We start from the raw sequence: 55,534 nt of genomic DNA, 5'->3' as shown, positions 1-55,534 counted from the left end.
TGGCCCGGCAAAGTACCGTTCCCCGTGCTGCACGTGGACACCGGCCACAACTTCCCCGAGGTCATCGAATTCCGCGACCGCACCGTTGAGCGCCTCGGCCTGAAACTCGTGGTCGGCTCCGTGCAGGAGTTCATTGACCGCGGTGAGCTGGCAGAGCGTGCCGACGGCACCCGCAACCCGCTGCAGACCGTCCCGCTGCTGGACGCCATCCAGCAGAACAAGTTCGACGCCGTGTTCGGCGGCGGCCGCCGCGACGAGGACAAGGCCCGCGCCAAGGAGCGCATCCTGAGCCTCCGCGACGAGTTCGGCCAGTGGGATCCGCGCAACCAGCGCCCCGAGCTGTGGAACCTCTACAACGGCCGCCACACCGTGGGCCAGCACGTCCGCGCATTCCCCATCAGCAACTGGACCGAGCTGGACATCTGGCGCTACATCGAGCGCGAGAACATCGAGCTGCCCGGCCTGTACTACGCCCACGAGCGCGAGGTGTTCGCCCGTGACGGCATGTGGCGCGCAGTGGGCGAAGTGTCCCAGCCGCGCCCCGATGAGGACGTCATCACCAAGACCGTCCGTTACCGGACCGTGGGGGACATGTCCTGCACCGGCGCCGTTGAATCGAACGCATTCACCGTATCCGACGTCGTTGTTGAAGTTGCCGCCTCCACCCTGACCGAACGTGGCGCTACCCGCGCAGATGACCGCATCTCCGAGGCCGCCATGGAAGACCGCAAGAAGGACGGGTACTTCTAATGACCACGATTTCCGAGATCCCGGCGGGCTCGATCAACGAGGCCCTGCCCACCACGCTCTTCCGCTTCGCCACGGCAGGATCGGTCGACGACGGCAAGTCCACGTTGGTGGGCCGCCTCCTTCACGATTCCAAGGCCATCCTCGCTGACACCCTCGACGCCGTGGCCCGCACTTCCGCGGACCGTGGCTTCGGCGGCGAAAAGGGCGGGATCGACCTGGCCCTGCTGACCGACGGCCTGCGCGCCGAGCGCGAACAGGGCATCACCATCGACGTGGCCTACCGCTACTTCGCCACCGACCGGCGCAGCTTTATCCTGGCCGACTGCCCCGGGCACGTGCAGTACACCAAGAACACGGTGACGGGCGCGTCCACCGCGGATGCCGTCGTCGTCCTCATCGACGCCCGCAAGGGTGTCCTGGAGCAGACCCGCCGGCACCTGTCCGTGCTGCAGCTGCTGCGGGTGGCACACGTAATCGTGGCCGTGAACAAGATCGACCTGGTGGACTTCAGCGAGTCCGTGTTCCGCGGCATCGAAGCCGACGTGCAGCGGGTGGGCCGGGAACTGGGCCTGGGCTCGGACGGCATCAGTGACCTGCTGGTGGTCCCCGTGTCCGCGCTCGACGGCGACAACGTGGTGGATCGCTCGGAGCGCACCCCCTGGTACACCGGCCCGGCGCTACTGGAGGTCCTGGAGACCCTGCCCGCCGCCGATGAGCTTGAAAGCCACCTGGAAAGCTTCCGCTTCCCGGTCCAGCTGGTCGTCAGGCCACAGGGCGCCCTGGCTCCCGACGCCGTCGCCGCCGGCCTGGACGTTGAGGCTTACCGGGACTACCGGGCGTACGCCGGGCAGATCACCGAAGGCTCCGTGAAGGTGGGGGACCAGGTCTCCGTGCTGACGCCGGGCCAGGCCCCGCGGACCACCACCGTGGTGGGCATCGACTTCGCCGGGAAGTCCCTGGAGGAAGCTGCCGCGCCGCAGTCCGTGGCCATCCGCCTGGCGGACGAGTTCGACGTCGCCCGCGGTGACACCATCGCCGCCGCCGGCACCGTCCGCGAAGCCTCCGCCGACCTGTACGCCGCCCTGTGCTGGCTCTCGCCCAAGCCGCTCCGCGAAGGCCAGAAGGTCCTGGTCAAGCACGGCACCCGCACGGTCCAGGCCCTGGTCCGCAGCGTGTCGGGCAAGCTGGACCTGGCAACCTTCAAGCTTGAGGGTGCCTCCAGCCTGGAGCTCAACGACATCGGCCACGCGCAGCTCCGCCTCGCCGCACCCCTGCCGCTGGAGAACTACCTGCACCACCGCCGCACCGGCGCGTTCCTGGTGATCGACCCGCTGGACGGCAACACGCTGGCCGCCGGCCTGGTCAAGGACCACCCGGGCGACCACGAGGACGAGCGCTACAGCATCTAGCCAGCGTCCAAATCGCCGGAACACTGCGGGGCCGCCGTAACTTCCCTGTGTGTCAGGCTGTTGTGTGACAGTTTCGCTGTCGCTGCGGCCGGCGCTCAGGACGGGGAAGGTCCATCATGGATTTCGTTATGCCTGTCCGTGTCACGAATCGGAAGCACTTCACGACCGACCAGAAGCACGCGATTCTGGATGAGTACGACAAATGCCTGGAGTGGGGCTCTAAGGCCGCATTCATCCGGGCGGCCGGCATCACCGAAGGCACCATCAACACCTGGTGCCGGCAGAGGGAAGCCGGTCAGCTGAGGTCCAGATCCGACACGGTAAAGGAGGACCAGCGATTGAACGCAGGCGATAAGCAGTTGCTCAAACGGGTCTTGAAAGAAAACGAAATCCTCAAGGCCAAACTGGCACGGTCCGAGGCTGCCGTGGACATTCTGGGAAAAGCTTCCGCGCTCTTGGACGCGATGGCCAAGAGCGCGGCAGCGACGGATCCGAAACTGGAAGAACCGGAGCCGCAGCGGCCCGAGTGGCTGACGCCAAAATCTGGAAAGACATCGCCCTGACCTTTGCCGGGAAACTGATCACGGCCGGCTGGTCAGCGGTGAAGGCCTGCGCCCTGGTGGGCCTTCACCGCACGGCCTGGTACCGGCACTTGAGCCCGCCCACACCGCCCGGGATCCTGGTGCCCCATGTCCACCGGGCCTACCCGAACCGGATCAGCGACGCCGAAGCCGAGGCGTTCATGGAGCTGTTGAACTCCCGGGAATACGCCAACCTTTCCGTCACCCAGGCCTACTACCGGATGCTCGATGCCGGGCACTGCTTCTTCTCCATCGCCGCCGCCCATCGCATCGTGGCCCGGCACGGACAGAACGGCGACCGCCGCGAACAACGCACGGCAACCGGTCCCAAACGAGCCAAACCGGTCGTGCACGCCACCGCCCCGAATCAGCTGTGGAGCTGGGACATCACGATGCTCCACGGCCCGGGGAAACACACCTACCGGCTCTACACGATGTTGGACGTGTTCTCCCGCAAGGTCGTTGGGCACCGGGTCGAACACACCGAAACCGCGTCCCTGGCCGCGGCACTGATCAACGACGCGGTCACCGCGAACCGGCAGCGCCCAGAGGTGCTTCATGCCGATAACGGGGCACCCATGCGGGCCGGCAGTACCCTTCAGCTGGCCCAGTCCCTGGGCATCACTCTGTCCTACTCCCGGCCAAGGGTCTCGGACGACAATCCCTACTCCGAATCACTGTTCAAGACCGTGAAATACGACCTGGACTTTCCGCGCCGCTTCCGCGACATCCAGCACGCCCGGGACTACATGGCGGCTTTCTTCGCCAACTACAACGCCAACCACCGCCACAGCGGTTTGAACTACTACACCCCGGACCTCGTCCACAAAGGGCGCGGGAACCAAGCACGCCTACAACGGCAAGCCACCCTCGACGCGATCTATGCACGCCATCCGCAGAGATACCGCAACAAACCCACCGCACCAGCTGTGCCCTCTCAGGCCGGCATCAACCACAAAACCACCCCGCTGTCACAGACAGCTTGATATATACCGACTTTACGGCGCTCCCGCACTTTTCCGGCGATTTGGTGGTTAAGGGCTTACCTTCGCTCCTCGAGGATCGACTTGAGCTTCTGCAGGTCCTTCTGGGTTTGACGCCGGATCATAGGCTCCATGACCAGCCCCGCCAGCCGGGAGAAACCCGAGGGGCTCCCGCTGTTGCGCAGCGACATCCGCGTGCCGCCGCCGTCGTCAGTCCAGGTGTAAGTGGTCTGCATGGGAAAGGGGCCCTGGGCCGTGCTCATCACCAGCTTTTCGCCGGGGACGTACTCAACGAACTCGTACGTGTACTTGAGCTCCCGGCCCAGGAACTTCGCGGTGAAGGCTACTTTGGACCCTGTATCCAGCGGTCCCGGGCTGAGCCGCTGTGAGCTGTGGATGTTCACGTACCACTTCGGCGCGTTGTCCGGGTTGGCTGCATACTCCGCCACTTCGGCGCGCGGCCTGTTGATGACAATCTCGGTCAGGACGTCCACCATGGTTGCGTCTCCTCTGTAGAGTGCGGGAATAGCCTGCAACCACGTTAGCGGTGGTGCCTGGGAGGCGGACATGGAGACCATCAGCCCGAAGCTGCTCAACTGGGCGTCCATCCTGGACGACAAGACCCGCGAGCAGGCCGTCATGACCGCAAGCCTGCCTTTTATCTACCCGCACCTGGCGCTGATGCCGGACGCGCACCTGGGCAAGGGCGCCACCGTGGGCTCCGTCATCCCCACCCTGCGAACCATCATCCCTGCGGCCGTGGGCGTTGACATCGGCTGCGGCATGATTGCGGTGCGGACCCAGTACTCCGTGCGGGAACTGCCGAAGGACCGGAAGAGCCTCCGCGAAAACATCGAACGGGTCATCCCGCTCTCCGCAGGGCACAACAACAAGCAGGTGCTGCCCACTGCCGGGCCGAGGATCGCCGAGCTGAAGCAGCGGGCCGCGGCAGCAGGCTTCAACCCGGCCCAATATGTCGCCCAGTGGGAACTGCAACTGGGGTCCTTGGGCTCCGGAAACCATTTCATCGAAATCTCCGCGGATGAGGACGACGGCGTGTGGCTCTTCCTGCATTCGGGCTCGCGGGGCATCGGCAACAGGATCGCCCAGCACCACATCCAGGTGGCCCGGCAGGTCAGCCGGAAGCATCAGGTCCACCTGCCGGACCCGGACCTCGCCTACCTGGACGAAGGGACACCCCAGTTCGAGCGGTACATTGCCGAGCTGCGGTGGGCCCAGCACTTCGCCCTGCTGAACCGGGAGGAAATGATGGACCGGGTGGCTGCCCAGTTCAGCCGCTGGGTGGGCGGGCCGGTCCGGGAACGCGAACGGATCAACTGCCACCACAACTTCACGGAGCAGGAAACGCACTACGGCAAGCCCGTCTGGGTGTCCCGCAAGGGTGCCATCAAAGCCGGCCGCGGCGATCCCGGACTGATCCCCGGGTCCATGGGGACGGCGTCGTATGTTGTGGAAGGCCGCGGCAACCCGGCGTCGCTGAACTCCTCCCCGCACGGGGCCGGGCGCGAATACTCCCGGAACGCGGCCCGCAGGACCTTCACCCTGGAGGAACTCAAGCGGGCCATGCGGGGCATCGAGTTCCGGGCGTCCGAAGCCTTCATCGACGAGATCCCGGCCGCCTACAAGCCGATCGACCAGGTCATGCAGGACGCAGCGGACCTGGTGACGGTGCGGCACAAGCTGCGGCAGTTGGTCAACGTCAAAGGCAACTGAATCCGCGAAACCGGGCAGCTGTGCGGCGGAATATGACGCTGGATGAACGTGCGTGACCCCCCGTTTCCGCTTCGTTGAACGGGTCTGGGCCACTCCCTATGGTGAAACAATGACTAGTTCCAAGCCCGGGATGACCCGCATCGTGGCAGGCGAAAGCGCGGTCCCCACGCGCAGGCGCGCCGTCGAGGCTGCCTTGGCCATAGGGCTGGTCCTGCTGATCGCGGTCGGGGCCATCGTTGCCTCCAACATCTCCCGCAACACCGAGGCGCAGGCCGCCGAGCCCACCCCCGCCGAAGAGTTGAAACTCGGCTACTTCGGCAACGTCACGCACGCCCCCGCCCTCGTCGGGGTCAAAAAAGGGTTCCTCGCGGAGGCCCTGGGCGGCACCAAGCTCAGCACCGAGACCTTCAACGCCGGACCGGCAGCCATCGAAGCCCTCAACGCCGGGGCCATCGACGCGGCCTACATCGGCCCGAACCCCGCCATCAACTCCTTCGCCAAGAGCCAGGGACAGTCCGTGCGCGTGATCGCGGGAGCCGCGGCAGGCGGGGCACAGCTGGTGGTCAAGCCCGGCATCACCTCCGCCGCGGACCTGCGGGGCAAAACCCTGGCAACGCCGCAGCTGGGCGGGACCCAGGACGTCGCCCTGCGCGCCTGGCTCACCAAGCAGGGCTACAAGACCAGCGTGGACGGCAGCGGCGACGTCGCCATCAACCCCACGGACAACGCCCAGACGCTCAAGCTCTTCCAGGACGGAAAGATCGACGGCGCGTGGCTGCCTGAGCCGTGGGCGTCGCGTCTGGTGCTCCAGGCCGGAGCCAAGGTGCTGGTTGACGAAAAAGACCTGTGGGACGGCTCAGCCACCGGCAAACCCGGGGAGTTCCCCACCACCGTCCTGATCGTGAACCAGAAGTTCGCCGCCGACCACCCGGACACCGTCAAGGCGCTGCTGGCCGGGCACGCCAAGTCCGTGGCATGGCTCAACTCCGCACCCGCCGACGAGAAGGCCGCACTGGTCAACGACGCCCTGCAGGAATCCGCCGGGGCCGCGCTGCCGGCCGACGTGCTGAACCGTTCCCTCGCCAACATCACCTTCACCCTCGACCCGCTGGCCGGCAGCTACCCCAAGCTGCTGCAGGACGGGGTGGACGCCGGCACCACCAAGAAGGCCGACGTCAACGGCCTGTTCGACCTCACCGCGCTCAACCAGGTCACCGGCGCCGGCAGGATTTCGGCAGCCGGCCTCGGCCAGGACTGACACCCACCACTACCAAAGGACGCCACCATGCCAGTCGTACTGGAACACCTGGGCAAGCGCTTCGGCGACGGCGCCCCGGTACTGGACGACGTCAACGCCAACATCAAGCAGGGCGAGTTCGTTGCCCTCCTTGGTGCCTCCGGCTGCGGCAAATCCACCCTCCTGAACATCATCGCGGGACTGGAAGCGCCGACGTCGGGCGCCCTGGAAGTGCCCAGCGACGGCGCCGCCTTCATGTTCCAGGACGCCGCACTGTTCCCGTGGCTCACAGCGCGGGAGAACATCGAGCTGGCCCTGAAGCTGCGTGGCGTGGGCAAGGCCGAACGCCGCGCCAAGGCCCAGGAACTCCTCGAACTGGTGCACCTGGGATCCGCGGGGGACAAGCGCCCGCACGAACTGTCCGGCGGCATGCGGCAGCGCGTGTCCCTGGGCCGCTCCCTGGCCCAGGACCGGCAGCTGCTGCTCATGGATGAGCCCTTTGCCGCCCTCGACGCCATCACCCGCGACCTGCTGCACGACGAGCTGGAACGCATCTGGAAGGAAACCGGGCGCACCATCGTCTTCGTCACCCACAACGTCCGCGAAGCCGTCCGGCTGGGCCAGCGCGTCCTGCTGCTGTCCTCCCGCCCCGGCCGCGTGGTCCAGGAATGGAACGTCACCGAGGAACACCGAACCGACGCCGGGCTCGCCGGCCAGCTGACCGGGGTCATCACCGCCCGGCTGCGGGAGGAGATTCGCCGCCATGCCAAGTAAGTTCCTGTCTGGCTCCGCGCCGGATGCCGCCCCCGCCCCTTCGCCGGACGGCTTTCGTCCTTCGGACGAAGCGTCCGGCTCCGAAAGGCCCGATGCCACTCCCTGGGCGGCATCCGGCGCTGCGCCTGCGGCCCACGTCCATGCCGCTTTGACGCGGACTTCGAGTGGCCATGAGGACCTCCGGGAGCTTGAGTCCGGCCTGGACTCGCTGCAGTCCGACGCCGACCGGAAGCACCGGATCGATTGGAGCCGCATCCTCCTGCCGGTGGCCGCGCTGGTGGTCCTGGTGCTCGTCTGGCAGTTTTACGTCTCGCTCGGCGTGAAGCGGCGGGACCTGGTTCCGGGTCCGCTTGATGTGGTGGCGCAAATGGGCGTCCTGTGGGGCGACGGCAAGTTCCAGGAGGCGATCTGGACCTCGCTGCAGCGCGGTGTGGTGGGTTTCCTGATCTCGGTGGCCATTGCCACTCCCGTCGGTCTGCTGCTGGCCCAGGTTGCGCCGCTTCGACGCGCGTTCGGCCCGTTGATCTCCGGCCTGCAGGTGCTGCCGTCCGTGGCGTGGGTTCCCGCGGCCATCATCTGGTTCGGCCTCACGGACGCCACCGTGTATTTCGTGGTGTTCATGGGCGCCATCCCCTCCATCATCAACGGCCTCATCTCCGGCGTGGACCAGATCCCGCCGCAGTACCGGCGCGTGGGGACCGTCCTGGGCGCGTCCCGGCTGCAGATGGCACTGCAGGTGATCCTTCCCGCCGCACTGCCCGGCTACCTCAGCGGCCTCAAGCAGGGCTGGGCCTTCTCCTGGCGCTCGCTCATGGCGGCGGAAATCATCGCGGTGGGCGGCACCATCGGCTTTGGCCTGGGGTCCCTGCTGGACCAGGGCCGCGACCTGTCCGACATGACCATCGTGATGGCTGCCATCCTGCTGATCCTCGGCGTCGGCATCCTCATCGAGCTGCTGGTCTTCGGGCCCATCGAGAAACGCCTCCTGCGGCGCCGGGGCCTCCTGGCCGGCAGCACCCGCTGACCCAAACCCCTCCCAACGCACGCTTAGGGCCCGACGGCGACCTCCCGCCGTCGGGCTCTGCCGTTCCCTGGCGCATGGCAGACTGGCGCCATGACCGTCAGCTTCGTGTGCCGCACCGAGTCCCGGCTTCCGGTGGCGCAGCTCTTTGACCGGGCCCGCAGCATCGACCTGCACCTGGACTCGCAGAAGGACTCGGGGGAGCGGGCGGTCGGGGGTGTCACCAAAGGGCTGATCGGAGCAGGCCAGGAAGTCACATGGCGGGCCAAGCACTTCGGCATTCCCCTCACCATGACCAGCCGGGTCACCTACCTGGACTTCCCCCGCAGCTTCACCGACGAACAGGTCAAGGGGCCGTTCAGGTCGTTCCGGCACGTCCATGAGTTCGTACCCACAGCCGGGGGCAGCATCATGACGGACCGGGTGGAGTTCACCGCCCCGCTGGGAGTCCTGGGCCGCGCCGTCGAGCGCCTTATCCTGGGCCGGTACCTGGAACGGCTGATCCGGGACCGCGGCCGTTTCCTCGCCGCCCACACCTGAGAATCCTTTGTGACGCAGCGTTACCTTACGTGAACTGGTGTTGCTGACCCTTTGTAGGCCAATGTGACGCCGCCCTACCGTTGATCCATGGCAATTCAGGACATTTACCCCACGGCGCTGCGGCTGCTCGGCCGCCCCGTGCTGGTGGTGGGCGGCGGCCCCGTTGCGGCCCGCCGCGCCAAGGGGCTGCTCGACGCCGGCGCCCTGGTCACCGTCGTGGCCCCGGTTGCCTCGCCCTCGCTGCAGGAGATGGCAGACGCCGGCCTGGTTACCTGGGAAGCACGGCCCTACCGCTCCAGCGACGTGGATGGCGTCTGGTTCATCCAGACCGCCACGGGCGTTCCGGAAGTGGACGCCCAGGTATCGGCCGACGCCGAGGCGCAGCGGGTCTGGTGCGTCAACGCCTCCAACCATGAAGCTTCTGCCGCCTGGACCCCCGCCGTCGCCGTGGTGGATGACGTCAAGATCGCCGTCAACGCCGGGGGAGACCCGCGCCGCGCCATGGCCGTCCGCGACGCCGTCGCCACCGCCCTCGAAACCGGGGACCTTCCGCTCCGCCGCCGCCGCGCCCACCGAGGCTCCGTTGCCCTCGTCGGCGGCGGCCCCGGCGACACTGGGCTCATCACCGTCCGCGGCCGCCGGCTCCTGGGCCAGGCTGACGTCGTCGTCGCCGACCGCCTCGGCCCCCGCGAACTGCTGAACGAACTCGCCCCGGACGTCCGCGTCATCGAGGTGGGCAAGACCCCCGGCCACCACCCCGTACCGCAGGCAGAGATCAACCGGATCCTCGTCGAGGAAGCGCTCAAGGGCCACCGCGTGGTCCGGCTCAAGGGCGGCGACCCGTACGTCCTGGGACGCGGCGGCGAGGAAGCCGAATACTGCCGCCAGCACGGCGTCGAGGTCGAGGTGGTCTCCGGCGTTACGTCCGCCATCTCCGTCCCCGCAGCCGCAGGCATCCCCGTCACGCACCGCGGCCTGGCCAAGGGCTTCAGCGTGGTCACCGGCCACGAGGAACTTTCCGAGGTCCCGGCCCGCGCCGACCACACCATCATCCTGCTCATGGGCGTAGGCCAGCTCCGCGAATCCGCGTCCGCGCTGGGCGAAGCCGGACTCCCTGCAGACACCCCTGTTGGTATCGTGGAAAACGGCTATTTGCCGGACCAGCGTGTCACCATCGGCACGCTCGGTTCCATCGCCGACCAGGCCCAGGCGGCCGGCGTCGCAAATCCTGCCGTGATTGTCATCGGTGACGTGGTGCGCGTGAGCCCGTTCGCGCCGTCGCACTTCAAAACCGCTGACTACAGCACCACCACCCCGAACAGCCCCCGCAAGACCGTCCTCACCACCTGAAACCCATCGATTGCTCCGTAACCGCCGTTATGAGCCTTCAAAACGGCAGTTAGCCAGCAGTCGATGCAGAAGAAAAGGAACACAGCCGTGTCATCCAGCACTACCGTAGGATCTGCTGCGCGTCCCCTGCGCGTCGCCGTCGTGGGCTCCGGCCCGGCCGGCGTCTACGCCGCCGACATCCTCACCAAGAGCGAAGCCGTCAAGAGCGGCGAGCTGACCGTCAGCATCGACCTCTTTGACCGCTACCCGGCACCCTACGGCCTGATCCGCTACGGCGTGGCCCCTGACCACCCCCGCATCAAGGGCATCGTGAACGCCCTGCACAAGGTGCTGGACCGCGGCGACATCCGCTTCTTCGGCAACGTCGACTACGGCACGGACCTCACCATCGAGGACCTCCGCAAGCACTACGACGCCGTCATCTTCGCCACCGGCGCCATCAAGGACGCGGACCTGAACATCCCCGGCGTGGAGCTGGAGGGCTCGTTCGGCGGTGCCGACTTCGTCTCCTGGTACGACGGCCACCCGGACGTGCCGCGCGAATGGCCGCTGGAGGCCAAGGAAATCGCCGTGATCGGCAACGGCAACGTGGCCCTGGACGTGGCCCGCGTCCTGTCCAAGCACGCCGATGACCTGCTGGTCACCGAAATCCCGGACAACGTCTACGCCGGCCTGAAGGCCTCGCCCGTCACCGACGTGCACGTCTTCGGCCGCCGCGGCCCCGCCCAGGTCAAGTTCACCCCGCTGGAGCTGCGCGAGCTGTCCCACTCCAAGGACGTGGACATCATCCTGTACCCGGAGGACTTCGAGTTCGACGAGGAATCCGACCGCCAGATCCAGACGAACAACCAGACCAAGACCATGGTGGGCACCCTCACCAACTGGATCGCCGAGCAGCCCGAGGACCTCTCCGAGCTCAAGGCCTCCCGCCGCCTGCACCTGCACTTCCTGCACAGCCCGGTGGAGATCTACGACGACGCCGAGACCCCCGGCAAGGTGGCGGGCATCAAGTTCGAGCGCACCGAGCTGGACGGCACCGGCAACGCCCGCGGCACCGGCGAGTACGTGGACTACCCGGTCCAGGCCGTGTACCGCGCCATCGGCTACTTCGGTTCCGCCCTGCCGGACGTTGAGTTCGACCACAAGAAGGGCGTGGTCACGAACGACGGCGGCCGCGTCCTGGATGCGACCGGCCAGCATGTGCCGGGCCTCTACGCCACCGGCTGGATCAAGCGCGGACCGGTGGGCTTGATCGGCCACACCAAGGGCGACGCCCTGGAGACCGTCACCTACCTGCTGGAAGACCGCGCAAACCTTCCGGTCGCCGAGGCACCCGCAGAGGACGCTGTTACCGAACTCCTCGACGCCCGCGGCGTGAAGTTCACCAGCTGGGAAGGCTGGCTGGCACTGGATGCCCACGAGCTGGCCCTCGGCGCCGCAGCCACCGAGGCCGGCGGCTCGCACGGCGTCGAGGTCAAGCGTGAGCGCGTCAAGGTGGTGCCGCGCGAGGACATGGTTTCCATCTCCCGTGACGGTGTCGCCGCGCAGGTCTAGGACCTGGGCGCAGGAACCGCGGGGCCTGAGGGTCCCGCGGTTCCTGCGTTTAAAGTCGGCTTAACCCGGCCGGGCTATTTACCCGCGCCGCCGATGGCCATGAGCTCCAGCCGCCGCAGGGTTTCCCGGTTCCGGGCCGAGATGATGGGATCGCGCAGGGCCTTGGGCATCAGCTTGCCGGGGCCATGGATGGCGTCTTCGGCAATGGTCACCAGGCATTGGGCGCCCCGGTCCTCCAAGGTGATTTCCACCTTGGCCTCGCCCATCGGCCAGCCACGCGCCACGAGTTCCAGCGAGCGGCCGGGCTCAACGGCGGTCACGCGGGAGCTGTCGTCGATCACCAGCGGCCAGGCACCCACCGAGTGATGGAGGTTGGCCCCCACCCGGGGCCATTCGGCGTCCACATCCCTGATCCGGGAAGCGCCCACTACCCAGCCCGAGTACAGCCAGCCGTCGGCGATGACGCGCCAGACGTCGGCGGCGGGGGACTTGAACAGCTGCGAGACGGTGGACATGGGGTTCCTTCCAGTTGCGGTGGTGCTTCCCCGGTGTCCCGCGGAGGGTTCCGCGGGATGTCCAGGTTCGGTGGGGCGTCCGACGGCGGGAGGTGCGGGCCGGCGTGCGGCCCGGTAGGACGGCTTCCGCAGGCGCCGGGTCCATCCGTAGGCCCGCGCGCCCGGCGGCTGGTGCTCCAGGGGATCGAAGCGCAGGGGGATATCCGCGGGACTGGCACCGGCCTGCAGCCGCACCTCACCGCCTTCCCGCCAGCGGCCGCCCGGCGTGGTCCAGTGCAGCCCCAGCACCCATTCCCCTGACGCAAGCGAACCCGGTGGGAGGCTCCGCGTCCGCAGGCCCAGCAGGACGGGGCCCAGGCTTCCGCGGTAGGGCATCAGTGTGGTCATGGTGGCTCCTGCCACATCCAGCCGTGGTATCAGGATGAACCGGCCCGGCAGCCCCCAGCCGGTGGAGGCAAACAGGACATCAGCAGGGCCGGCAGCAGCATCGCCGGACGGAGAAACCCGGAGGGCCAGGCCCAGGATGTCCGGCAGGTGCTGCGGCAGCCCCACGGACCGGGAAAAGCGGGCCACCACCTGGTCGGTGCCCGGCGAGTCCAGCCAGGCTATGCCGCTGGGGCCGCCCGGGTTGCCGGTCCTGGCCACAGTTCCGGACAGCCCCAGTCCATCGGGATGGATGGGCCGGCCTGGCCTGGCCAGCTTCAGGAGCCGGAAGAGGGCAGCGAAAGCCTGGCCGGCACTATCGGTGGCGGCTGAAACGACGCGCAGCTGCTGGGTCATACTTCCTTCCTACCCACAAACCCCGGAACTACATGCGGCCAAAGCGGGCACGGATCAGCGCGAAAATCCCATAGGCGATAAAACCTGCACCAATGGCCACCAGCAGCGTGGGCCCGAACGGGTGGTCCTGCAGCGCTTTGAGGCTGCCGTCCAGCCCGGTGGACTCCTCGGGCCGGTGCTTGGCGGCGGCGATGATGAACAGCAGTCCGGTGAGGTCCAGCGCAACCCCCTTGGCCACGTGGCCGGTGACGCCGAGGCTGTCGATGAGCCTGCCGCGCCGGGTGCCCTCAAAGTGGAACAGTTCCTCCTTGAAGCCGCGCCGGAAGCCTTTGACCATGAAGTAGATGCCGATGCCCAGGATGGTCAGGCCCAGCGCCACGAGGAGCCACGGCCCTGCAGGGGTGCCCATCAGGCTGGCGCTGAGGTCGCGCGTGTTGTCGCCGGAGTCGCTGCGCTGCCCCAGGGCGAAGCCGCCGAAGGTCAACCCCACGCTGCCGTAGGCGATGGCCAGGAATCCCGAGGACACAAGCTTGGCCAGCCGTTGCTTGCGCGGCAGGCTCCTGGCCCGCAGGGTTGCCTCGCTGGCCTGCCATAAGGCGAGGCCCAGGCAGGCGGCCACGCAGGCCCACATCACCAGTGGCCCCCAGGGGTTGTCCGCCAGCCGCGCGATGGCGCCGGTGGGTTCGGCATCGCCCGGATGGCCGAACGCGATGGCGATGGCAATGGCGCCGAGGATGACGTGAAGCAGTGCCATGACGGCAAACCCGGTGCGGGCCAGGACGTCCAGGGCCTTGTGGTTGGACGCCTCCTCGACAGCGTCCGCTGCCTGGCTGAGGGTGGATTCGCCGTCGGACATGCCTCAGCCGTTCATGGGCCCTTCGGCCCGCAGCTTCTCGGCTCCCGGTCCTTCGACGTGCACGGTGCAGCGGACCACCAGCTGGCCGGGGGCATTGTCCAGTTCCACCAGGGAATCATCCGCGCTCAGGACGGTGAACACCTCCGAACCCGCTAAGACGCTGACACCCTTGGCCTTCGCCGTCTCCCGGGCGTTCCCCAGCGCCTCCCGCTGCAGCCCGTCCACGTAGCCGCCGTCACTCTCACGGGCGGGGTCCCCGAAGGCCCAGCCGAACAATGTCCCTGTGTTTCCCATGGCGACGATATTACGCGGTTGGCGCCCGGCCGGGACGGGCTTTCGTAATATTAGTAAGTGTGCTTACCATGGGCGGACCATACCTCGATGGAACACGGCACGCGAAGTCCGCAGCGCAGCTGCAACCAGTCCACAACGTTAGGAATGCACATCATGGCAGGAAATCTCATTGCCCGTTCAGTTCACGACCTGACGGCAGCAGCATGGTTCGGTGGATCCCTGATGGGCGCCATCGGGCTCAACGGGGCAGCAGCCCAGGCCAAGGACCCCGCAGAGCGCACCCGGCTTTCCAGCGCCGGCTGGATGAAGTGGGCGCCCTTCCAGACCGCAGCCTTCGCCTCCCACCTGGTGGCCGACCTCGCCATTGCCTGGGAAAACAAAGGCCGCATCGCCAAGCAGGAGGGCGTGGCCCGCGACACCGTCATCAAGACGGCCGTGACCGTGGTGGGCGCTGCGGTGACCCTGTACTCGGGCATCCTGGGCAAAAAGGTGGAGAAGCTGGCCGGTGAGGGTGCCGAGGGTGCCACCGAGCCGCACGGTGCAGCCTCGGACGAGCTGAAGTCGGCCCAGCAGCAGCTCAAGGCCCTCCAGTGGGCCATCCCCGGCTTCGCTGCCATGGTGATCATCCTCGGTGCCAAGCACGGCGAGATGCAGCGCCCCAAGAACATCCTCGCGGGCCTGCGCCGCGACTAGCACCACCCGTCAGCACACAGCGGACGACGGCGCCCCGGCACCCCAGTGCCGGGCCGCACCCATGTCCGGCTACTCCGCCAGCCACTCCGCGCACGAGTTGAGGTTGCGGTTCACGCTGGCCACGGCAGCGTCCTGGTCCCGCTGCGTGATGGCGTCCAGCAGCGTTTCGTGGCCGTCGCGCGGGAGTCCGTTGAAGCCCGGCCGGGCCTGCTGCTTCAGCAGGTCCTGGTGGAACACGGTGCCGAAGCTTGCATAAAGCTCGTGCAGCAGGGGATTGCCCGAGGCCCTGGCGACGCCCTCATGGAAACTCCAGTCCGCGTCCGCCCAGGCCTCGAAGTCCCCCGTGGTCCAGGCCTGGTCCCGGGTGGCGAGGAGGGCGCGCAGGGTGGCAACGTCGTCGTCCGTGGCATTCCGGGCGGCCAGCCGGGCGGCCTGGGTGTCCAGGCCCAGCCGGACCTCCAGGATGTGCTGCTCGGTATGGTCCAGGTACATGCGGCGCGCGGCCCCGGACATCTCGCTCGTGGCGCGCACGTAGGTGCCGTCGCCGCGGCGTACTTCCAGCATTCCGCTGTGCGACAGGGCCTTGACGGCTTCGCGGAGGGTGCCGCGGGAAACTCCCAGCCGGGCCATGAGCTCGGGCTCGGGCGGAATGCGCTGGTTCAGCGGCCACTCGCCGGTGTGGACCATCCCGCGCAGTTTGGCCGTGACCTCGGCGGCCAGCGGCGGACGGACCGAAGGGCTCAGTGTCATGGGATTACTTTCCTCGCGCGTTCTTGCCGGTCATCGCGGGGCCGGTGATCAGGTGGGACACCACGATCTGGGCCAGGGCAAGGACCAGCAGCAGCGCCAACGGGAGGGACCAGCCGCCGGTGGCGCTGTGCAGCAGGCCCATGCCGAACGGGCCGGCCGTGGCCAGCAGGTAGCCGGAGGACTGGGCCAGGGTGGACAGGGCGGTGGTTTCGGCCGTGCTGGTTCCGCTCCGGCTGATCATCACCATGACCAGCGGGAAGATGCCCAGTCCGAAACCGATCAGGACCGCCGGGACGGCCGCATACGCCACGGGAAGGGACAACAGCGCCGCGATCCCGGCCGCCATGATGATGCTGACCAGGTAGAAGGCCGGACGCAGCATCCGCGGCCTGGCCCCGATGGCAATCAGAACCATGCCCGCCGGGACGGAAACCAGCTGCATGAGGCCGAACATCAGCCCGCTGTCCGCGGCGCTCAGGCCCATGGTGGTGAGCATGTAGGGGAACCAGCTCAGGAGCGCGTAGGCCAGCAGGGCCTGCAGGGTGAAGATGGCAGTGAGGAGCTGGCCCTTCCGGGTGCGCAGCAGTGGCCAGGGGGCCACATGGCCGCCCGTGGTCCGGACGGCCGTGCGGTGGGCGTGCAGTGCCACCGGGAGGAAGCCCACGAAGGCGGCAACGGCAGCGATGCCCACGGCTCCGACGGCGGCGGACGGCGACCCCAGCGCATGGGCCAGCGGGACCACCGCCACCGAGGTCACGGTACCGCCGGTGGTCATGGTCACCGTATAGACAGCGGTCATCAGCGACGTCCTGGAGGCGAAGTGCTCGCGGATGAAGGACGGCATGGCCACGTTGCAGACGGCCAGGCCCGACATCCCCACCACGCTCCCTGCCACCAGCATGCCCGTGGCGGGAATGCCGCGCAGCAGCAGCCCGCCGGCCAACAGTGCCAGGGACAGCAGGATGGCCTTCTCCACGCCAAGCCTGCCGGTCAGCCAGGATGTGGCGGCCCCGGCCAGGGCGAAACAGAGGGTGGGTATCGAGGGAATGATGGACGCCACCAGCACCCCATAGCCCAGCACCGCCTGGAGATCGTGCAGCAGCGCGGAGGCCCCGGTGATGCCGGCGCGCAGGTTCAGTCCGATCAGGACCAGAGCAATGACACCGAAGACGACGGCGGAACGCGGCTTGGGCGGGGCGCTGCCGGTGACCGGGGCGGCCGGCACCGCGGGCGCCTGGGCTGTTGCGGGCGGAGACGCGGGGGGAATTCCTGGCATGCCCTCCAGCCTAAAGGTTAGACGTTTGATGTTTGTCCTTTTGTGGCCGACCTCTCCGTCCTGCCCCGGCTGGAATAGACTGCCAACGGATGGTCGGAGGGCCTGGCGCGGGCCAGGCAGTGCGGAAGGACGGCTGTGGAAGCTTCCCGGGGACTCGAGATTGAGAAGAAGTACGACGTCGACGCCGGTGCCGTGGTGCCGGCCCTGGAGCAGGCCGCCGGGGTTGCCCGGACCGGCGCGCCGCACACCGACCTGCTGGAGGCCGTCTACTTCGACACCCCCAACCATGCCCTGGCCGCACGCCGCATCACGCTCCGCCGCCGCACCGGCGGGAAGGACGCCGGATGGCACCTCAAGCTGCCGCCGGGGGGTGGCGACCAGGCAACGGGGGAGGGCGTCCAGCAGCGTACGGAACTGCACGCCCCCCTCGGCCGGCCCGATGCCGTCCCCGACGCCCTGCTGACCCACCTTCTTGCGTACCTCAGGGGCGCCGTTCCGGTGCCTGTCGTGCGGCTGGACACCCGGCGCACCACCTACCCCCTGTATGGGGACGACGGTCTCCACCTCGCCGACCTCGCCGATGACCAGGTCACCGCTGAACGGCTGGCCGGCGGAGCCAGCGCTGCGCGGCAGGAATGGCGCGAGTGGGAGCTGGAGCTGGTCCACGGGAAGCCTGACCTTTTCGGCCCCGTTGGGGAACTGCTCACGGCTGCCGGCGCCAGGCCGGCCGGGCACGCTTCGAAGCTGGCGCGTGCCCTGGGCCCTGGTACCAAGGCGGGAAAGCGTGTCGCCGCAGGGGACGCTGCCGCCGACAGCCAAAGTGCCCCCGCCCTGCTGGCCGGGAAGCGGGCCCCGGCGGCCGCCGTCGTCACCGTCTACGTGGCGCAGCAGGTCGACGCGATTCTTGCGGGCGACGGTGCCGTCCGGCTGGAGGAACCGGAGGCGGTGCACAACATGCGCTCCGCCACCCGCCGCATCCGCTCGGTCCTGGCAGCCTATGCCAAGCTCTACCGGGCAGCGCCGGTGCGCAAGCTGCGGACCGAACTGAAGTGGCTGGGCCAGCTCCTGGGCCAGCCACGCGACGCCGAGGTCCTGCGGGCGCAGCTCCGCGGGCAGCTGGGTGGACTGCACTCCGCGGACGGAGTGGAAGCGGCCACGTCGAGGGTGGAACAGCGCACGGGCGCGGACTACGACGCCGCGTACCGCCTCCTGCAGGAAGCCCTGGGGACGGAGCGTTACTTCCGGCTCCTGGACATGCTTGAGGATTTCCGTGACAACCCGCCGGTGCGCGCCGACTCGGTGGCGCCGGGCCGGCGGGCGGCCGCGAAGGCAGTGGACAAGGCCGCCAAGCGGCTGCAGCGCTCCCGTAAAGCGGCCAAGCGCGCACGGCGCGGAAGGGAGCAGGAACTGGCGCTCCACCGGGTGCGCAAGGACGCGAAGCGGCTGCGCCACGTGGCTGAATCAGCAACACTGGTGCACGGCAAGCGTGCGGGCAAGGTGGCCAAGGCCGCCCACCGGCAGCAGAAGGTCCTGGGCCAACACCAGGACGCCGTAGTGGCCCGCGACCTGCTGGCCGCCATCGCGGCGGAGTACGGCGAACCCGCGACGGCGGGCATCTACGCGGAGCTGCTCAGCCTGCAGGAGGAACGGATGGCGGCGGCACAGGCCGGGTACCGGAAGGCCTGGAAAAAATCGCGCGACCTGTTCAGCCACGGCGTACTCTGACGCTGTCCCGGCCCTATTTGCCCTGCCGCGCCGACAGCCGGGCCACCGCCAGGGCGAGCCAGAGCTGCACCCGGTCCGCCGTGACCGCGGGGTCGTAGCCGGTCAGCTCCGTGATCTGCGCCAGCCTGTACCGGACAGTGTTGCGGTGCAGGGTGAGTTCCTCCGCCACCGCGGCCACCGAGCCGTTGTTGTTCAGGTAGCTTTCCAGCGTGGCCATCAGTTCGGACCCGTGCGCGGCGTCGAACGAACGCAGGGGATTCAGGGACTCGTGCGCCATGTCCGCCAGCGGTACGTCCTCGCTGGCCAGCAGCAGCGACGTCAGGCTCAGCCGCTCCGGTTCGTTGACCGGCAACCCATGGCTGGCAGCATCCCGGGCTTCGAAGTAGCTCCAGCGCAGGCCGTTCGGCTTGGTGTACGCCCCGCCGATGCCGATCGTGGCGTGGATGCCGGCTTCGGCGAGGTGGTCGCTGAGCCTCCGCGCCAGCGACGGCGCCGTCCCACCGTCGTCATTGACCACCAGCACCAGGTCCTTGCCCACGACGGCGGCAACGGCCTTCTCCAGCTCCTGCGGCACCGAGGTGCTCCCCAGGGCCTTCCCGTGGGCGGCCGACACGGCCAGCAGCACCACGTTCTTGCGGGTGCTGTTCACCCCCACGCCCGCGAGTCGGCGCTGCGCCTCGCTGGTCTCCAGCGCCCCGTGGATCACGTCCTCCAGCACCTGCCCGCACAGGGCGCGCTGGGCCTGGCGCTGCTTGACCATGTTGTTGAGCTCCACGCTGATCAGGTTCTGCGCGTAGCCGATGATTCCCGTGTCCTCGAACGGCTGGCGCACCCACAGCGTGCAGGCGTCCCGCCGTCCCGTGGGCACCGGATAGCTGGCCCAGGTGTCGGCCGACGGGTGGGCGCTGCCGCTGTTGTACAGCTGGGCCGTGAACTGGGTCAACGCAGTGTCGGTGCGCAGCATGCCGCCGAGGTTCTTCAACAGTTCCGCGAGCCCGCCGCCGGTCAGCAGCGCCCGGGCCAGGACCTGGTGCCCGGCGATCAGGCGTTCCAGCTTGGCGTAGTGGTCCGCCGACTGGGCATCCGCCACCAGCTTGGTGATGGCGATGAACGGCGTCTCGTACGGCACTTCCACCACGGGCAGGCCCCAGCGGTTGGCCTCGGCCAGGAGGGCCGGCGGCACCGTCTCGTGTGACAACCCCACGCCGAATCCGATGCCCACCGCGCCCGCCCGCTGCACCTGCCGCACAAAGCGGCGCTGCTCCGGGGCCGAACGCAGGCGCAGGCCGGTGGTGAGCACCAGCTCGCCGCCGTTGAGGAACCGCTGCGGATCCTCCAGTTCGGTGACGGCAACCCAGTTAATGTCCTGGTTCCAGGTTGTCTCCGCCACCCCGGCCTTGGCCAGCTTCAGGGAGGACACGCCCACCAGGGCAGCGAGGGAAATGGCCATGAAGCAAGGATAAACGTGAGCTGGGCAACCGCACTAAACCCTCCAAACAAGGGTGTGCAGGTGGCTATTCACCCCGCTTGGGCGCTGGCATAGGCTCGAGGCAGTTCCATCCATCCGTCCCGGGTTCCGTCCGGCCGCCGATGGCCCTTACGAAAGAGGTTGCACACCGTGGTCCAAACCTTGCAGAACTTCATCAATGGGAAGTTCGTCACCCCTGCCGGCACCGCCCTGCTGGACGTGGTCAACCCCACCAACGGAGAAGTGGTGGCCCAGGCCCCCGTTTCGGTGCAGGCCGACGTGGACGCGGCCATGGCCGCCGCCAAGGACGCCTTCCGGACCTGGAAGCACGTGACCCCGGGCCAGCGCCAGCTGATGCTGCTCAAGCTCGCCGACGCCATCGAGGCCAACAGCGACGAACTCGTCGAAGCCCAGCACCGCAACACCGGCCAGGTCCGCTCGCTCATCGCCTCCGAGGAAGTGGCAGCCGGCGCCGACCAGCTGCGCTTCTTCGCCGGCGCCGCCCGGATCCTGGAAGGCAAGTCCGCCGGGGAGTACTTCGAGGGGCACACTTCCTATGTCCGCCGTGAACCGATCGGCGTGGTGGCCCAGGTGGCCCCGTGGAACTACCCCTTCCTGATGGCCATCTGGAAGATCGGTCCCGCGCTCGCGGCCGGCAACACCGTGGTTCTCAAGCCTTCCGATACCACCCCCGAGTCCACGCTGGTCCTGGCGCGCCTGGCCGGTGAAGTCCTGCCCGCGGGTGTCCTGAACGTGGTGCTGGGCACCGGCGAAACCGGCGCCATGATGGTGGAGCACAAGGTCCCCGGCCTGGTGTCCATCACGGGCTCTGTCCGCGCGGGGATCGCGGTGGCCTCGGGTGCCGCCAAGGGCCTCAAGCGGGCGCACCTGGAGCTCGGCGGCAAGGCCCCGGCCATCGTGTTCGCCGACGCCGATATCAAGAAGAGCGCCGCGGCCATCGCCGAGTTCTCGTTCTTCAACGCCGGCCAGGACTGCACGGCCATTACCCGCGTGCTGGTGCAGGATTCCGTGCACGACGACGTCGTGGCGGCCATGGTGGAACACACCCGGACCCTGCACACCGGCTCGCAGAACGACGAAGACAACTACTTCGGCCCGCTGAACAACGTGAACCACTTCAACGCCGTGACCTCCGTGGTGGAGAACCTGCCGGCCAACTGCCGGATCGAAACCGGCGGCCACCGCGCGGGGGAGAAGGGCTACTTCTTCGAACCCACCATCATCACCGGCGCCAAGCAGACCGACGACGTGGTCCAGAAGGAAACCTTCGGCCCCGTCATTACCGTCCAGAAGTTCAGCACCGAGGAAGAAGCGGTGGAACTTGCCAACGACGTTGACTACGCCCTGGCCTCCAGCGTCTGGACCACCAACCACGGCACCGCCATGCGCCTGAGCCGCGACCTGGACTTCGGTGCCGTCTGGATCAACACCCACATCCTTCTGACCGCCGAAATGCCGCACGGCGGCTTCAAGCAGTCCGGCTACGGCAAGGACCTCTCCATGTACGGCGTGGAGGACTACACGCGCATCAAGCACGTGATGTCCGCCCTCGACGCCTGACCCCGCCTCCTGACCAATTCCCCGGTGGTTGAGCTTGTCGAAACCCCGGGTTCGACAAGCTCAACCACCAGCAAGAGAAAGTAACGCCATGACCACCACCGCATCAGACATCACCTTCCGCCTGGAGCAGAAGCGCAACGTCCAGGCCGACTTCCCGGGCCCCAAGTCCGTGGCACTGACCGAGCGCCGCAAGTCAGTGGTGGCTGCCGGCGTCGCTTCCAGCGTCCCGGTCTACGTTGCCGACGCCGACGGCGGCATCATCCACGACGTCGACGGCAACTCCTTCATCGACCTGGGCTCCGGCATCGCGGTGACCAGCGTGGGCGCGTCCGATCCCGCCGTCGTCGGTGCCGTCAAGGAAGCCGTGGAGCACTTCACGCACACCTGCTTCATGGTCACCCCGTACGAAGGCTACGTGGCCGTCGCCGAGCAGCTGAACCGGCTCACCCCGGGCGACCACGAAAAGCGCACCGTCCTCTTCAACTCCGGCGCCGAGGCAGTGGAGAACGCCATCAAGGTGGCCCGACTGGCAACCGGCCGGGACGCCGTCGTCGCCTTCGACCACGCCTACCACGGCCGCACCAACCTGACCATGGCACTGACCGCCAAGGCCATGCCGTACAAGACCAACTTCGGCCCGTTCGCACCCGAGGTCTACCGGATGCCCATGAGCTACCCGTACCGCGAGGAAAACCCCGCCATCACCGGTGCCGAGGCCGCCAAGCGCGCCATCACCATGATCGAGAAGCAGATCGGCGGGGACCAGGTTGCCGCGATCATCATCGAGCCCATCCAGGGCGAGGGCGGCTTCATCGTCCCGGCCGAGGGCTTCCTGCCGGCGCTGGCCGCCTGGGCCAAGGAGAAGGGCATCGTCTTCATCGCCGACGAGGTCCAGTCCGGCTTCTGCCGCACGGGTGAATGGTTCGCCGTCAACCACGAGGGCGTCATCCCGGACATCCTGACCATGGCCAAGGGCATCGCCGGCGGCATGCCGCTGTCCGCCATCACCGGCCGCGCCGACCTGCTGGACGCCGTGCACCCGGGTGGCCTGGGCGGCACCTACGGCGGCAACCCGGTGGCCTGTGCGGCTGCGCTGGCGTCCATCGGTTCCATGGAGGAGTACGACCTCAACGGCCGTGCCCGCCACATCGAGTCCATCGCCATGGCGCGCCTGCAGGAACTGCAGTCCGAACTGGCCGCTGCCGGTACCGGCGTGATCGGCGATGTCCGCGGCCGTGGCGCCATGCTCGCCGTCGAACTTGTCCAGGCCGGTTCCAAGGAGCCGAACCCGGAGCTGACCAAGGCTGTTGCCGCCGCCTGCCTGAAGGAAGGCGTCATCATCCTCACCTGCGGCACCTACGGCAACGTCATCCGCCTGCTGCCCCCGCTGGTCATTACCGACGAACTGCTCGCCGACGGCCTGGAAGTCCTCGCCGCCGCCATCAAGGCCAACGCCTAGCCAGGACGGCTTTACCCGCAAGACCAGGAGGGTGGGCCCGCAGCTGCGGGCCCACCCTCCTAGGCTTAACCGTTGGTCAGGCGGCCTGCCGGAGCGCTGCCCTGCGGGCCAGGGAGTTCCGGCGCGTGGTCCGCAGCATGTCCACGGTCAGCAGCAGCAGGGCCAGCCACACCACGCCGAACCCGATCCAGCGTTCAACAGTCATGGCCTCCCGGAACACCAGCAGCGCCACCAGGAACTGCAGGACGGGAGCGAAATACTGCAGCAGGCCGATGGTGGTCATGGGCAACCTCCGCGCCGAGGCGCCGAAGAAGAGCAGCGGAACGGCGGTGATTACGCCGGATGCCAGCAGCAGCCAGAAGTGCCCCGACCCCTGGGACGTGAGCGTGGAGCTTCCGCTCGCGGCCAGGACCACCATGGCGACGGCGGCCAGCGGGGCGAGCACCATGGTCTCCACGCTCAGGCTGGTGATGGCGTCCACCCTCGATCCCACCCGGTTCTTGACGAAGCCGTACAGGCCGAAGCTGAACGCCAGGGTCAGGGCGATCCACGGCAGTTTCCCGTAGGAGTAGGTGAGGACGCCCACCGCCACGAAGCCGACGCCGACGGCAGTCCACTGCAGCGGCCGCAGCCTTTCCTTCAGGACCAGCACCCCCAGCAGCACGGAGACCAGCGGGTTGATGAAATACCCCAGGGACGTCTCCACTGCCTGCCCCGTTGTCACGCCGTAGGTGTAGGTCAGCCAGTTGATGGCGATCAGGAACGCCGCCAGCGCCAGGGAACCAAAGACGCGCCGGTCCTTCAGCGCCACCGCGAGCACGCCCCACGACCTGGTCACCGTGATCAGCAGGGCGCAGAACAGCAGCGACCACACCACGCGGTTGGCCACGATCTCGACGGCGCCCGCCGGCATCAGGATGAAGAAGTACAGCGGGAGCATGCCCCACAAAACGTACGCGCCGATGCCGAACAACAGGCCCGCCATGGATTCCTTGGCGGGGGCAGGGGCCGCCGGTGACTTCGCCGCCTGCGGCGGCGCTGTGGTCGGAGCAGCAGGGGTAGCGGGGGACGTTCCTTTTGGCATGGGCACGAAGTCCATAACAGCAGGCTCCGGGCAGGTATTCCAGCAGGTGGGCGTGGATTCCGGAAAATAGTCAGTAGGCTTGCTTTCATGACATGTGTCCGTTTCCCGGAGCCTGCCCCGTGAGGCTCCGCCGCAGCAACGCCTCGGGCCGCGGCTACCGCAGGGTCGCCGCCGGCAAGGGCTTCAGTTACCGGGACCTCGATGGCTCCACCCTGCCGCCGGGTCCCGTCCGGGACCGGCTGGAAAGCATTGGCATCCCGCCGGCCTGGACCGACGTCTGGATCGCCCCCTTTGACAATGGCCACATCCAGGCGACCGGCGTGGACGCCGTGGGGCGGCGCCAGTACATCTACCATCCCGAGTGGCGCGAGCGGAAGGACCGGGTGAAATTCGACCGGTCCCTCCAGTTGGCAGAATCGCTGCCCGCCGCCCGGCGGCTGGTCACCATGGACCTGCGCGGCGAAGGCTTCTCCCGGGAGCGTGTCCTGGCCGCGGCGTTCCGGATGCTGGACAGTGGATCCCTGCGGGTGGGCTCGGAGCGGTACACGAACGAGAACGGCAGCCGGGGCCTGGCGACCCTGTTGTGCGCCCACGTCCAGGTGCGTAAGGACCGGATCCTGCTGCGCTTCCCGGCCAAGAGCGGCAAGGACTGGGAATCGGAAATCCGCGACGCCGACCTCGCCGCCCTCCTGCGCCTGCTCAAGCGGCGGGGGTCCAATGCCCGGCTCCTGGCCTACAAGGAGGGCAGGACCTGGCGCCCGGTCACCAGCGCGGACATCAATGCCTACGTGAAGGAACGGACTGGCTCCGACTTCACCGCCAAGGACTTCCGGACCCTTCGCGGCACGGTGGCAGCGGCGTCCAGCCTGGCCCGGACCGGGGTCCAGCGGACTGCCGCCAAGCGGAAGCGGGCCATCAGCCGCGCCATGTACGACGCAGCGGAGACACTGGGCAACACTCCCTCCATCGCCCGCAAAAGCTACGTGGACCCGCGGGTGCTGGACCACTACCACGACGGCGAAACCATCGACCCGAAGCGCCTGGACTCGGCGGAGTCAGAACTCAGGGCGCTCCTGTACCGCGAAGGCAAGGTGGTGGCCCTGGCCGCCAACTAGAATGGGGGACTGTGCGCTGCACCCAGCGGCGCACCCTCATGAAATATGAGCAGGACCAGTTCAGAAGGGTTCCCGGTGTCCAATCACAGCGAAACCGCCGCCAACCGTCCCCTCCGCGTCGCGATCGTCGGCGCGGGACCGGCAGGAGTCTATGCTGCGGACATCCTCACCAAGTCCAGCGGGGTGAAGGACGGCGACTTCCAGGTCAGCATCGACCTCTTCGAGGCCTACCCGGCGCCCTACGGACTGATCAGGTACGGCGTTGCGCCGGACCATCCCCGGATCAAGGGCATCGTCAACGCCCTGCACAAGGTCCTGGACCGCGGCGACATCCGTTTCCTGGGCAACGTGACCTACGGCCGGGACCTCACGCTGCACGATTTCCGGGCTTTCTATGACGCCGTGATCTTCTCCACCGGCGCCATCAAGGACGCCGACCTGGACATTCCGGGCATCGATCTGCGCGGCTCTTTCGGCGGCGCCGATTTCGTGTCCTGGTATGACGGCCACCCGGACGTGCCGCGGGAGTGGCCGCTGGAGGCGAAGGAAATCGCGGTGATCGGCAACGGCAATGTGGCCCTGGACGTAGCCCGCATGCTGGTCAAGCACCCCGAGGAACTGCTCACCACCGAGATCCCGGACAACGTCTACCAAGGCCTGAAGGCGTCCCCCGTCACGGACGTCCACGTCTTCGGCCGCCGCGGCCCCGCCCAGGTCAAGTTCACCCCGCTGGAGCTGCGGGAACTGAGCCACATGGACGACGTGGATATCGTCCTCTACCCCGAGGATTTTGAATTCGACGACGCCTCGGACGAGGCCATCCGCACCAACAACCAGGTCAAGACCATGGTGAACACGCTGACCAACTGGCTGGTGGAGGAACACGCGGAGTCGGAGAACCCGTCGTCCCGCAGGCTGCACCTGCACTTCCTGCACAGCCCGGTTGAAGTGCTCGACGACGGCACGGGCAAGGTGGGCGGCATCAAGTTCGAGCGCATGCAGCTGGACGGGACCGGCAACGCCAAGGGCACGGGGGAGTACGTGGAGTACCCGGTCCAGTCCGTCTACCGGGCCATTGGCTACCACGGCTCCGCACTGGACGAACTGGAGTACGACGCCAAGCGGGGCGTCATCCCGAACGAGGGCGGCCGTGTCCTGGATTCCGACGGCAACCCTGTGCCCGGCATCTACGCCACGGGCTGGATCAAGCGCGGCCCCGTGGGCCTGATTGGCCACACCAAGGGCGACGCACTGGAGACTATCGGCTTCCTGCTGGAGGACCGGTTGAACCTCCCGGCAGCCAAGAACCCGGACCCCCAGGCCATCATCGACCTGCTCGAAGAGCGCGGCATTGAGTTCACCACGTGGGAAGGCTGGAACAAGCTCGACGCCCACGAGGCGGGCCTGGGTGCCGCCTGGACCGGACCCGAGGGGCTGGACCATGTGGTCCGCGAACGCATCAAGGTGGTGCCGCGCGAGGAGATGATCCGCATCTCCCGCGGCTGACCCCTACCCCTGGCGGACTATTCGAGTTAGTCTCATTAACATGAATATGGCCGGGGCCGGAACCCGTCCCTACAGCTCCCCAAAACGGGCCACCTCCGCGCAGGAAACCGGGCGGCGGATCCTGCAGGCCACCGAAAAACTGTTCATGGAGGTCCCGCTCGCCGATGTCACGCTGGGCGCGGTGGCGGCCCGCGCGGGCGTCACCGTGCAGACCGTCATCCGCAGGTTCGGGGACCGCGGAGGCCTTATCGATGCCACCGCCCAGGCGGCGGCGGCCAGGGTGGACCGCCAGCGCAACTCCGTCCCTCCCGGCGACGTGCCCGCCGCCGTCGGCAACCTCCTGGAACACTACGAAACCACCGGCGCGCTTGCCTTGAAGCTGCTCGCCGAGGAACAAGCCTCTCCCGTCCTGGCGGAGATCACCGCGGGAGCGCGCCGCCTGCACCGCGATTGGTGCCGCCGCGTTTTCGCCCCCTACCTTGACCCGCTGAAGGGCAGCCCAAACCACGACCGCCGGCTGGCCCAGTTCGTCGCCCTCTGCGACGTCTACACCTGGAAGTTGCTGCGCCTGGACGCCGGGCTCAGCCGCGACCAGGTGGCCCACTCCCTGCTCGAAATGCTGGAACCCTTCACGCGGAGGCCCTGATGTCCACCGTCCTTGCCTACACCTCGCCCGCCATCGGCCATCTCTTCCCCATGGTTCCCCTGCTCGGGGAACTCAGGGCCCGCGGGCACGACGTCCATGTCCGCACCCTTCCCGCCTACGTCCCCTTACTGCGCGGGCTGGGACTCCACGCCGAACCGGTGGACGCCCGGCTGCTCGACATCGAGTCCCGGGACTACGGCGCAAGGTCCACCAAGGCCGCCCTTGCCCTCAGCGTCGAAACGTTTACCAGCCGCGCCCGTTTCGACGCGCCTGACCTGCAGCAGGCTATTGCCGACGTCGGCCCCGACCTGCTGCTCATCGACATCAACGCGTGGGGCGCCCGGGTCCTCGCTGAATCCTCAGGACTGCCGTGGGCCACCTTCAGCCCCTACACTCCGCCGCTGCAGTCGCGGGGGACCCCGCCGTTCGGGCCGGGACTGGCTCCCATGCCCGGCCCGCTGGGCGTCGCCCGGGACGCAGTGGCGCGGCGCCTGGTCATCGGCGCGGTCGAAAAGCTGATGCTGCCGCGGATCAACGCCCTCCGGGCCGAGGTCTCCGGCGGCATGCTTCCCCCGGTGAGCGGCGCCGACTCCATGTTCCGCACGGCGCCCCTGATGCTGGTGGCCACTGCCGAGCCGTTCGAGTATCCCCATCCGGACTGGGCCCCTGACGTGCGGATGATCGGCGCACTCGCATGGGAGCCGCCGGCCGAACCTCCGGCATGGCTCGGCGAGGCCACCCACCCCGTGGTCCTGGTGACCACGTCCTCCGAGTACCAGGCGGACGAAGCCATTGTCCGGACCGCCCTGGCCGGACTTGCCGGGGAGCCCTTCACCGTCGTCGCCACCCTCCCTGCAGCCCAGGCGGGCTCGGCAGGCGCCGCCAAAGCCGCCGGCACGGACCAGTTCGGGCCACTGCCGGCCAATGCGCGGCTGGAGCATTTCGTCCCGCACGGGCCTGTCCTCGAGCGGGCAGCGGTCGCCATCACCCACGGCGGCATGGGGGCCACGCAGAAGGCGATGGCACAGGGAGTGCCCGTGGTGGTGGTTCCGTTCGGCCGCGACCAGCACGAGGTGGCAGCGCGGGTGGCAGCAGCCGACGCCGGGGTGCGGCTGAGCCGGAAAAACCTCACCCCGGAGCGGCTCCGGGCAGCCGTCCACCGGGCCCTGGGCAAGGCGCCGGGCGCGGGACGTGTCGCCGCCGGGTACGCCGCGGCCGGGGGAGCGGCGGCCGGGGCGGATGCGCTGGAGGAACTGGTCCGGGTGCGCCGGTGACACGGGGGTGCTGTCCAGCTATGCTGGCTGGGCTACCTTCCAGCCCTGCCTCGCCGGACAAGACTCCGGAACGGGAGTTCAATGACGAACCTGCTCCACCCTGAACCGCGCCAGCGTGCCGCGCTGGCCGGCCACGAGCGCCTCGGCTCGGACCCCGGCAACCTCACCCCCGAGATCCCCGGGCTGCGCAACCTCATCAGGGAGTCCTGGCAGCGCTCGGCGGGCTTTAAGGCCAACCCTGACAATGCGGCCGCGCCGCTGGCCCTCGACTGGGACCAGCTGGAGGACTACCGGCGGCAGCATCCCCTGGCCGCGATCATGCCGGTCATCAACAAACTCCTGGTCCAGCCCAGCCATGACAGCGGGCTCCTGGTTGCGGTGGGTGACGAGGTGGGCAGGCTGCTGTGGGTGGATGGCGACCCTACCCTCCAACGCCGGGCCGAAGGCATGATGTTCGTCCCCGGCGCCGACTGGTCCGAGGCCAGCGTCGGCACCAGCGCTCCGGGCACCGCCCTTGCCCTGGGCAGGGGCATCCAGATCGCCGGCGCCGAGCACTACCAGCGGGCAGTCCACCCCTGGAGCTGCACCGCCGTCCCCTTCCATGACCCCGACTCAGGTGCCGTGCTCGGCGTCGTGGACATCACCGGGACGGCCACCGCGGTGGCGCCTCACACGCTGTCGCTGGTGGAGGCCACCGTTGCTGCCGCCCAGGCGCAGCTGCGCGTGGAGCGCCTGCAGCTTGCGGCGGAGCTCGCCAGGAAACCTGTACGACGACGGTCCCCGGCCGCCGCCGCCAGGCAAGGCCCGGGCGGCGTCGAAGGCAGCCTCTACCGGAACAGCCTGCAGTTGCTGGGGCGCGACCAGGCCTTGCTGAGCCTGGGCGGCAGGACCGTTTCCCTGTCCGCGCGGCACAGCGAGATCCTGGCCCTGCTGAGCGCGCATCCGGAAGGGCTCAGCGCCGAGGAACTGGGCTTGCTGTTGTACCCGGGGGAGGGCTCCACCATCACGCTCCGGGCCGAGATGGTCCGGCTGCGCAAGGTCATCCAGCAGCTGAGTCCCGACGCTGTCCCCGGCTCCCGCCCGTACAGGCTCCCACTGGACCTGGTGCCGGATACCGGCCAGGTGCTCAGCTGCCTGCAGCGCGGTGCGCACCGCATCGCCCTGGAGATCTACCGCGGCGAGGTGCTTCCGCGCTCGGAAGCGCCAGGCATCCTCGACCTCAGGAGCAGGGTGTCCTCCCTGCTCCGGGAAGCGGTCCTCACGGACGGCAGCGCCGAGTCCCTGCTCAAGTACGCTGCGCTCCCGGAGGCAAGGGACGACGTCGTCATCCGCCGCGCCGCGCTCCGCCTCCTGCCGCCGCGCTCACCCAAGCGGGCCGCCGTCGTCGCCGACCTGGAACGGCTGGAAGCCGAACTCCGCGCCTGAAACCCGGCCCCGCCTGCACCCGATGTGACCTGCGTCGCATCGTTGCAACCTTGCTGCAACCTCCCCGCTCCTACGCTGGCTTCATCGGCGAACGCCCCTACGGGCCAGCCTTCTGCACAGCAAAGGAGCTAAGCACATGACCGTTTACGCACAGCCGGGAACCGACGGTTCGAAGGTCACCTTCAAGGACCGCTACGAGAACTGGATTGGCGGCGAATGGGTGGCCCCGGTGAAGGGCCAGTACTTCGAGAACATCACCCCGGTGACGGGCAAGGCGTTCTGCCAGGTGGCCCGAGGCACCGCCGAGGACATCGAGCTCGCCCTGGACGCGGCACACAAGGCCGCACCATCCTGGGGCAAAACCTCCGTGGCGGAACGCGCCGCCATCCTGAACAAGATCGCCGACCGCATCGATGAGAACCTCGAGATGCTCGCCGTGGCCGAAACCTGGGACAACGGCAAGCCCGTCCGGGAAACCCTCAACGCCGACCTGCCGCTGGCCTCGGACCACTTCCGCTACTTCGCCTCCGCGGTCCGCGCCCAGGAGGGCAGCCTGTCCCAGCTCGATGACAACACCACCGCGTACCACTTCCACGAACCCCTCGGCGTGGTGGGCCAGATCATCCCCTGGAACTTCCCCATCCTGATGGCCGTCTGGAAACTTGCCCCCGCGCTCGCCGCCGGCAACACCGTGGTGCTCAAGCCCGCCGAGCAGACGCCGTCGTCCATCCTGGTGCTGATGGAACTCATCGGGGACCTGCTGCCCGCCGGCGTGGTGAACGTGGTCAACGGCTTCGGCGTGGAAGCAGGCAAGCCGCTGGCCTCCAGCTCCCGGATCCGGAAGATCGCCTTCACCGGTGAAACGACCACCGGCCGGCTGATCAGCCAGTACGCCAGCCAGAACCTCATCCCCGTCACCCTGGAACTGGGCGGCAAGAGCCCGAACATCTTCTTCAACGATGTTGCCCAGGAAAACGACGCCTTCTACGACAAGGCCCAGGAGGGCTTCGCCCTGTTCGCCTTCAACCAGGGCGAAGTGTGCACCTGCCCCTCGCGGGCCCTGATCCAGGAAGACATCTACGACTCCTTCATGGCCGATGCCGTGGCACGGGTGGAAAAGATGATCCAGGGCAACCCGCTGGACACCGACACGCAGGTCGGCGCCCAGGCCTCCAACGACCAGCTCGAGAAGATCCTGTCCTACATCGACATCGGAAAGCAGGAAGGTGCCAAGGTGCTCACCGGCGGCGCGCGGGCCGAACTCCCCGGCGACCTCGCCGGTGGATTCTACGTCCAGCCCACCGTGTTCGAAGGCCACAACCGGATGCGGATCTTCCAGGAGGAAATCTTCGGCCCCGTGGTGGCCGTGACCCGGTTCAGCGACTACAACGACGCCATGGGCATCGCCAACGACACCCTGTACGGACTGGGCGCCGGCGTCTGGTCCCGCAGCGGCAACGTAGCCTACCGCGCCGGCCGCGAAATCCAGGCCGGCCGCGTCTGGGTCAACAACTACCACGCCTACCCGGCAGGTGCCGCCTTCGGCGGCTACAAGTCCTCGGGCATCGGGCGTGAGAACCACGCCATGATGCTGGACCACTACCAGCAGACCAAGAACCTGCTGGTGAGCTACGACGAAAACAAGCTGGGCTTCTTCTAGGCCAGCCCGTACCACTACAACGACGCAAGGATTTCGCCAATGACGACGACAATGCAGGCAGCAGTAGTAACCGAATTCGGCACCGACCTCAAGGTCAAGGACATCGCCATTCCCCAGCCGGGGCCCGGACAGGCCCTGGTCAAGGTCCTGACCACCGGCGTCTGCCACACCGACCTTCACGCCGCGGAAGGCGACTGGCCGGTCAAACCATCCCCTCCGTTCGTTCCCGGCCATGAGGGCGTGGGTGAAGTGGTGGCCCTGGGCGACGGAGTCTCAGACCTCGCGATCGGTGACCTGGTGGGCAACGCCTGGCTGTGGTCAGCCTGCGGTGACTGCCAATACTGCCGCACCGGGTGGGAAACACTCTGCGAGGCGCAGCAGAACGGCGGCTACAGCGTGGACGGCTCCTTCGGCGAATACATGCTGGTGGACTCCCGGTTCGCGGCCCGCATACCGGCGGGATCCGACCCCGTCGAGGTGGCGCCGGTGCTGTGCGCCGGCGTCACCGTCTACAAGGGCCTGAAGATGACCGAGACCCGGCCCGGGCAGTGGGTCACCATTTCGGGTATCGGTGGCCTTGGGCATATTGCCGTGCAGTACGCCGTGGCCATGGGGCTTCGTGTCGCCGCCGTGGACATCGCCGACGACAAACTGGCCCTGGCCAAGGCCCACGGCGCCGAACTTACGGTCAACGCGCTGCACGAGGACCCGGCAGAAGTGATCCAGCGGGAAACAGGAGGCTGCCATGGAGTGCTGGTTACGGCGGTGCACCCGTCGGCGTTCGGCCAGGCCATTGGCATGGCCCGGCGCGGCGGAACCATCGTGTTCAACGGACTGCCCCCGGGGGACTTCCCTGCTCCGATCTTCGAGATTGTGCTCAAGGGCCTGACCGTCCGCGGTTCCATCGTGGGCACCCGGCAGGATCTTGAGGAGGCTCTGGACTTCTATGCCCGGGGAAAGATCCACCCCACGGTCTCCGTGCGGGAGTTGTCCGAGGTCAACGCAGTGTTCGATGAGATGAAGCACGCCAAGATCGACGGCCGCGTGGTGCTGAGGTTCTGATGCCCGCTGAAGCGTTGGCTGCCGCCGTGACGCTGCCCGGGGAAGACTTTTCCCGGGTGGCGCTCACGCCGGCTGCCGTGGACCTGCTCCGGATGCTGTGGGACAAGCATGGACCGCTCATGTTCCACCAGTCCGGCGGCTGCTGCGACGGGTCCTCACCCATGTGCTATCCGGCCGGGGACTTCATCACGGGTGATGCGGACGTGTTGCTGGGGCTGTTCGACCTGGCGGATGGGCTGCAGCCCCGGCCACTGGAATTCTGGATGTCCCGGGAGCAGTTCAGCTACTGGAGCCACACCCACCTGACCGTCGACGTCGTACCGGGCCGGGGCAGCGGCTTTTCCGTTGAAGCGCCTGAAGGTAAACGCTTCCTGATCCGGTCAACGCTGATGGACTGGCCGTCCTAGGAAGTTCGACCAACAACCCCTCGGGGCTCTCCAATCGGAGGGCCTCGAGGGCGTTCGCAGAAGAATGTTCGGCTATAAGGGTGTCTCACTATTCGGGACGATTGGGACCGTCCAGTGGATGGACAGTATCGTTGATAGGTCTGTTTCCCTCACAAACCAGGATTGTGACCCCCTAATGAACCTTCTGCGGACAAAATCCATCGAGCAGTCGATCGCCGACGCCGATGAGCCCGGACGCAAGCTCAAGCGTTCCCTCAGCACCTGGGACCTCATGATCATGGGCGTCGCCGTTGCTGTCGGCGCCGGTATCTTCTCGGTCGGCGCCAAGGCCGCCGCCAACTTCGCAGGTCCCGCCGTGACGCTCTCCTTCGCCATCGCCGCGGTCACCTGTGCGCTGGCCATCATGTGCTATGCCGAATTCGCCACGGCCATCCCCGTGGCCGGCTCCGCCTACGTCTTCACTTACGCCACCATGGGCGAACTCCTTGCCTGGATTATCGGCTGGAACCTGATCCTCGAACTGTTCACGGCCGCTGCAGTGATCGCCAAATACTGGGGCATCTACCTCAGCAAGGTCTTTGCGCTCACCGGCCTGGACGTGCCGCCGGCCATCTCGCTGGGCGGCGTGGACCTCTACTGGGGCGCGTTCCTGATCGTGGCCATCTTCACGGTGCTGCTGGTGCTGGGCACCAAGCTCTCCGCCCGCGTGGGAAACATCTTCACCCTGATCAAGATCGCCGTGGTGCTGTTCGTGATCGTGGTGGGCTTCACCTACGTGAAGTTCGAAAACTACACGCCGTTCGTTCCGGCAGCTGAGCCCACGGCCGGCAATGGCGCCGCGGACGTCCTGAAGCAGTCCTTCTTCGGCTTCCTGACCGGCGCCGCCCCTGCCCAGTACGGCACCATGGGCATCTTCGCCGGTGCCGCCCTGGTGTTCTTCGCCTTCATCGGATTCGACGTGGTGGCCACGTCCGCCGAGGAAGTGAAGAACCCGCAGAAGACCCTGCCCCGCGGCATCTTCGGCGGCCTGGCTTTGGTGACGCTGCTCTACATCCTCGTGTCCCTGGCCCTGACCGGCATGGTGTCCTACACCCAGCTGGCTGAAGCCAAGAGCCCCACCCTCACCACCGCCTTCGAAGCCGTGGGCGACACCTCGGCCGCCAAGGTTATCGCCTTCGGTTCCCTGGTGGGCCTGACCACCGTGATCATGGTGCTCCTCATGGGCCTGTCCCGCGTGGTGCTGGCCATGAGCCGCGACGGACTGCTGCCCAGGGCGCTCTCCAAGACCAGTGACAAGCGTTCCACTCCGGTCCGCCTCCAGATCATCTGCGGCGCAGCGGTTGCGCTGGTGGCCGGCCTGACCAATGTGGACCTGCTCGAGGAAATGATCAACATCGGCACCCTGTCGGCGTTTGTTGTGGTCAGCCTGGGCATCCTGGTGCTCCGCAAGAAGCGCCCGGACCTGAAGCCAGCGTTCCGTGTCCCGTTCGGCAAGGTGGTCCCCATCGTGTCTGCCGTGCTGTGCCTGTACCTGATGACCAACCTCGCCGTGGAAACCTGGATCTTCTTCGGTTTCTGGCTGGTGCTGGGCCTGGCCATCTACTTCGCCTACGGCCAGCGCCACTCGCGGCTCAACGAGCGCTTCGCGGAGGCGAACGCGTCGGTCAACGGCACCCCCGGTTCCGCTCCCGGCAAAGCCGTGGAGCCCGACGACGAGGATGAGCTGAGCCGGACCTGACGGCCGGCCGCACCAGCTGCTGAACTGCCCGCCCGGCCTTTGCCGGGCGGGCAGTTGCGTTTACGGACCTTCATCGTTTGCCACCCGGCGCCCCGGCGCGGCTGCTGCGGTGTTCCGGTTACGGCGCCGCGTACCGGCCCACCCATTCCACGAGCGGCCGCAGCTGCCGCCACCGTTCCGCGATCCGGTCCTTCGCGGCGGGCGTTGACACCCACTCCGGCTGGCCCACCTCGACACCCGCGGACAGCGATTTGTGCTTGAGCAGCTCGGCGCGGGGATGGTCTTTATCGAAACCGCGCGGGACGGTCTTCAGCTTCTCGCCCTCAATGGCAAAACCGGCACCTGCTACGGCTCCCACAATCTCCTGCAGGGCAGCGCCGCTGGCGGAAGCATCGGCGGCCGCGCGGAACCGTGCCAGCTGGGCGGGAGTATGGGAGTGGTAGCCGCCGCCGATCAACAGACCATCGGCGTTGACCTGGAGATAGAAACCCACGCCCTCCTGGCGCGCGGCGAAGGCTCCCTGGGCGGTCTTGTACGGTGACTTGTCCAGCGAAAAGCGGATGTCCCGGTTGGGGCGGAAGAGCTTGGCAGGTCCGAACTCGGGCTCCAGCTCGGAGAGCAGGAGGGTGAGCGGCTCCTTGACCGATGCGTCATACGTTGCCTTGTGTTCCAGCCACCAGTCGCGGTTGTTGTTGTCCTCCAGCTGCGCGTAGAAGCGGAAGGCTTCCGGGGGAATGCCTGCGAAAGTGTTCATGTACGGAGCCTAGGACCGCCGCGCGTAACCAGCCAGATCCCCGGTGCCATATGTGCACAATCCCCGGCGCCATCTGTGCACAACCGGGACCGGACAGCAGAACACCCCGCCACGTAGGTCCGTGGCGGGGTGTTCTTCAGTTCAGCCGGCAGGAAGCCTGGTCAGCCGATCTTGTTGGCGGACTCAGCATCCGAGGCGGGCGCTGACGGGGCAGCCACCGTGCCAAGGTTGGCGCGGAGCTTGGCGCCCAGCTCGGCGTCGACGTTGGTCCAGTACTGGATGGCACGTTCCTTGATGTCGGAGCGCTTCACGCCGCCCACGGCGCCAGTGATCGTCTCCAGGAAGCGGGCCTTTTCACCTTCGTTGTAGACCTCGCGGTACAGCGCGCCGGCCTGGACGAAGTCGCCGTCCTCGGCGTGGAGGGAGTGCGCGGCGAGGGTCAGCTCGCCGTCGTTCTCCCAGCCGCCCGCAGCGTTCTGCGGCTCAACGGCAGCCGGGCCGCCAAAGGTGTTGGGGGCGTAGACCGGAACCGAGGGGGCGTTGAACAGGAAGCGGCCCTGTCCGTCCTGGCTGTAGTTGTTGACCTGGTTCTTGGGCTGGTTCACCGGGATCTGGGCGTGGTTGGTGCCCACGCGGTAGCGGTGTGCGTCCGCGTAGGAGAAGATGCGGGCCTGCAGCATCTTGTCCGGGGAGGCGGCGATGCCGGGCACGAAGTTCGACGGCGCAAAGGTGGCCTGCTCGATCTGCGCGAAGTAGTTCTCCGGGTTCTTGTTCAGCTCCATGGTGCCCACCTTGATCAGCGGGTAGTCGCTGTGCGGCCACACCTTGGTCAGGTCGAACGGGTTGAAGCGGTAAGTCTTGGCGTCCTCGTACGGCATGACCTGGACGTGCAGGTCCCAGGACGGGAAGTTGCCGGCTTCGATGTTTTCGGACAGGTCGCGGATGTAGAAGTCCGCGTCCGAGCCGGCAAGCTGTTCGGCCTGCTCGGAGCTCATCGAGTTCACGCCCTGGTTGGACTTGAAGTGGTACTTGACCCAGAAGCGCTCGCCTTCGGCGTTGATCCACTGGTAGGTGTGCGAGCCGTAGCCCTGCATTTCGCGCCAGGAGGCGGGGAGGCCGCGGTCACCCATCAGCCAGGTGACCTGGTGGGCGGACTCGGGGGACAGGGTCCAGAAGTCCCACTGCATGTCGGCGTCGCGCAGGTGGGTGCCCGGCAGGCGCTTCTGGGAGTGGATGAAGTCCGGGAACTTGATGCCGTCGCGGATGAAGAAGACGGGGGTGTTGTTGCCCACGAGGTCGTAGTTGCCCTCGGTGGTGTAGAACTTCACGGCGAAACCGCGGGGGTCGCGCCAGGTGTCCGGGGAACCGTTCTCGCCGGCCACGGAGGAGAAGCGGATCAGCATTTCGGTCTCAACACCGGGCTGCAGGAACGCTGCCTTGGTGTACTTGGAAATGTCCTCGGTGGCCTTGAACGTGCCGAATGCGCCGCCGCCCTTGGCGTGCACTACGCGCTCCGGAACACGCTCACGGTTGAACTGGGCGAGCTTTTCCACCAGGTAGTGGTCAGTCAGGATGATGGCACCATCGGCACCAACTGACTTCGAGTGTGCGTCGGACGTAACCGGTGCACCTGACTGGGTTGTGGAAACGGCAGTCATTGTTCTCCTATTTCTCTTTTACTTGCGAGGGACTGTGGGGAGGAAGCTGTTGGGCCTGCTGGCATTCCTGGCAGATGCCCTGGTACATGACGTCGGCGATCTGGATGGTCATCGGCTTGGCGTCCGGGTTCCAGTGCGGCGTCAGGCAGGGGGCGTGGCCGACGGCGCAGTCCACGTCCTCCACGCGGCCGCAGCTGATGCAGATGGCGTGGTGGTGGTTGTCGCCCACGCGCGTTTCATACAGGGCGGGGGAGTGTGGCGGCTCGAACCGGCGCAGCATGTGCAGGTCCGTCAGGTCGCCCAGGACCACGTAAACGGACTGGGCCGTGAGTTCGGGCAGTTCCGTGCGGGCGGCGGCGAGGATGCTTTCGGCAGGGGAATGGGGGTGGCGTTCGACGGCGGCGAGTACAGCGAGCCGCTGCTTGGTCACCCTGCGGCCGTGGGCGCGCAGGGCTGCAGCCCACGTGTCCTGGCCGTCAAAGTGCTCCGTCATGGCTCCATTGAAACACTTATTATTAATAACTCACAATAAGGCTCGGCTTACCTTTCCTCGCTGCCCGCTAGTGTTGCGGGGTGGGGAAAATACTTGCCGATGTCACGCCGCTCAAGGAAAGCCCCGCATTCCGCCGGCTGTGGCTGGGATCGGCAGTGTCCGCCGTCGGCAGCCAGCTGACCCTGGTGGCGGTGAGCCTGGAGGTGTACCGGCTGACCCAGGACAGCTTCTATGTGGGCCTGCTGGGGATCTTTGCCCTGGTGCCCCTGGTAATTGGCGGCCTGATGGGTGGGTCCATCGCGGACGCGCACGACCGTCGCCGCATCGCCCTGCTTGCCTCCACCATCCTCTGGCTGACCACCGGGCTGATCGCGCTGCAGGCCTGGGTCCAGTTGGGCAACGTGTGGGTGCTGTATCTTCTGGTGGCACTGCAAAGCGGTGCCCAGGCCATCAACCAGCCGGCCCGCAGTGCCATTATCCCCATGCTGATCCGGAAGGAACTCCTGCCCGCGGCCAACGCGCTGAGCATGCTGTCCCTGGGCCTTGCGATGACCGCCGGTCCACTGCTGGCCGGAGTCCTGGTGGCCTGGGTAGGGTTCGGCTGGACGTACACCATCGATTTTGCGAGCTTCGCGTTCGTCCTGTGGGCTGTGTACCGGCTGCCGCCGATGCCGCCGGCCGGCACCCGCAGCAAGGTGGGCATCCGTTCCGTGGTTGAAGGTTTCCGCTTCCTGGGAACGCGGCCCAACCTCCGGATGACCTTCATCATCGACCTCGTGGCCATGGTCCTTGCCCAGCCGCGGGCCCTGCTTCCCGCCATTGCCGCCCTGATGATCGGCGGCGGTGAGGCCACCGTGGGCATCCTGCTGGCCTGCACCGCCGTCGGGGCCTTCCTGGCCGGCCTGTTCTCCGGGCCGCTGGGCAGCGTGCGCCGCCAGGGGACCGCCGTCGTGGTTTCCGTCATGGGCTGGGGTGCGTCCATTGGCGCGTTCGGCCTGGTGGTGCTCCTCGCGGGGCCGGCGCCGGATGGTGCGGTGACCCTGTGGCTGCTGCCTGCCGCCGCCTGCTGCGCGCTGGCCGGGATAGCCGACTCCATCAGCAGTGTCTTCCGCAACACCATCCTTCAGGCCGCCGCCCCGGACCACTTGCGCGGACGGCTGCAGGGCGTGTTCATTGTGGTGGTGGCCGGCGGGCCGCGGATCGGTGACCTGCTGGCCGGCGGCGCGACTAAGCTTTTGAGTGAGGGCTGGGTCCTGCTGGTTGGCGGTGCGCTGTGCATCGCGGGGGCATGGCTGGCGGCGAAACTGCAGCCCGGTTTCCGGAAGTACGATGCCCGGAACCCGGTGCCCTAGCAAGCCGTTCCTTAAGCAAGGAGGAAACGTGCACAACCATCACAACGGCCTGAAGACCGCGGCACTGTTCGGCGTGCTGTGGGCGGTGCTCCTGGGCCTGGGCGGACTGATCGGTGTGGGGACCCGCAGTTCCGCGCCCATCTGGATCATGGCGCTGGTCGGCGTCGGCACCACGTTCTACGGGTATTGGAACAGCGACAAGATCGCCATCCGCTCCATGCAGGCCTTCCCGGTGACCGAAGCCCAGGCGCCGCAGCTGTACCAGATTGTCCGCGAGCTCTCCACGCGTGCCAACCAGCCCATGCCGCGGATCTACGTCTCGCCCACCATGAACCCCAACGCCTTCGCCACCGGCCGCAACCCGCAAAATGCCGCCGTCTGCTGCACTGAGGGCATCCTGCAGCTCCTCGATGCCCGCGAACTCCGCGGTGTCCTGGGCCACGAGCTGATGCACGTGTACAACCGCGACATCCTCACCTCGTCCGTCGCGGCCGCCGTCGCCGGCGTGATCACTTCGGTGGGGCAGATGCTGCTGTTCTTCGGTGGCGGCGACCGGCGCAACGCCAACCCGCTGGCCATGATCGCCATGGCTTTGCTGGCACCCTTCGCGGCATCACTGATCCAAATGGCCATCTCCCGCACCAGGGAGTACGACGCCGACGAGGACGGGTCGCAGCTCACGGGAGATCCGCTGGCGCTCGCCTCAGCCCTGGCCAAGATCGAGCGCGGCGTCAGCATTGCCCCGCTGCCGCAGGACCAGCGGCTGGTCAACGCCTCCCACCTGATGATCGCCAACCCGTTCCGCGGCGGTGCCATTAACAAGCTGTTCGCCACCCACCCGCCCATGCGGGACCGGATCGCCCGGCTGGAGCGGATGGCGGGCCGGCAACTGTAGCCGGGACCCCGCCGTCGGACGCCCGAGTGGCGGCACGCACCTGCTCTGCCGACGCGCATATTCGCCCGTGACACGCAAAAAGGCTGGCGCACCCCGAAGTTGAGGTGCGCCAGCTTTCATGCGTGTCATCCAGCTTTATGCGCGTCGAGAACGACGGCGGGGGAGGACTAGCTGCGGAAGTTCACAAACTGCAGGTCCGCTTCCTCGAAGTCCTTCAGCAGGGCCATGGTGGCCTGCAGGTCGTCGCGGGACTTGGAGGACACGCGCAGTTCGTCGCCCTGGATCTGCGACTTGACCGACTTGGGTCCTTCGTCGCGGATGAGCTTGTTGATCTTCTTGGCCAGGTCCTGGGCAATGCCTTCCTTGATGGAGGCTTCCAGGCGGTACTCCTTGCCCGAGGCGTAGGGTTCCCCCTCGTCCAGGGACTTCAGCGATATGCCGCGTTTGATCAGCTTGGACTGGAAAACGTCCAGGACGGCCTTGACGCGCTCTTCGGAGTTGGCCTTCATGAGGATCTTCTCGCCGCTGAAGTCGATCTCGGCGCCTACGCCCTTGAAGTCATAGCGCTGGGCGATTTCCTTCTGGGACTGGTTGAGCGCGTTGGCCACTTCCTGCTTGTCCACTTTGCTTACGACGTCGAACGTTGACTCGCCTGCCATGACTCTCCTTTGTTGATGGGAGCCCCGTGCGGATACAGGGCCTGGATCACTGGCATCCAGCCTAATACGGATGCCCGGGCCGGTGGGGGCGGCCCATTCACAGTTCCCTCTCAGCGGACGCACCGCGGGAACGAAGGACGGCTGGCCAGAGTTGGAGCAGATGTGCCGCAGTTGAAGGGAACACCATGCACCGCAAAGCCGCCCGTTACGTTACCCGCACGACGACAGCAGCAGCAGGGGCGGTGGCAACGGCGGCGTCATCGGTGGCCGCCGCTGCCGTGGCGGCCTCGATTGTCTTCAGCCCTGTGGCCGACGCCTCATCCCGGATGGATGGCGTGCGTGCAGACCTGCAGCGTGCCGTGCAGCTGAACCAGATCACCGAGGAGCAGGCCCTGAGCTTCGAAGCCAAGCTGGCGGGACGGATCCTGGGGGAGGCCTGAGGGCCGAAATTCCGCGCCGTTCTGCTGGTTTTGTGGCCGTGGCGCCCCCGATTCGATTCTTCGCCGGAAGTTCTGTAAAGTTGTCTTGCCCGCGGTTACTGAAGCGGAAAGGACCGGAAACGTTCCTTCCGAACACTGCATCGGCGGGTACTTCTTTTGAAGTTCGGCAGATTACCCGAGCGGCCAAAGGGGGCTGACTGTAAATCAGCTGGCAACGCCTACGGGGGTTCGAATCCCTCATCTGCCACCCAAGGAAAAGCCTCCGGAACCACCAGGTTCCGGAGGCTTTTTCGTTGCCGCATCGGACGCCCCATCACTTCCCGCCCCAACTCCGGGAACGCGCCATCACTTCCTGCAGGGAATCTGCCAACCCGCCATCACTCCGGCGTAGCCCGCTGACCGCGGGGCACTTTAGCCACGGCAGGACGCCGTCGTGCTTCCCTTAGGTGGTGGGGCGATGGTGGGAAAGCGGCCAAAGGTGATGGGGCGTTTAGAGGGACGCCAAGCAGGCTCTATCCGCCGTCGACACCATGGTGGTGCGGGCGTAATCTGGCAGCATCGGCGCGTGTGCCCCGATGCCCTGCGTCGATATTTCCCATCGATGAAGGAGGATTCAGTGAGTGCCGTACGTGAATTCATGACCACTGATGCGCGATGTATCAGGGAAAACGAGTCCCTTGTGGACGCGGCCCGAATGATGATGGACCTCGACTGCGGGGCGCTCCCCATCTGCGGTGACGACGGTAAGTTGAAGGGCATGATCACCGACCGCGACATTGTGCTCAAATGCGTCGCCGCCGGCCGCGACCCCGGACAAATGATGGCCCGCGACCTGGCCTCCGGCAAGCCGTACTGCGTTGATGCCGATGCCAACATCGATGAAGCCATCGGCATGATGGAGGAGCACCGGATCCGCAGGCTCCCGGTGATCTCGGACCACAAACTGGTGGGCATCATCAGCCAGGGCGATATTGCCCGCAATTACTCCGAACAGCGCGTGGGCGAACTGGTGGAACACATCTCAGAACGCCACACCGTGTAGCGCATCATGCTCTTGTCCGAAGATCCGGGCCTTGCAGGTCCGGATCCGCGGACATGCCTGGGAATTCCTGGGCAGCGGCGCCGCGGCAGCGGTCAGTTCAGCGCGATCAGGAGCATGGTGCTGGTTCCCGGAATGCAGGTCTGCAGGATGGCCCGGGGGAAGCCGCCGAAAACCGCGATGACGTCATTGGTGGTTCCGGGATTTGGGACCGTGCCGCGTCCGGTCACCGTGTACGTTCCATAACCCGGGATGCTCACCGTCTCACCCACGCCGATGCCCGAGAACCTTGCCCACCCACCGCAGAAATCGTGCTCGGTGATGAACAGCGAGAAGCCGTCATTGGGTGTGTAGTGGATCGGTCCGATGCATGCGTCAACCATGGACTGGCCACCCGAACCCGCCACATAGATGGTCCGGACGGCAGGAGCAGCCGGCACGACGGCGGGAGCCGGGGCGGGTGCCGGGGCAGCCGCCGGTGCCGCGGCGGCGGCGGGGGCGGCCGCGGGAGCCGGAGCAGGTGCGGGCTCGGCGACGGCGACGGGCGGCCCCGTCAACAGAAGCGTCTGGCCAGGGTAGATGATGCTGTAGGCGCTCAGCCCGTTGGCGGCCAGCATCGCGTTCATGTCCACGCCATGGGCGGCTGCGATCGCTCCCACGGTGTCTCCCGGGACCACCGTGTACAGGTTGGGGTCGCCGGCAGGTGCGGGGGCGGGCGCCGGCTCAGGTGCCGGAGCCGGCGCGGGAGCAGGCTCCACTGGTGGCGCGGGGGGCGCCTCCGGCTGTGCCGCGGCGGCGGGCACTGCTGCAGCAGCAGGCCCGGCCGCGTCACCTGGCTCGGCTGCGGCGCTGGGCGGCGGTGCGGCCGCCTCCGTCACCTGGGCTGCCACCATTGCGCTCCCGTCAAGGGACGCCGGTGGTGCTGCAAGTGCGCCGACGCCTACCGCGGCCACCACCGCGGCGGTGGCCATGCCGGCCCATAGTTTGTTGCTGATGACCGGGCGGGCGGTGGTGAGGTCGGTCCGCGGTTCGTCGGTGGCGAAGCTTCTGCTCGCGCTGTCGGGGGAGGGGATTGTTGGCTGTTTCATGGGTTGCCCATCAGGTTTCGGTCCAAGCCGAGGTGCGGTGCACGCCAGGGCGCCGGACGGATCGAGATGCCATTGCGCCGCCGGCCCCGGCAGCGAGCCGGAGCCAATGGCGGCGCAGTATGGAGTCATCCGCATACCCAGAAAATGCGGAGCTCCGCGTGAAGGCAGGAACGTCCGGAAGCCACCCGGTGGACCTGCCCGTGCATGTTTGGTCCTAGGAATCCCGAGTCTAGGAAGCATGCCGGGGCCGGGCACCAGTAGGGATTACCCGACTTTCAGGGCCCGCTACTCGCCCGGAGCGGGACTGCTACTCGACGCCGGTTGCCTGGATACTTGCCGCTACAGCGGCCGGCGTTCCCGCAGTTCCGCGATCTCGCGCCGCAGCAGGGCGATCTCCTTGACCAGTTCGGCCACTTCAATCCGTACCGGTTCCTCTACAGCCTCCGCCACTGATTCGGCCGTGTCCTCCACCCGCTGGACCAGCCATGACGCGATGGACGCCGTCACCACACCGAGGACCGCGATGCCGCTCATCATGAGGGCTGCGGCCACCAGCCGGCCGATGGTCGTGACAGGGTACATGTCCCCGTAACCCACGGTGGTGATGGTGGCGGTGGCCCACCACAGGGCGTCGCCGAACGTGGTGATCCTGGCGCCGGGCGCCCACTGCTCCACGTCCAAGGCTGCCAAGGCCCCCACGAACGCCAGCAAAGCCGCGGATGCCGCCACATACGTCACTACCCGGCCGCGCAGCGTCTCGCCCACGGTCCGGTGCAGCACTGACAGCAAGGTCACCAGGCGCAGCAGGCGGAGGGGCCGGAAGAACGGCAGCGCAACAATCACCAGTTCGTGCAGGTTCCTCACGAACCACTGCCGGCGGTTCTCCGCCAGCCACAGGTTCGCCACGTAGTCCAGGACGAAAACGCACCACGTCACCCACATCACGCCCTCGAGCCACTCGGCTCCGGCCCCCTCGATCCGGCCGATGACCTGCCAGGCGTACGCGGCCAGGAACACCAGCGCGGTCGCCATGAGGGGCCACTCCGCCAGGGCCCGGTAGCGTTGCTGCGTCATGCACGAAATCCTACGGCGGATGGGCCGGCGGAGGCCCTGCCGGAAAATGTTACCCGCGGGTAACATGGGGGCATGCACCTGCTCCTGAGAACCCTCCTCCTGCTCTTCCGCTCCGGCCGCCGTCCGCAGTCAGGGGTGTGGGACCCGGCGTCCCTGTCCCTGCGCGTCCTGCCGACGGACATTGACATTGCCATGCACGTCAACAACGGCATGTACCTGTCCCTGATGGACTTGGGCCGGTTCGACCTCATGGTGCGCAGTGGTGTCTGGAAGCGGATGCGCCGCCGCGGCTGGAGCCCGGTGGTGTCGGCGGAAACCATCTCCTTCCGCAAGTCGCTGCAGCTGTGGCAGGAGTACGCCATCGAGACCCGCATCATCGGGCTGGACACCAAGGCGATCTTCTTCGAGCAGCGGATGGTGGCCGACGGCGAAATCTACGCCCGTGCCTACATCGCCACCCGGCTGGTCACCAAGGGCGGTCCGGTCAGCCAGGACGACATCCTCGCGGAGTTCGGCACCCCGCCGGAGGACCTGGTCCTCCCCGAATGGATCCACGAATGGCGCGCCTCCAGTGCCCTCCCCGGCAGCCGTACGCCGGCCCCGCACCTCTGGGATGCCACCGCCTGACGCGGCCGGCCGCCGTCGTCCCTCCCGGTATTCCCAATGACGCGGGGAGCGAACAACCGCGACAGTCCCGGGCCGGGCGCGTACCGTGGACACATGGCTACCCTTGACATCACAGGTGAACAGTTCGCATCGACGATTGAAGGAAACGACATTGTCCTGGTCGATTTCTGGGCAGAATGGTGCGGTCCCTGCAAGCAGTTCGGGCCCACCTACTCCACCGTCTCCGAGAAGCACCCGGACGTCCTCTTCACCAAGGTGGACACCGAAGCGGAGCAGCAGCTCGCGGCGGAGGCCAACATCACTTCCATCCCCACACTGATGGCCTTCCGCGAAAAGGTGCTGGTGTTTTCCCAGCCGGGCGCGCTGAACGCCCAGCAGCTGGAACAGGTGGTGGACGCCGTGAAGGCACTTGACATGGAAGAAGTCCACGCCCATGTGGCCAAGCAGCGCGAGGAAGCGGCAGCCGCAGCGGCCAAGCCTGCCGGCCAGGGCGGACCGCAGGATGGCACGCAGATCCCCGACTTCTAAGACCCGGTTAAACGCAGGATGCGGGACCTCTCTCCGGAGGTCCCGCATCCTGCTTTTATCGGCTGCGCTAGACGCGTTCCACCTTGACCGGTTCAGCCAGCAGCGCGCTCAGCGATTCGTTCAGGTCCTGCACGGCGATGCCCTTGGAGTGCCTGTCCAGGTCTTCCTGGGAGGCCCACTGCTCCGTCAGGACCAGCTTCTCCTCGGTGGCTTCGGTCAGTTCGTACTGGATGCAGCCTGGCTCCTTCACCACCTCGTCGATGGCGATTTCCAGGGCCAGCTTGACGCGGTGGAACTCGCCGTCGTTGGGGATGAATGTTGCTATCAGGTCAATGGGTGCACTCATGGATTTCACAATACCGGGCGCCCGGGAACGAACCGGCAGTGTTGCGGTGCCGGCATGCTTCTCCTGCCGGGATCCTGTTGGTAGCGTGCCATCATGCGTGCTTATACAGCCGGGGACACTGACGTCCCGCTCCTGGAGGAAACCATTGGCGCGAACTTTGAGCGCGTCGCCGCGCAGTTTCCGCTGCACGATGCCCTCATCGAGGCCGCGCCGGTGCCGGGCGCTGACGCCCGCCGCTGGAGCTATACCAAGATGAACGACGACGTCGACCGGCTGGCCCGCGCGCTCCTCGCCCTGGGTGTCGCCAAGGGGGAGAGGGTAGGCATCTGGAGCCCCAACTGCGCCGAATGGACGCTGCTGCAGTACGCTACCGCCAAGATCGGCGCCATCCTGGTCAACGTCAACCCGGCGTACCGCAGCCATGAACTCGAATTCGTGGTCAAACAGAACGGCATGCGCATGCTGGTCACGGCGCCGTCGGACGCCAACAGCGATTACGTGGCCATGGGCCGCCAGGCCCTCCTCACCTGCCCGGATCTGCAGGAGCTCGTCTTCCTTCCGGACCACGGCCTGGACGCTCTGAAAGCCGGCAGCCCCGAAGGCGACGCGGAACTGACCTATGCTGAGCTGCTCAAGCGCGCTGACGCCGTCGGGCACGCCGTCCTGAAGGCCCGCATGGCCGAACTCAGCCCGCACGATCCCATCAACCTGCAGTACACCTCCGGCACCACCGGCTTCCCCAAGGGCGCCACGCTGACCCACCACAACATCCTGAACAACGGCTTCGCGATCGGCGAGCTGCTGGGCTACACGGAGCATGACCGGGTGGTCATTCCGGTGCCTTTCTACCACTGCTTCGGGATGGTGATCGGCAACCTGAACGCGCTCAGCCATGGCGCCGCGACCATCATCCCGGGGCGTGGCTTCTCGCCCGCCGCCGCCCTGGAAGCGGTCCAGGACTTCCACGGCACCTCCCTGTACGGCGTGCCCACCATGTTCATCGCCGAGCTCGCGCTGCCCGATTTCGGTTCGTACGATCTCTCGACGCTCCGCACCGGCGTCATGGCGGGTTCGCTGTGTCCCATCGAGGTGATGAACCGGGTCATTGCTGAGATGAACATGGTGGACGTGGCCATCTGCTACGGCATGACCGAGACCTCGCCGGTGTCCACCATGACGCGCAAAGGGGACACGATGCAGCAGCGGACCGAGACGGTAGGCCGCACCATGCCGCAGCTGGAGAGCAAGATTGTGGATCCTGCCACCGGGGAAGACCTGGAACGCGGGCAGATCGGCGAACTCTGCACCCGCGGCTACGCCGTCATGGCCGGATACTGGAACCAGCCGGACAAGACCGCCGAGGCCATCGACGCGGAGGGCTGGATGCACACCGGGGACCTGGCCCGCATGGACGACGACGGCTATGTGGTGGTGGAAGGCCGGATCAAGGACATGGTGATCCGGGGTGGCGAGAACATCTACCCCCGCGAGATCGAGGAATTCCTCTACACCCACCCGGACATCCAGGACGTCCAGGTCATCGGGGTCCCGGACACCCGGTACGGCGAGGAGCTGATGGCGTGCATCATCCTCAAGCCGGGTGCCGGGCCCCTCGACGCCGGGGCCATCGCAGAGTTCTGCCGCGGGCGGTTGGCGCACTACAAGATCCCGCGCTACGTGGAGGTCCGCGAAGACTTCCCCATGACGGTCTCGGGGAAGATCCGCAAAGTCCAGATGCGCGAGGAAGCGGTGGTCCGGCTGGGCCTCTAGGAGCTCCGGCGGCGGCCCGCGCCGGCCCGAACGGCCACTACTGCGGCGATGGCCACCGCTGCCAGCGCTGCCACGGCCAGTGCTGCCCTGCCTTCCCAACCCGCCGGCGAGAGTGTGCGGGTGCTGCCCGCGCCAGTGACCTCGTTGGCAGGGATGTTCCACTCCTCCCGGGAGGGAAAGATTCCGGGTGGGAGCTGCACCTCGCGCAGTTCCCGCCGGGCGGCGAGCCGCTCGCGGACATCCGGATTCGGGGCCGGTTCCAGGTTGTCCGCGGCGATGGCCGTGGGGTAGTCGATGATGTACGGCTCACCGTAAAACGCCGACGACGCCACGGACTCCACCCAGGTCGCGGGGGGTGCCGCAACTCCCCGCGCGGCGAAGGCTGCGAGAAGCATGTCCCGGATTTCCGCCAGGCTCCTGCCCCCGGCGTCGCGCGACACGTCGAAGATGGCCAGCTGCAGCTGCAGCTTCAGCTTCTGCTCCGCGTCCGGGTCCTGGGCGTCCGGATCCAGGACGGCGGGATCCTGGGACGTTCCGGGCACGGCCTCGGAGTTGGGGTTGTTGCTGCCTGTTGCGGAGCTCATGGGATCCTTTCGGTCGACGTTGCCTGCCAGCCTGGTGCCGTCCAGCCGGACGGGTGTGGCACCCCGCGGGGCACCCTATACGGGCTCCGTACCCTCTGGCGCGGAGATCAAGCGGTTCAAGGCGGCCGGAAGTGCCGTGCAGGTCAGTGCCCCCGGTGGTCCTGGATGGTCATCCGCGGGCCAAAGGTGGGCTTGCGGAAGCCGGTGGCCTGAATCATCCGGACCACGCGCTGCCGGTGCCCCCGCCAGGGCTCCAGCAGGCGGAGCATCCCGGCGTCGTCGGTCCTGCGTCCGGTGAGGGCCGCCCCCACGTAGGCCGCCAGGTGGTAGTCGCCCACCGAGATCGAGTCCGGACAGCCATGGGTGCGCTGGACCACCTCGGCAGCAGTCCACACCCCAATCCCCGGAATGACCTGCATCTTTTCCCCGGCCTCCAGCGCAGGCAGCGCCGCGAGGCGTTCAAGCGCGACGGCGGAGCGCAGCGCACGCATGACAGTCGCCGAACGCTGGGGACCCACGCCTGCCTTGTGCCACTCCCAGCTCGGAACCTGCAGCCACTGCGCCGCCGTCGGCGCCACCACCAGGCCGGCCGGCGTAGACACCCCGGCCCGCGGTGCCGGGGTTCCGTAGCGGTGCACCAGGTAGCGGTAGCCGCGCCGCGCCTCGATGACCGTTACTTTTTGTTCGAGGATGATCGGCACCAGCTGGTCCACCATCCGCCCGCTTGACGGCAGCCGAACTGCAAGGGCGCGGCGGCGGGCCTCCCGCACCATGCGCGGCAGGGTCGAGTGGAAGGCCGGTTCGTCGAAACCCTGCCAGTCGTCGTCGGCACCCAGCAGCCGGGGCGCGGCCTTCACGGCCGCTGCGGCGCCGGGCCCCCATGCCTGGATGTCCACCAGCGGGGCGCCCGCTTCGCCGCCGCCTGCGGGGGCGAGCCGCATGGTTGCCGGGCCCTCCGGCGTCGTAAACGCGTTCCAGATGACGTCCCCCTGGACGCAGAAGGACGGATCGCTGTTGCCGCTCAGGAGCGGGCCGAGGGTCCGGGAAAGGCTGTAAGGACCATCCGGATACCACCGCAGGGACACGTCCGCCGCGGCGGCCAGCCGGGGAGGTGCCTCTGCGATCGTCATGCCCTCCATCGTCCCACGGACCGCCGACAGTGGCGGGACCATCGGCCCTTCTGCGCTTCCCGGCCCCGGAATAAGATCACCGCGTGCGGCACCCGGGCAGCCGGGCATCCGGCGCACCAGGCACCCAACCAACAGGGAAGCACAGGAACACGGAGGGCAACCATGGGCGGAGTAGTGCATTTCGAGATTCCCGCGGACGACCAGAAGCGGGCCAGGAAGTTCTACCAGGAGGCCTTGGGCTGGCGGATCGAACCGGTGCCGGGCATGGATTACAGCATGGTCATCACCACGGACATGGACGACGACGGCCAACCGGCGGCCGCGGGCGCCATCAACGGCGGGATGATGGCCAGGGAAGGGCAGATCACCGCCCCGGTCATCACCGTAGACGTGCCGGACATTGACGCCACGCTTAAGAGCGTGGAAGCACTCGGCGGCTCGGTGGTCATGCCAAAGAACGAGATCCCCGGCATGGGCTTCACGGCCTACTTCAAGGATCCCGAGGGCAACGTGATGGGCCTCTGGGAGAACCTCCCCGGAGGCGAGGGGGGCGGCCAGGCCGCCGGAAGCTGATCCCCGGCAGCTGATTCCGGCCGGCTCAGGGCATCCCGGACACGGCCCACAGAGCCAGGACGGCCAGCGGCACGGTCAGCACCACCGCCACTAGGCCCGCGGCGGCGAAACCGCCCCATTTGATGGGGACATTCAGTACCCGGAGCCGCTCATGCCACAGCAGCGTGGCCAGCGAAGCCCACGGCGTCACCAGCGGTCCCAGGTTCACCCCGATCAGCAGGGCGGCGAGCCTGGCAGGCGAACCTGCCACCGGTTCCAGGGCCAGATAGGCGGGAAGGTTGTTCGCCAGGTTCGCCGCCCCGGCGCCCAGCCCGGCCAGCTGCAGGAGGGCGGGCAGGCTGTCCCCGGTCCCGGCCACACCCGCCAGCAGGGTGGTGAGGCCGTGCGCGTGCAGGGCCTCCATCAGCATGAACAGCCCCACCGTCAGCATCAACGGCCGCCACGGGACCATGGACCACCGCAGGGCCGCGGGGCGGCGCCGGAGGAAGACCGCCACCAGGACCGCGGCGGCCGCGAGTGCCGGGTACTGGACCGGCAGTCCGGACACCAGCGCGGGCAGCAGGACCACCAGCGTGATCCCACCGGCTTTCAGCAGGGTCCGGTCGCGGACAGGACGGGCAGGCTGGGGCGCGTAGGTTCCGCGCAGGTCCCGCCGGAACGCCAGCCACAGCAGGCCGAGCGGGACCAGCAGGCCCACCAGGGCCGGAGCCCACACCAGCCCGGCGAAGCGCCACGGGCTCAGGCCCAGCCGGTCCTGCGCCAGCAGGTTGGTCAGGTTGGACACCGGCAGCAGCAGGGAGGCGGTATTGGCCAGCCAGATGCTGGTCAGCGCGAACGGCAGCGGCGGGATCCGAGCATGGACGGCCAGCAGGACCACCACGGGCGTCACCAGCACGGCGGTCGTATCCAGGGACAGGAACACCGTGGACACCGTGGCCACCGCCACCACCAGGAGCCACAGCAGGAAGACCCGGCCCCGGCCCAGTGCGGCCAGGCGGTCGGTCACCACCCGGAACAGCCCTGCCTCGTCCACCAGTTCGGTGACCAGGGACATGGCCAGCACGAAGGCCAGGATGGGAATGGTCCGGGTGGCCAGGTCCCCGAACGCGGGCAGGGGGAGAACGCCAAATGCCAGGGTGGCCACGCCGGCGGCCAGGGTTGCGCCGGGCAGCAGGTAGCTGCGGACGGCTTTCAGCCATGCGAACTGCTTCACCGGGCTATCCTCCCATCCGGGGCAGGGATCGGCGTGCAGGAAGCGGTAGCTTTGTACCTATGAAGTACGCCCAGTCCATCCTGGACCTCATCGGCAATACCCCGCTCATCAAACTCAACCACGTGACCGAAGGCATCAGGGCCACCGTCCTGGTCAAACTGGAGTACCTGAACCCCGGCGGGTCCATCAAGGACCGCATCGCGGCGCAGATGATCGAGGACGCCGAACGCGAGGGCAAGCTGAAGCCCGGCGGCACCATAGTGGAGCCCACGTCAGGCAACACCGGGGTTGGCCTGGCGCTCGTGGCGCAGCAGAAGGGCTACAAGTGCGTCTTCGTGGTCCCGGACAAGGTGGGCGAGGACAAGCGTGCCGTGCTGCAGGCCTATGGCGCCGAAGTGGTGGTAACCCCCACGTCGGTGCCGCCGGACAGCCCGCAAAGCTACTACGGCGTCTCGGACCGGATCACCCGCGAGACCCCGGGTGCCTTCAAGCCGGACCAGTTCTCCAACCCTGCCGCGCCCGGCAGCCACTACAAGACCACCGGCCCGGAGATCTGGCGGGACACAGAAGGCAAGGTCACCCACTGCGTCATCGGCGCCGGCACCGGCGGCACCATCACCGGCACCGGCCGGTACCTCAAGGAGGTTTCGGCTGACAGGCCGGAGTCCGACGGCGGGGTGGTCCGGATCATCGGTGCGGACCCGGAAGGCTCGGTCTACTCAGGCGGCACCGGGCGCCCGTACTTCGTGGAGGGCGTCGGGGAGGACATGTGGCCGGCGAACTACGACAAGACCATTCCCGACGACGTCATCGCGGTCTCCGATGCAGACTCCTTTGCCATGACCCGGCGCCTGGCGCGGGAGGAGGGGCTACTGGTGGGCGGTTCCTCCGGCATGGCCGTAGTAGCCGCGCTGCAGGCGGCCAGGGACCTGCCGGAAAGCGCCGTCGTCGTGGTTATCCTGCCCGACTCCGGCCGCGGCTACCTGGCCAAAATCTTCAACGACCAGTGGATGCGCTCCTATGGGTTCCTCTCCGGCGGCGAGGAAACCTCCGTGGGGGAAGTCATCAAATCCAAGAACGGCGAGCTGCCGGACCTGGTGCACATCCACCCCAACGAGTCGGTGCGCGACGTCATCAACATCATGAACGAGTTCGGCGTCAGCCACATCCCGGTCCTCTCACAGGAACCGCCAGTGGTCATGGGCGAGGTCCTGGGCGCCGTGGACGAGCGCACCCTGACCGCCAAACTGTTCCGCGGCGAAGCCAAGCTGACGGACAAGATCTCCGAACACATGGGGCCCAAGCTTCCCGTGATCGGCTCACTGGAAACCATCTCCGCGGCCAGGGAACTGCTCTCCGACGCGGACACCCTGATGGTCACGTTCGTGGGCGCGCCCGTGGGCATCCTCACCCGGCACGACCTGCTGGCCTACCTCAGCAACTAATATCCGGTGGTTGGGCTTGCCGAAACCCCGGTTTCGACAAGCCCACCCACCCTTTGGAAGGAGCATCATGACTGTCTCTGGAAACCAAGGTTTCAACACCCGCGCCGTCCACGCCGGCCAGGCCTTCGAGCCCCGCACCGGCGCCGTGGTCCCGCCGCTGCACTTCAGCTCCACGTACGCCCAGGACGGCATCGGCGGCCTGCGCAGCGGCTACGAGTACGGCCGCGGCGGCAACCCCACCCGGGACGCGCTCCAGGAACAGCTGGCGGCGCTGGAACTGGGCACCCATGCCTACAGCTTCAGCTCCGGGCTCGCCGCGGAGGACGCCCTTATCCGCGCGCTCACCCGCCCCGGGGACCACATCGTCCTGGGCAACGATGCCTACGGCGGCACCTACCGGCTGATCAGCCGGGTGCTGGGGGACTGGGGGATCGGCAACACCCCCGTGGACATGGCCAACCTGGACCGGGTCCGCCATGCGGTGGCTGCGCGCAAGACCCGGTTCGTCTGGGTGGAAACGCCGTCCAACCCGCTGATGAAGATCACCGACATCGTGGCGCTCGCCGACATTGCGCACGACGCCGGGGCCCTCCTGGTGGTGGACAACACCTTCGCGTCCCCCTACCTCCAGAACCCGCTCGCCCTGGGTGCCGACGTGGTGGTCCACTCCACCACCAAATACATCGGCGGCCACTCCGACGTGGTGGGCGGCGCCGTCGTGGTCAGGGACGCGGAACTGGCGGAGAAGATCGGCTTCGTGCAGTTCGCCGTCGGCGCCGTGTCCGGACCCATGGATGCCTTCCTGACTACCCGCGGACTCAAGACCCTGGGCGTGCGGATGGACCGGCACAGCGAGAACGGCCAGGCCGTGGCCGAGTGGCTGCTGGAGCGCCCGGAGGTGGAAGCCGTCCTGTACCCGGGCCTGCCGGACCACCCGGGTCACGAGCTGGCCAAGAAGCAGATGCGCAAGTTCGGCGGCATGGTGTCCGTCCAGTTCAAGGGCGGTGAAGCTGCCGCGCGCAAGGTGGCCGAGTCCACGTCCGTGTTCACCCTGGCGGAATCCCTCGGCGGCATCGAGTCACTGATGAACTACCCGTCCGAGATGACCCACGCCTCGGTTAAGGGCACGGAACTGGCCGTCCCCGTGAACCTGCTGCGCCTGTCCTGCGGCATCGAGGACAAGGAAGACCTGATCGCGGACCTGGACCAGGCCTTCTCCAATATCCCGTAACGATCACAGCCCTATGGCTTTCTTGAAGAAAGTCAACTAGCGTTTCCGGTATGCCCCTACGCTCCGACTGGTCCCAACGCAACTGCAGCATGGCCCGCGGCCTGGACATCCTGGGTGACCCCCTGGTCCATCCTGGTCCTGCGCGAGGTCTTCTTCGGCAACGGGCGCTTCGACGCCATGAAGAGCCGGCTGGAAGTGGCGGACTCCGTCCTCAGCAAACGCTTGGCAGGCTTGGTGGAGTCCGGACTGCTGGAAAAAACGGCCTACGACGACGGCGGCCGCACCCGCCAGGAGTACGTCCTCACCCCCAAAGGTGAAGACGCCCTCCCGGTCCTGAATGCGGTCACTCTCTGGGCGGAAAAGCACCTGCCCGCACCGTCCGACCAGGCGCACCTGTATGTCATCCATTCAGGCTGCGGCAAAGCCACCAGTTCGGCCGATACCTGCACCGAATGCGGGGAACGGCTTACCGCGGCGAACACCAGCTGGCACAGCCGCTCCCGGTCCGAACAGCCCATCCCGCTGTCCACCGCCGCAGGGAACGGAACGGCCGCGTGAGCGCCCTGCCCGGGAAAGCCGCGGACACGGCAACGCTCCACACCCGGCGCGGACCGCTCCGCCGCCTGCATCCCGCCTGGATCGTCGCTGCCGTCGCCTTCCTGGCGCTGGTGGGCGCGGCAGGTTTCCGGGCTGCCCCCGGCGTGCTCATGGTCCCGCTCCAGCAGGAGTTTGGCTGGTCCACCACGGTCCTGTCATCTGCGGTCAGCATCAACCTGGTCCTCTTCGGCCTGACCGCCCCGTTCGCCGCAGCCCTGATGGAACGCTTCGGCATCCGGGCCGTGACGGCAACCGCACTGGTCCTGATCGGCATGGGCAGCGCCCTGACCGTCCTGGTGAACCAGTCCTGGCAGATCCTGCTGACCTGGGGCCTGCTGATCGGTCTCGGAACCGGCTCCATGGCCCTGGTCTTCGCCGCCACCATCGCCAATACCTGGTTCACCAAAAGCCGCGGACTGGTGATTGGCATCCTCACCGCCGGCAGCGCCGCCGGACAGCTGGTCTTCCTCCCCTTCATCGCCATGCTTGCCCAGGACCCCGGCTGGCGGCAGGCCTCGCTGCTGATCGCCGCGGGCGCCCTGGCCGTGGTCCCGCTGGTGCTGAAGTTCCTCAAGAACTCGCCGGCCGACGTCGGGGTGCTGCCGTATGGTGCCGGGCCGGTGGACGTCGAAGCCCAGGAGGCCGCACCGGTCCAGGACAACGGACCCCGCACCAACGCCGCCGTCCGCGCCCTCCAGGTGCTGCGGCGCGCCAGCAAGGTCAGGACCTTCTGGGCCCTCGCGGCGGGTTTCGCCATCTGCGGCGCCACCACCAACGGCCTGATCGGCACC

Annotated in this window: 53 protein-coding genes, 1 tRNA gene and 1 pseudogene (2 of these 55 cut by a window edge); 37 read left to right on the top strand and 18 right to left on the bottom strand. The window is 67.5% G+C overall.

All coding sequences use genetic code 11. The annotated features are described in order from the left end of the window. The 4 genes from cysD to ACZ9J7_RS02120 all read left to right on the top strand — a co-directional run. Positions 1–750: the 3' portion of a sulfate adenylyltransferase subunit CysD gene (gene cysD / locus ACZ9J7_RS02135; RefSeq protein WP_476206623.1), read on the top strand. The gene continues 195 nt to the left of window position 1, outside the view; 750 of the gene's 945 nt are visible here — the last part of the coding sequence; the start codon falls outside the window, past its left edge; its stop codon occupies positions 748–750. Beyond that, positions 750–2,159, top strand: a complete 1,410-nt coding sequence (locus tag ACZ9J7_RS02130; RefSeq protein WP_476206622.1) for a sulfate adenylyltransferase subunit 1 — start codon at positions 750–752, stop codon at positions 2,157–2,159. The genes cysD and ACZ9J7_RS02130 overlap by 1 nt, the downstream gene beginning before the upstream one ends. A 116-nt stretch (positions 2,160–2,275) precedes the next feature. Continuing rightward, the gene (locus ACZ9J7_RS02125; RefSeq protein ID WP_476206620.1) at positions 2,276–2,722 is read left to right on the top strand and encodes a transposase; all 447 of its coding nucleotides are present in this window, start codon (positions 2,276–2,278) and stop codon (positions 2,720–2,722) included. Further along, positions 2,686–3,726, top strand: a complete 1,041-nt coding sequence (locus tag ACZ9J7_RS02120) for an IS3 family transposase (RefSeq protein ID WP_476206618.1) — start codon at positions 2,686–2,688, stop codon at positions 3,724–3,726. Before ACZ9J7_RS02125 ends, ACZ9J7_RS02120 begins: the two co-directional genes overlap by 37 nt. A gap of 56 nt (positions 3,727–3,782) precedes the next feature. Here the strand turns inward: ACZ9J7_RS02120 and ACZ9J7_RS02115 are convergent, their stop codons facing one another. Further along, positions 3,783–4,220 (bottom strand): SRPBCC family protein, encoded by a 438-nt coding sequence (locus ACZ9J7_RS02115; RefSeq protein ID WP_476206617.1) that lies wholly within the window; start codon positions 4,218–4,220, stop codon positions 3,783–3,785. A gap of 70 nt (positions 4,221–4,290) precedes the next feature. Between ACZ9J7_RS02115 and ACZ9J7_RS02110 the strand changes: the two genes are divergently transcribed. The 7 genes from ACZ9J7_RS02110 to ACZ9J7_RS02080 all read left to right on the top strand — a co-directional run bounded on the left by ACZ9J7_RS02110 (position 4,291) and on the right by ACZ9J7_RS02080 (position 11,933). Then, complete coding sequence (locus ACZ9J7_RS02110; RefSeq protein WP_476206615.1) at positions 4,291–5,457, top strand: RtcB family protein; 1,167 nt, start codon at positions 4,291–4,293, stop codon at positions 5,455–5,457. 130 nt (positions 5,458–5,587) lie between these two features. Next, positions 5,588–6,715 carry an ABC transporter substrate-binding protein gene (locus tag ACZ9J7_RS02105; RefSeq protein WP_476211790.1) on the top strand — a complete coding sequence of 376 codons (1,128 nt, stop codon included), beginning with the start codon at positions 5,588–5,590 and terminating at the stop codon, positions 6,713–6,715. A 27-nt stretch (positions 6,716–6,742) separates the two neighbouring features. Further along, positions 6,743–7,468, top strand: a complete 726-nt coding sequence (locus ACZ9J7_RS02100) for an ABC transporter ATP-binding protein (RefSeq protein WP_476206613.1) — start codon at positions 6,743–6,745, stop codon at positions 7,466–7,468. Beyond that, positions 7,458–8,492: an ABC transporter permease gene (locus ACZ9J7_RS02095; RefSeq protein WP_476206611.1), complete on the top strand. Its 1,035-nt coding sequence runs from the start codon at positions 7,458–7,460 to the stop codon at positions 8,490–8,492. Before ACZ9J7_RS02100 ends, ACZ9J7_RS02095 begins: the two co-directional genes overlap by 11 nt. A 90-nt stretch (positions 8,493–8,582) precedes the next feature. After that, a complete protein-coding gene (locus ACZ9J7_RS02090) occupies positions 8,583–9,029 on the top strand; it encodes an SRPBCC family protein (RefSeq protein WP_476206610.1) in 447 nt (148 codons plus the stop codon). 87 nt (positions 9,030–9,116) lie between these two features. Further along, the gene (gene cobA / locus ACZ9J7_RS02085) at positions 9,117–10,379 is read left to right on the top strand and encodes a uroporphyrinogen-III C-methyltransferase (RefSeq protein ID WP_476206608.1); all 1,263 of its coding nucleotides are present in this window, start codon (positions 9,117–9,119) and stop codon (positions 10,377–10,379) included. A gap of 87 nt (positions 10,380–10,466) precedes the next feature. Continuing rightward, positions 10,467–11,933 carry an FAD-dependent oxidoreductase gene (locus tag ACZ9J7_RS02080; protein ID WP_476206607.1) on the top strand — a complete coding sequence of 489 codons (1,467 nt, stop codon included), beginning with the start codon at positions 10,467–10,469 and terminating at the stop codon, positions 11,931–11,933. Between the two features lie 74 nt (positions 11,934–12,007). Here ACZ9J7_RS02080 and ACZ9J7_RS02075 read toward each other — a convergent pair whose 3' ends face one another. From ACZ9J7_RS02075 to ACZ9J7_RS02065, 3 genes are read right to left on the bottom strand one after another with little or no spacing between them, the layout of a single operon-like run. Then, positions 12,008–13,228 (bottom strand): SRPBCC family protein, encoded by a 1,221-nt coding sequence (locus tag ACZ9J7_RS02075; protein WP_476206605.1) that lies wholly within the window; start codon positions 13,226–13,228, stop codon positions 12,008–12,010. Positions 13,229–13,256: 28 nt separating this feature from the next. Then, positions 13,257–14,084 carry a DUF1206 domain-containing protein gene (locus ACZ9J7_RS02070; protein WP_476206603.1) on the bottom strand — a complete coding sequence of 276 codons (828 nt, stop codon included), beginning with the start codon at positions 14,082–14,084 and terminating at the stop codon, positions 13,257–13,259. A 3-nt stretch (positions 14,085–14,087) separates the two neighbouring features. After that, on the bottom strand, positions 14,088–14,378 hold the full coding sequence (locus tag ACZ9J7_RS02065) for a hypothetical protein (RefSeq protein ID WP_476206602.1): 291 nt from the start codon (positions 14,376–14,378) through the stop codon (positions 14,088–14,090). 153 nt (positions 14,379–14,531) lie between these two features. Between ACZ9J7_RS02065 and ACZ9J7_RS02060 the strand changes: the two genes are divergently transcribed. Further along, positions 14,532–15,071, top strand: coding sequence for a hypothetical protein (locus tag ACZ9J7_RS02060; protein WP_476206600.1), 540 nt, complete (start codon positions 14,532–14,534; stop codon positions 15,069–15,071). A gap of 69 nt (positions 15,072–15,140) precedes the next feature. Here the strand turns inward: ACZ9J7_RS02060 and ACZ9J7_RS02055 are convergent, their stop codons facing one another. Both ACZ9J7_RS02055 and ACZ9J7_RS02050 read right to left on the bottom strand, forming a co-directional pair. After that, the gene (locus tag ACZ9J7_RS02055; protein ID WP_476206598.1) at positions 15,141–15,821 is read right to left on the bottom strand and encodes a FadR/GntR family transcriptional regulator; all 681 of its coding nucleotides are present in this window, start codon (positions 15,819–15,821) and stop codon (positions 15,141–15,143) included. A 4-nt stretch (positions 15,822–15,825) separates the two neighbouring features. Then, entirely contained in the window at positions 15,826–17,097 is a 1,272-nt protein-coding gene (locus ACZ9J7_RS02050; protein WP_476206596.1) for an MFS transporter, read from the bottom strand. Positions 17,098–17,232: 135 nt separating this feature from the next. Between ACZ9J7_RS02050 and ACZ9J7_RS02045 the strand changes: the two genes are divergently transcribed. Beyond that, complete coding sequence (locus tag ACZ9J7_RS02045) at positions 17,233–18,822, top strand: CYTH and CHAD domain-containing protein (protein WP_476206594.1); 1,590 nt, start codon at positions 17,233–17,235, stop codon at positions 18,820–18,822. A 13-nt stretch (positions 18,823–18,835) separates the two neighbouring features. Here ACZ9J7_RS02045 and ACZ9J7_RS02040 read toward each other — a convergent pair whose 3' ends face one another. Beyond that, entirely contained in the window at positions 18,836–20,272 is a 1,437-nt protein-coding gene (locus ACZ9J7_RS02040; protein WP_476206592.1) for a PucR family transcriptional regulator, read from the bottom strand. Positions 20,273–20,440: 168 nt separating this feature from the next. Between ACZ9J7_RS02040 and ACZ9J7_RS02035 the strand changes: the two genes are divergently transcribed. Continuing rightward, entirely contained in the window at positions 20,441–21,871 is a 1,431-nt protein-coding gene (locus ACZ9J7_RS02035; protein ID WP_476206590.1) for a gamma-aminobutyraldehyde dehydrogenase, read from the top strand. Between the two features lie 88 nt (positions 21,872–21,959). Beyond that, positions 21,960–23,330, top strand: coding sequence for a 4-aminobutyrate--2-oxoglutarate transaminase (gene gabT, locus ACZ9J7_RS02030; RefSeq protein WP_476206589.1), 1,371 nt, complete (start codon positions 21,960–21,962; stop codon positions 23,328–23,330). A 76-nt stretch (positions 23,331–23,406) separates the two neighbouring features. Here gabT and rarD read toward each other — a convergent pair whose 3' ends face one another. After that, complete coding sequence (gene rarD / locus ACZ9J7_RS02025; RefSeq protein ID WP_476206587.1) at positions 23,407–24,429, bottom strand: EamA family transporter RarD; 1,023 nt, start codon at positions 24,427–24,429, stop codon at positions 23,407–23,409. 104 nt (positions 24,430–24,533) lie between these two features. On the opposite strand from rarD, the gene ACZ9J7_RS02020 reads away from it, so the two are divergent. From ACZ9J7_RS02020 to ACZ9J7_RS01980, 9 genes are all read left to right on the top strand, one after another. Continuing rightward, positions 24,534–25,529: a DNA topoisomerase IB gene (locus ACZ9J7_RS02020; RefSeq protein ID WP_476206585.1), complete on the top strand. Its 996-nt coding sequence runs from the start codon at positions 24,534–24,536 to the stop codon at positions 25,527–25,529. A gap of 45 nt (positions 25,530–25,574) precedes the next feature. Continuing rightward, positions 25,575–27,035 (top strand): FAD-dependent oxidoreductase, encoded by a 1,461-nt coding sequence (locus ACZ9J7_RS02015; RefSeq protein ID WP_476206583.1) that lies wholly within the window; start codon positions 25,575–25,577, stop codon positions 27,033–27,035. 40 nt (positions 27,036–27,075) lie between these two features. After that, the gene (locus ACZ9J7_RS02010; protein WP_476206581.1) at positions 27,076–27,681 is read left to right on the top strand and encodes a TetR/AcrR family transcriptional regulator; all 606 of its coding nucleotides are present in this window, start codon (positions 27,076–27,078) and stop codon (positions 27,679–27,681) included. Further along, on the top strand, positions 27,681–28,955 hold the full coding sequence (locus ACZ9J7_RS02005) for a glycosyltransferase (RefSeq protein ID WP_476206579.1): 1,275 nt from the start codon (positions 27,681–27,683) through the stop codon (positions 28,953–28,955). Before ACZ9J7_RS02010 ends, ACZ9J7_RS02005 begins: the two co-directional genes overlap by 1 nt. A gap of 81 nt (positions 28,956–29,036) precedes the next feature. Further along, positions 29,037–30,380 carry a GAF domain-containing protein gene (locus ACZ9J7_RS02000; RefSeq protein ID WP_476206577.1) on the top strand — a complete coding sequence of 448 codons (1,344 nt, stop codon included), beginning with the start codon at positions 29,037–29,039 and terminating at the stop codon, positions 30,378–30,380. A gap of 136 nt (positions 30,381–30,516) precedes the next feature. Continuing rightward, on the top strand, positions 30,517–32,040 hold the full coding sequence (gene exaC, locus ACZ9J7_RS01995) for an acetaldehyde dehydrogenase ExaC (RefSeq protein WP_476206575.1): 1,524 nt from the start codon (positions 30,517–30,519) through the stop codon (positions 32,038–32,040). Between the two features lie 39 nt (positions 32,041–32,079). Further along, positions 32,080–33,102 carry an alcohol dehydrogenase AdhP gene (gene adhP, locus ACZ9J7_RS01990; protein WP_476206573.1) on the top strand — a complete coding sequence of 341 codons (1,023 nt, stop codon included), beginning with the start codon at positions 32,080–32,082 and terminating at the stop codon, positions 33,100–33,102. Beyond that, a complete protein-coding gene (locus tag ACZ9J7_RS01985; protein ID WP_476206571.1) occupies positions 33,102–33,509 on the top strand; it encodes a DUF779 domain-containing protein in 408 nt (135 codons plus the stop codon). Before adhP ends, ACZ9J7_RS01985 begins: the two co-directional genes overlap by 1 nt. 175 nt (positions 33,510–33,684) lie before the next feature. Beyond that, complete coding sequence (locus tag ACZ9J7_RS01980; RefSeq protein WP_476206569.1) at positions 33,685–35,247, top strand: APC family permease; 1,563 nt, start codon at positions 33,685–33,687, stop codon at positions 35,245–35,247. Positions 35,248–35,365: 118 nt separating this feature from the next. Here the strand turns inward: ACZ9J7_RS01980 and ACZ9J7_RS01975 are convergent, their stop codons facing one another. From ACZ9J7_RS01975 to ACZ9J7_RS01965, 3 genes are all read right to left on the bottom strand, one after another. Next, entirely contained in the window at positions 35,366–36,001 is a 636-nt protein-coding gene (locus ACZ9J7_RS01975) for a DUF2461 domain-containing protein (protein ID WP_476206567.1), read from the bottom strand. Positions 36,002–36,162: 161 nt separating this feature from the next. Continuing rightward, complete coding sequence (locus tag ACZ9J7_RS01970; RefSeq protein WP_476206565.1) at positions 36,163–37,659, bottom strand: catalase; 1,497 nt, start codon at positions 37,657–37,659, stop codon at positions 36,163–36,165. Positions 37,660–37,666: 7 nt separating this feature from the next. Next, a complete protein-coding gene (locus tag ACZ9J7_RS01965; RefSeq protein WP_476206563.1) occupies positions 37,667–38,152 on the bottom strand; it encodes a Fur family transcriptional regulator in 486 nt (161 codons plus the stop codon). An 80-nt stretch (positions 38,153–38,232) separates the two neighbouring features. Between ACZ9J7_RS01965 and ACZ9J7_RS01960 the strand changes: the two genes are divergently transcribed. Both ACZ9J7_RS01960 and htpX read left to right on the top strand, forming a co-directional pair. Then, on the top strand, positions 38,233–39,504 hold the full coding sequence (locus ACZ9J7_RS01960) for an MFS transporter (protein WP_476206561.1): 1,272 nt from the start codon (positions 38,233–38,235) through the stop codon (positions 39,502–39,504). Positions 39,505–39,532: 28 nt separating this feature from the next. After that, positions 39,533–40,399, top strand: a complete 867-nt coding sequence (htpX, locus tag ACZ9J7_RS01955; RefSeq protein ID WP_476206559.1) for a zinc metalloprotease HtpX — start codon at positions 39,533–39,535, stop codon at positions 40,397–40,399. A 167-nt stretch (positions 40,400–40,566) separates the two neighbouring features. Here the strand turns inward: htpX and ACZ9J7_RS01950 are convergent, their stop codons facing one another. Next, the gene (locus tag ACZ9J7_RS01950; protein ID WP_141159686.1) at positions 40,567–41,058 is read right to left on the bottom strand and encodes a YajQ family cyclic di-GMP-binding protein; all 492 of its coding nucleotides are present in this window, start codon (positions 41,056–41,058) and stop codon (positions 40,567–40,569) included. 185 nt (positions 41,059–41,243) lie between these two features. Here ACZ9J7_RS01950 and ACZ9J7_RS01945 point away from each other — a divergent pair, with 185 nt between their 5' ends. The 3 genes from ACZ9J7_RS01945 to ACZ9J7_RS01935 all read left to right on the top strand — a co-directional run bounded on the left by ACZ9J7_RS01945 (position 41,244) and on the right by ACZ9J7_RS01935 (position 42,540). Further along, positions 41,244–41,498: a hypothetical protein gene (locus tag ACZ9J7_RS01945; RefSeq protein WP_387557798.1), complete on the top strand. Its 255-nt coding sequence runs from the start codon at positions 41,244–41,246 to the stop codon at positions 41,496–41,498. A gap of 165 nt (positions 41,499–41,663) precedes the next feature. After that, positions 41,664–41,745 (top strand) — tRNA-Tyr (locus ACZ9J7_RS01940). Positions 41,746–42,114: 369 nt separating this feature from the next. Further along, positions 42,115–42,540 carry a CBS domain-containing protein gene (locus ACZ9J7_RS01935; RefSeq protein ID WP_387557796.1) on the top strand — a complete coding sequence of 142 codons (426 nt, stop codon included), beginning with the start codon at positions 42,115–42,117 and terminating at the stop codon, positions 42,538–42,540. A gap of 92 nt (positions 42,541–42,632) precedes the next feature. Here ACZ9J7_RS01935 and ACZ9J7_RS01930 read toward each other — a convergent pair whose 3' ends face one another. Together ACZ9J7_RS01930 and ACZ9J7_RS01925 are read right to left on the bottom strand one after the other, a co-directional pair. After that, positions 42,633–43,625, bottom strand: coding sequence for a LysM peptidoglycan-binding domain-containing protein (locus tag ACZ9J7_RS01930; RefSeq protein ID WP_476206556.1), 993 nt, complete (start codon positions 43,623–43,625; stop codon positions 42,633–42,635). A gap of 339 nt (positions 43,626–43,964) precedes the next feature. Beyond that, on the bottom strand, positions 43,965–44,699 hold the full coding sequence (locus ACZ9J7_RS01925; protein ID WP_476206554.1) for a potassium channel family protein: 735 nt from the start codon (positions 44,697–44,699) through the stop codon (positions 43,965–43,967). Positions 44,700–44,771: 72 nt separating this feature from the next. Here ACZ9J7_RS01925 and ACZ9J7_RS01920 point away from each other — a divergent pair, with 72 nt between their 5' ends. Both ACZ9J7_RS01920 and ACZ9J7_RS01915 read left to right on the top strand, forming a co-directional pair. Then, entirely contained in the window at positions 44,772–45,326 is a 555-nt protein-coding gene (locus ACZ9J7_RS01920; protein WP_476206552.1) for an acyl-CoA thioesterase, read from the top strand. 93 nt (positions 45,327–45,419) lie between these two features. Further along, entirely contained in the window at positions 45,420–45,854 is a 435-nt protein-coding gene (locus tag ACZ9J7_RS01915) for a thioredoxin family protein (protein WP_476206550.1), read from the top strand. A gap of 67 nt (positions 45,855–45,921) precedes the next feature. Here the strand turns inward: ACZ9J7_RS01915 and ACZ9J7_RS01910 are convergent, their stop codons facing one another. Continuing rightward, positions 45,922–46,200 (bottom strand): putative quinol monooxygenase, encoded by a 279-nt coding sequence (locus tag ACZ9J7_RS01910; RefSeq protein WP_141182166.1) that lies wholly within the window; start codon positions 46,198–46,200, stop codon positions 45,922–45,924. Between the two features lie 93 nt (positions 46,201–46,293). Between ACZ9J7_RS01910 and ACZ9J7_RS01905 the strand changes: the two genes are divergently transcribed. Further along, positions 46,294–47,970 (top strand): AMP-binding protein, encoded by a 1,677-nt coding sequence (locus tag ACZ9J7_RS01905; RefSeq protein ID WP_476206548.1) that lies wholly within the window; start codon positions 46,294–46,296, stop codon positions 47,968–47,970. On the opposite strand, the gene ACZ9J7_RS01900 is transcribed toward ACZ9J7_RS01905, so the two are convergent. After that, positions 47,967–48,554 (bottom strand): hypothetical protein, encoded by a 588-nt coding sequence (locus ACZ9J7_RS01900; RefSeq protein ID WP_476206546.1) that lies wholly within the window; start codon positions 48,552–48,554, stop codon positions 47,967–47,969. The genes ACZ9J7_RS01905 and ACZ9J7_RS01900 overlap by 4 nt on opposite strands. Positions 48,555–48,697: 143 nt before the next feature. Next, positions 48,698–49,684 (bottom strand): DNA-3-methyladenine glycosylase family protein, encoded by a 987-nt coding sequence (locus tag ACZ9J7_RS01895; RefSeq protein WP_476206545.1) that lies wholly within the window; start codon positions 49,682–49,684, stop codon positions 48,698–48,700. Positions 49,685–49,846: 162 nt separating this feature from the next. Between ACZ9J7_RS01895 and ACZ9J7_RS01890 the strand changes: the two genes are divergently transcribed. Beyond that, positions 49,847–50,257 (top strand): VOC family protein, encoded by a 411-nt coding sequence (locus ACZ9J7_RS01890; protein WP_476206543.1) that lies wholly within the window; start codon positions 49,847–49,849, stop codon positions 50,255–50,257. Between the two features lie 25 nt (positions 50,258–50,282). Here ACZ9J7_RS01890 and ACZ9J7_RS01885 read toward each other — a convergent pair whose 3' ends face one another. Next, the gene (locus tag ACZ9J7_RS01885; RefSeq protein ID WP_476206541.1) at positions 50,283–51,470 is read right to left on the bottom strand and encodes an SLC13 family permease; all 1,188 of its coding nucleotides are present in this window, start codon (positions 51,468–51,470) and stop codon (positions 50,283–50,285) included. A 59-nt stretch (positions 51,471–51,529) separates the two neighbouring features. On the opposite strand from ACZ9J7_RS01885, the gene ACZ9J7_RS01880 reads away from it, so the two are divergent. The 4 genes and pseudogenes from ACZ9J7_RS01880 to ACZ9J7_RS01865 form a co-directional block, all read left to right on the top strand. Continuing rightward, entirely contained in the window at positions 51,530–52,915 is a 1,386-nt protein-coding gene (locus ACZ9J7_RS01880; RefSeq protein WP_476206539.1) for a cystathionine beta-synthase, read from the top strand. Between the two features lie 67 nt (positions 52,916–52,982). Continuing rightward, positions 52,983–54,146 (top strand): cystathionine gamma-synthase, encoded by a 1,164-nt coding sequence (locus ACZ9J7_RS01875; RefSeq protein ID WP_476206538.1) that lies wholly within the window; start codon positions 52,983–52,985, stop codon positions 54,144–54,146. A gap of 50 nt (positions 54,147–54,196) precedes the next feature. Next, positions 54,197–54,704 (top strand): annotated as a pseudogene (locus tag ACZ9J7_RS01870) (winged helix-turn-helix transcriptional regulator). Next, positions 54,701–55,534: the 5' portion of an MFS transporter gene (locus ACZ9J7_RS01865; protein ID WP_476206536.1), read on the top strand. 513 nt of this gene lie beyond the right edge of the window; the window shows 834 of its 1,347 coding nt (coding positions 1–834); its start codon is at positions 54,701–54,703; its stop codon lies beyond the right edge, outside the window. The pseudogene ACZ9J7_RS01870 and the gene ACZ9J7_RS01865 overlap by 4 nt, the downstream one beginning before the upstream one ends.

This window comes from Pseudarthrobacter sp. TE9888, assembly GCF_056279345.1.
Note: the sequence above shows the minus strand (reverse complement) of the source record. Positions and strands in the feature narration are given on the sequence as shown.

Coding starts and splice junctions, on each gene's coding strand:
- ACZ9J7_RS02090 (WP_476206610.1), top strand. CDS start 8,583: ATGACCGTCAGCTTCGTGTGCCGCACCGAGTCCCGGCTTCCGGTGGCG.
- ACZ9J7_RS01890 (WP_476206543.1), top strand. CDS start 49,847: ATGGGCGGAGTAGTGCATTTCGAGATTCCCGCGGACGACCAGAAGCGG.
- gabT (WP_476206589.1), top strand. CDS start 21,960: ATGACCACCACCGCATCAGACATCACCTTCCGCCTGGAGCAGAAGCGC.
- ACZ9J7_RS01905 (WP_476206548.1), top strand. CDS start 46,294: ATGCGTGCTTATACAGCCGGGGACACTGACGTCCCGCTCCTGGAGGAA.
- ACZ9J7_RS01980 (WP_476206569.1), top strand. CDS start 33,685: ATGAACCTTCTGCGGACAAAATCCATCGAGCAGTCGATCGCCGACGCC.
- ACZ9J7_RS01930 (WP_476206556.1), bottom strand. CDS start 43,625: ATGAAACAGCCAACAATCCCCTCCCCCGACAGCGCGAGCAGAAGCTTC.
- ACZ9J7_RS02105 (WP_476211790.1), top strand. CDS start 5,588: ATGACCCGCATCGTGGCAGGCGAAAGCGCGGTCCCCACGCGCAGGCGC.
- ACZ9J7_RS02015 (WP_476206583.1), top strand. CDS start 25,575: ATGAGCAGGACCAGTTCAGAAGGGTTCCCGGTGTCCAATCACAGCGAA.
- ACZ9J7_RS02130 (WP_476206622.1), top strand. CDS start 750: ATGACCACGATTTCCGAGATCCCGGCGGGCTCGATCAACGAGGCCCTG.
- ACZ9J7_RS02100 (WP_476206613.1), top strand. CDS start 6,743: ATGCCAGTCGTACTGGAACACCTGGGCAAGCGCTTCGGCGACGGCGCC.
- adhP (WP_476206573.1), top strand. CDS start 32,080: ATGACGACGACAATGCAGGCAGCAGTAGTAACCGAATTCGGCACCGAC.
- ACZ9J7_RS01915 (WP_476206550.1), top strand. CDS start 45,420: ATGGCTACCCTTGACATCACAGGTGAACAGTTCGCATCGACGATTGAA.
- ACZ9J7_RS02005 (WP_476206579.1), top strand. CDS start 27,681: ATGTCCACCGTCCTTGCCTACACCTCGCCCGCCATCGGCCATCTCTTC.
- ACZ9J7_RS02000 (WP_476206577.1), top strand. CDS start 29,037: ATGACGAACCTGCTCCACCCTGAACCGCGCCAGCGTGCCGCGCTGGCC.
- ACZ9J7_RS02050 (WP_476206596.1), bottom strand. CDS start 17,097: ATGCCAGGAATTCCCCCCGCGTCTCCGCCCGCAACAGCCCAGGCGCCC.
- ACZ9J7_RS02110 (WP_476206615.1), top strand. CDS start 4,291: ATGGAGACCATCAGCCCGAAGCTGCTCAACTGGGCGTCCATCCTGGAC.
- ACZ9J7_RS02055 (WP_476206598.1), bottom strand. CDS start 15,821: ATGACACTGAGCCCTTCGGTCCGTCCGCCGCTGGCCGCCGAGGTCACG.
- ACZ9J7_RS02060 (WP_476206600.1), top strand. CDS start 14,532: ATGGCAGGAAATCTCATTGCCCGTTCAGTTCACGACCTGACGGCAGCA.
- ACZ9J7_RS01875 (WP_476206538.1), top strand. CDS start 52,983: ATGACTGTCTCTGGAAACCAAGGTTTCAACACCCGCGCCGTCCACGCC.
- ACZ9J7_RS01925 (WP_476206554.1), bottom strand. CDS start 44,699: ATGACGCAGCAACGCTACCGGGCCCTGGCGGAGTGGCCCCTCATGGCG.
- ACZ9J7_RS01945 (WP_387557798.1), top strand. CDS start 41,244: ATGCACCGCAAAGCCGCCCGTTACGTTACCCGCACGACGACAGCAGCA.
- ACZ9J7_RS01965 (WP_476206563.1), bottom strand. CDS start 38,152: ATGACGGAGCACTTTGACGGCCAGGACACGTGGGCTGCAGCCCTGCGC.
- ACZ9J7_RS02075 (WP_476206605.1), bottom strand. CDS start 13,228: ATGACCCAGCAGCTGCGCGTCGTTTCAGCCGCCACCGATAGTGCCGGC.
- ACZ9J7_RS02125 (WP_476206620.1), top strand. CDS start 2,276: ATGGATTTCGTTATGCCTGTCCGTGTCACGAATCGGAAGCACTTCACG.
- ACZ9J7_RS01950 (WP_141159686.1), bottom strand. CDS start 41,058: ATGGCAGGCGAGTCAACGTTCGACGTCGTAAGCAAAGTGGACAAGCAG.
- rarD (WP_476206587.1), bottom strand. CDS start 24,429: ATGGACTTCGTGCCCATGCCAAAAGGAACGTCCCCCGCTACCCCTGCT.
- ACZ9J7_RS02095 (WP_476206611.1), top strand. CDS start 7,458: ATGCCAAGTAAGTTCCTGTCTGGCTCCGCGCCGGATGCCGCCCCCGCC.
- ACZ9J7_RS02070 (WP_476206603.1), bottom strand. CDS start 14,084: ATGTCCGACGGCGAATCCACCCTCAGCCAGGCAGCGGACGCTGTCGAG.
- ACZ9J7_RS01970 (WP_476206565.1), bottom strand. CDS start 37,659: ATGACTGCCGTTTCCACAACCCAGTCAGGTGCACCGGTTACGTCCGAC.
- exaC (WP_476206575.1), top strand. CDS start 30,517: ATGACCGTTTACGCACAGCCGGGAACCGACGGTTCGAAGGTCACCTTC.
- cobA (WP_476206608.1), top strand. CDS start 9,117: ATGGCAATTCAGGACATTTACCCCACGGCGCTGCGGCTGCTCGGCCGC.
- ACZ9J7_RS02010 (WP_476206581.1), top strand. CDS start 27,076: ATGAATATGGCCGGGGCCGGAACCCGTCCCTACAGCTCCCCAAAACGG.
- ACZ9J7_RS02065 (WP_476206602.1), bottom strand. CDS start 14,378: ATGGGAAACACAGGGACATTGTTCGGCTGGGCCTTCGGGGACCCCGCC.
- ACZ9J7_RS02040 (WP_476206592.1), bottom strand. CDS start 20,272: ATGGCCATTTCCCTCGCTGCCCTGGTGGGCGTGTCCTCCCTGAAGCTG.
- ACZ9J7_RS01900 (WP_476206546.1), bottom strand. CDS start 48,554: ATGAGCTCCGCAACAGGCAGCAACAACCCCAACTCCGAGGCCGTGCCC.
- ACZ9J7_RS01975 (WP_476206567.1), bottom strand. CDS start 36,001: ATGAACACTTTCGCAGGCATTCCCCCGGAAGCCTTCCGCTTCTACGCG.
- ACZ9J7_RS01895 (WP_476206545.1), bottom strand. CDS start 49,684: ATGACGATCGCAGAGGCACCTCCCCGGCTGGCCGCCGCGGCGGACGTG.
- ACZ9J7_RS01910 (WP_141182166.1), bottom strand. CDS start 46,200: ATGAGTGCACCCATTGACCTGATAGCAACATTCATCCCCAACGACGGC.
- ACZ9J7_RS02115 (WP_476206617.1), bottom strand. CDS start 4,220: ATGGTGGACGTCCTGACCGAGATTGTCATCAACAGGCCGCGCGCCGAA.
- ACZ9J7_RS01920 (WP_476206552.1), top strand. CDS start 44,772: ATGCACCTGCTCCTGAGAACCCTCCTCCTGCTCTTCCGCTCCGGCCGC.
- ACZ9J7_RS01985 (WP_476206571.1), top strand. CDS start 33,102: ATGCCCGCTGAAGCGTTGGCTGCCGCCGTGACGCTGCCCGGGGAAGAC.
- ACZ9J7_RS01880 (WP_476206539.1), top strand. CDS start 51,530: ATGAAGTACGCCCAGTCCATCCTGGACCTCATCGGCAATACCCCGCTC.